40 protein-coding genes and 1 tRNA gene (1 of these 41 running past the window's edge) are annotated in these 57671 nt (G+C 40.7%); 14 read left to right on the top strand and 27 right to left on the bottom strand.

Annotated features, from left to right (window positions below; genetic code table 11):
- Positions 1-731, bottom strand: partial view of a HAMP domain-containing sensor histidine kinase gene (locus Q1W14_RS19890; RefSeq protein WP_300704421.1) — the 5' portion only. It extends 688 nt beyond the left edge of the window; 731 of the gene's 1419 nt are visible here — the first part of the coding sequence; it begins with the start codon at positions 729-731; its stop codon lies beyond the left edge, outside the window.
- Positions 732-891: 160 nt separating this feature from the next.
- On the opposite strand from Q1W14_RS19890, the gene Q1W14_RS19885 reads away from it, so the two are divergent.
- Together Q1W14_RS19885 and Q1W14_RS19880 are read left to right on the top strand one after the other, a co-directional pair.
- Positions 892-1752 carry a GLPGLI family protein gene (locus Q1W14_RS19885; protein WP_300704420.1) on the top strand — a complete coding sequence of 287 codons (861 nt, stop codon included), beginning with the start codon at positions 892-894 and terminating at the stop codon, positions 1750-1752.
- A 158-nt stretch (positions 1753-1910) separates the two neighbouring features.
- Positions 1911-4409 carry a carboxypeptidase-like regulatory domain-containing protein gene (locus Q1W14_RS19880; RefSeq protein WP_300704489.1) on the top strand — a complete coding sequence of 833 codons (2499 nt, stop codon included), beginning with the start codon at positions 1911-1913 and terminating at the stop codon, positions 4407-4409.
- A gap of 4 nt (positions 4410-4413) precedes the next feature.
- Here Q1W14_RS19880 and Q1W14_RS19875 read toward each other — a convergent pair whose 3' ends face one another.
- The 7 genes from Q1W14_RS19875 to Q1W14_RS19845 all read right to left on the bottom strand — a co-directional run bounded on the left by Q1W14_RS19875 (position 4414) and on the right by Q1W14_RS19845 (position 16097).
- Positions 4414-5085, bottom strand: a complete 672-nt coding sequence (locus Q1W14_RS19875; protein WP_300704419.1) for a phosphatase PAP2 family protein — start codon at positions 5083-5085, stop codon at positions 4414-4416.
- A gap of 3 nt (positions 5086-5088) precedes the next feature.
- Positions 5089-6984, bottom strand: coding sequence for an LTA synthase family protein (locus Q1W14_RS19870; RefSeq protein ID WP_300704418.1), 1896 nt, complete (start codon positions 6982-6984; stop codon positions 5089-5091).
- Between the two features lie 110 nt (positions 6985-7094).
- Positions 7095-7751 (bottom strand): fructose-6-phosphate aldolase, encoded by a 657-nt coding sequence (gene fsa / locus Q1W14_RS19865; RefSeq protein WP_300704417.1) that lies wholly within the window; start codon positions 7749-7751, stop codon positions 7095-7097.
- Positions 7752-7845: 94 nt separating this feature from the next.
- On the bottom strand, positions 7846-9636 hold the full coding sequence (locus Q1W14_RS19860; RefSeq protein WP_300704416.1) for a right-handed parallel beta-helix repeat-containing protein: 1791 nt from the start codon (positions 9634-9636) through the stop codon (positions 7846-7848).
- 148 nt (positions 9637-9784) lie between these two features.
- Complete coding sequence (locus tag Q1W14_RS19855; protein ID WP_300704415.1) at positions 9785-11623, bottom strand: RagB/SusD family nutrient uptake outer membrane protein; 1839 nt, start codon at positions 11621-11623, stop codon at positions 9785-9787.
- Positions 11624-11642: 19 nt separating this feature from the next.
- Positions 11643-15083 (bottom strand): TonB-dependent receptor, encoded by a 3441-nt coding sequence (locus Q1W14_RS19850; RefSeq protein WP_300704414.1) that lies wholly within the window; start codon positions 15081-15083, stop codon positions 11643-11645.
- 60 nt (positions 15084-15143) lie between these two features.
- Entirely contained in the window at positions 15144-16097 is a 954-nt protein-coding gene (locus tag Q1W14_RS19845; RefSeq protein ID WP_300704413.1) for a FecR family protein, read from the bottom strand.
- 148 nt (positions 16098-16245) lie between these two features.
- On the opposite strand from Q1W14_RS19845, the gene Q1W14_RS19840 reads away from it, so the two are divergent.
- On the top strand, positions 16246-16818 hold the full coding sequence (locus Q1W14_RS19840; RefSeq protein ID WP_300704412.1) for an RNA polymerase sigma-70 factor: 573 nt from the start codon (positions 16246-16248) through the stop codon (positions 16816-16818).
- Between the two features lie 28 nt (positions 16819-16846).
- On the opposite strand, the gene Q1W14_RS19835 is transcribed toward Q1W14_RS19840, so the two are convergent.
- Positions 16847-18304: an ATP-binding cassette domain-containing protein gene (locus tag Q1W14_RS19835; RefSeq protein WP_300704411.1), complete on the bottom strand. Its 1458-nt coding sequence runs from the start codon at positions 18302-18304 to the stop codon at positions 16847-16849.
- 108 nt (positions 18305-18412) lie between these two features.
- Here Q1W14_RS19835 and Q1W14_RS19830 point away from each other — a divergent pair, with 108 nt between their 5' ends.
- Positions 18413-18652: a hypothetical protein gene (locus tag Q1W14_RS19830; RefSeq protein ID WP_300704410.1), complete on the top strand. Its 240-nt coding sequence runs from the start codon at positions 18413-18415 to the stop codon at positions 18650-18652.
- A 115-nt stretch (positions 18653-18767) separates the two neighbouring features.
- Here the strand turns inward: Q1W14_RS19830 and pulA are convergent, their stop codons facing one another.
- The 3 genes from pulA to Q1W14_RS19815 are packed head-to-tail and all read right to left on the bottom strand — an operon-like array spanning position 18768 to position 21696.
- Entirely contained in the window at positions 18768-20765 is a 1998-nt protein-coding gene (gene pulA / locus Q1W14_RS19825) for a type I pullulanase (protein ID WP_300704409.1), read from the bottom strand.
- Between the two features lie 59 nt (positions 20766-20824).
- Entirely contained in the window at positions 20825-21394 is a 570-nt protein-coding gene (gene ruvC, locus Q1W14_RS19820) for a crossover junction endodeoxyribonuclease RuvC (protein ID WP_013548562.1), read from the bottom strand.
- A complete protein-coding gene (locus Q1W14_RS19815; protein ID WP_300704408.1) occupies positions 21391-21696 on the bottom strand; it encodes a DUF4286 family protein in 306 nt (101 codons plus the stop codon). The genes ruvC and Q1W14_RS19815 overlap by 4 nt, the downstream gene beginning before the upstream one ends.
- A gap of 103 nt (positions 21697-21799) precedes the next feature.
- On the opposite strand from Q1W14_RS19815, the gene Q1W14_RS19810 reads away from it, so the two are divergent.
- A tRNA-Ala gene (locus tag Q1W14_RS19810) sits at positions 21800-21873 on the top strand.
- Positions 21874-21944: 71 nt separating this feature from the next.
- Here the strand turns inward: Q1W14_RS19810 and Q1W14_RS19805 are convergent.
- The gene (locus Q1W14_RS19805; RefSeq protein ID WP_300704407.1) at positions 21945-22850 is read right to left on the bottom strand and encodes a hypothetical protein; all 906 of its coding nucleotides are present in this window, start codon (positions 22848-22850) and stop codon (positions 21945-21947) included.
- Between the two features lie 291 nt (positions 22851-23141).
- Between Q1W14_RS19805 and Q1W14_RS19800 the strand changes: the two genes are divergently transcribed.
- Positions 23142-23570: an HU family DNA-binding protein gene (locus Q1W14_RS19800; protein WP_300704406.1), complete on the top strand. Its 429-nt coding sequence runs from the start codon at positions 23142-23144 to the stop codon at positions 23568-23570.
- A 111-nt stretch (positions 23571-23681) separates the two neighbouring features.
- On the opposite strand, the gene Q1W14_RS19795 is transcribed toward Q1W14_RS19800, so the two are convergent.
- From Q1W14_RS19795 to Q1W14_RS19750, 10 genes are all read right to left on the bottom strand, one after another.
- Positions 23682-25019 carry a RagB/SusD family nutrient uptake outer membrane protein gene (locus Q1W14_RS19795; RefSeq protein ID WP_300704405.1) on the bottom strand — a complete coding sequence of 446 codons (1338 nt, stop codon included), beginning with the start codon at positions 25017-25019 and terminating at the stop codon, positions 23682-23684.
- 12 nt (positions 25020-25031) lie between these two features.
- The gene (locus Q1W14_RS19790; protein ID WP_300704404.1) at positions 25032-28325 is read right to left on the bottom strand and encodes a SusC/RagA family TonB-linked outer membrane protein; all 3294 of its coding nucleotides are present in this window, start codon (positions 28323-28325) and stop codon (positions 25032-25034) included.
- 45 nt (positions 28326-28370) lie between these two features.
- Positions 28371-31010 carry a zinc-dependent metalloprotease gene (locus Q1W14_RS19785; RefSeq protein WP_300704403.1) on the bottom strand — a complete coding sequence of 880 codons (2640 nt, stop codon included), beginning with the start codon at positions 31008-31010 and terminating at the stop codon, positions 28371-28373.
- Between the two features lie 177 nt (positions 31011-31187).
- On the bottom strand, positions 31188-32384 hold the full coding sequence (locus tag Q1W14_RS19780; protein ID WP_300704402.1) for an MFS transporter: 1197 nt from the start codon (positions 32382-32384) through the stop codon (positions 31188-31190).
- 175 nt (positions 32385-32559) lie between these two features.
- The gene (locus tag Q1W14_RS19775) at positions 32560-35496 is read right to left on the bottom strand and encodes a glycoside hydrolase family 2 TIM barrel-domain containing protein (RefSeq protein ID WP_300704401.1); all 2937 of its coding nucleotides are present in this window, start codon (positions 35494-35496) and stop codon (positions 32560-32562) included.
- Positions 35497-35560: 64 nt separating this feature from the next.
- On the bottom strand, positions 35561-37210 hold the full coding sequence (locus Q1W14_RS19770; protein ID WP_300704400.1) for a RagB/SusD family nutrient uptake outer membrane protein: 1650 nt from the start codon (positions 37208-37210) through the stop codon (positions 35561-35563).
- A gap of 30 nt (positions 37211-37240) precedes the next feature.
- Positions 37241-40516: a TonB-dependent receptor gene (locus Q1W14_RS19765; RefSeq protein WP_300704399.1), complete on the bottom strand. Its 3276-nt coding sequence runs from the start codon at positions 40514-40516 to the stop codon at positions 37241-37243.
- 177 nt (positions 40517-40693) lie between these two features.
- The gene (locus tag Q1W14_RS19760) at positions 40694-41665 is read right to left on the bottom strand and encodes a FecR family protein (RefSeq protein WP_300704398.1); all 972 of its coding nucleotides are present in this window, start codon (positions 41663-41665) and stop codon (positions 40694-40696) included.
- 54 nt (positions 41666-41719) lie between these two features.
- A complete protein-coding gene (locus tag Q1W14_RS19755) occupies positions 41720-42301 on the bottom strand; it encodes an RNA polymerase sigma factor (RefSeq protein WP_300704397.1) in 582 nt (193 codons plus the stop codon).
- Positions 42302-42358: 57 nt separating this feature from the next.
- Positions 42359-44029 carry a sialidase family protein gene (locus Q1W14_RS19750; RefSeq protein WP_300704396.1) on the bottom strand — a complete coding sequence of 557 codons (1671 nt, stop codon included), beginning with the start codon at positions 44027-44029 and terminating at the stop codon, positions 42359-42361.
- Between the two features lie 420 nt (positions 44030-44449).
- On the opposite strand from Q1W14_RS19750, the gene pheS reads away from it, so the two are divergent.
- From pheS to Q1W14_RS19715, 7 genes are all read left to right on the top strand, one after another.
- Positions 44450-45469, top strand: coding sequence for a phenylalanine--tRNA ligase subunit alpha (pheS, locus tag Q1W14_RS19745; protein ID WP_300704395.1), 1020 nt, complete (start codon positions 44450-44452; stop codon positions 45467-45469).
- 102 nt (positions 45470-45571) lie between these two features.
- Positions 45572-46768, top strand: a complete 1197-nt coding sequence (locus tag Q1W14_RS19740; RefSeq protein WP_300704394.1) for an MFS transporter — start codon at positions 45572-45574, stop codon at positions 46766-46768.
- The gene (gene nth, locus Q1W14_RS19735) at positions 46765-47439 is read left to right on the top strand and encodes an endonuclease III (protein WP_300704393.1); all 675 of its coding nucleotides are present in this window, start codon (positions 46765-46767) and stop codon (positions 47437-47439) included. The genes Q1W14_RS19740 and nth overlap by 4 nt, the downstream gene beginning before the upstream one ends.
- An 86-nt stretch (positions 47440-47525) precedes the next feature.
- Complete coding sequence (locus tag Q1W14_RS19730; RefSeq protein WP_300704488.1) at positions 47526-48785, top strand: phosphoglycerate kinase; 1260 nt, start codon at positions 47526-47528, stop codon at positions 48783-48785.
- 111 nt (positions 48786-48896) lie between these two features.
- Positions 48897-49919: a porin gene (locus tag Q1W14_RS19725; protein WP_300704392.1), complete on the top strand. Its 1023-nt coding sequence runs from the start codon at positions 48897-48899 to the stop codon at positions 49917-49919.
- Between the two features lie 17 nt (positions 49920-49936).
- The gene (locus Q1W14_RS19720) at positions 49937-50851 is read left to right on the top strand and encodes a glutaminase (RefSeq protein ID WP_300704391.1); all 915 of its coding nucleotides are present in this window, start codon (positions 49937-49939) and stop codon (positions 50849-50851) included.
- A gap of 66 nt (positions 50852-50917) precedes the next feature.
- Positions 50918-53113: a tetratricopeptide repeat protein gene (locus Q1W14_RS19715; RefSeq protein ID WP_300704390.1), complete on the top strand. Its 2196-nt coding sequence runs from the start codon at positions 50918-50920 to the stop codon at positions 53111-53113.
- Between the two features lie 51 nt (positions 53114-53164).
- On the opposite strand, the gene Q1W14_RS19710 is transcribed toward Q1W14_RS19715, so the two are convergent.
- From Q1W14_RS19710 to Q1W14_RS19695, 4 genes are all read right to left on the bottom strand, one after another.
- Positions 53165-54034, bottom strand: a complete 870-nt coding sequence (locus tag Q1W14_RS19710; RefSeq protein WP_300704389.1) for a hypothetical protein — start codon at positions 54032-54034, stop codon at positions 53165-53167.
- A 5-nt stretch (positions 54035-54039) separates the two neighbouring features.
- The gene (locus tag Q1W14_RS19705) at positions 54040-54621 is read right to left on the bottom strand and encodes a Maf-like protein (protein WP_300704487.1); all 582 of its coding nucleotides are present in this window, start codon (positions 54619-54621) and stop codon (positions 54040-54042) included.
- 14 nt (positions 54622-54635) lie between these two features.
- Positions 54636-55166 carry an HAD family hydrolase gene (locus Q1W14_RS19700; protein WP_300704388.1) on the bottom strand — a complete coding sequence of 177 codons (531 nt, stop codon included), beginning with the start codon at positions 55164-55166 and terminating at the stop codon, positions 54636-54638.
- A 132-nt stretch (positions 55167-55298) separates the two neighbouring features.
- A complete protein-coding gene (locus tag Q1W14_RS19695; RefSeq protein ID WP_300704387.1) occupies positions 55299-56198 on the bottom strand; it encodes an AraC family transcriptional regulator in 900 nt (299 codons plus the stop codon).
- A gap of 214 nt (positions 56199-56412) precedes the next feature.
- Between Q1W14_RS19695 and Q1W14_RS19690 the strand changes: the two genes are divergently transcribed.
- Positions 56413-57468, top strand: coding sequence for an efflux RND transporter periplasmic adaptor subunit (locus Q1W14_RS19690; RefSeq protein WP_300704386.1), 1056 nt, complete (start codon positions 56413-56415; stop codon positions 57466-57468).
- Positions 57469-57671 lie beyond the last annotated feature (203 nt).

Genomic DNA, 57671 nt, shown 5'->3' with positions numbered 1-57671 from the left:
TGCTTCAGGATGGTCTTAATCTGAATGACAAGGCAAACGGCCAACAAAAAAATCATCAGAAGACTGCCAAGAAGCTGCCATGCCATACGAAGCAACAAAGAAGAAAGGGGTGGGTGGACATCCACCTGCACAAACTGCTGCTTCACCGGATTATAATAGTAAGTGACCCGATAGTGGGGATAGAGAGAAGTTCCAACCATTTCCACCGTATCGCGACAATGCAGCAAAGTGTCGTGATGGACACCGAGGCAGGTACTGAAAGAGGCATAACCTAATGTGGACGCAAGCAATGAATCGAATCGTTGCGTGGTAAAAGGAACATCCGTCTCTAACTTATAACGATACAGAAAAAGTGGAACATACTCGCCCAAGTCTTTATGACTACCGAAGCTTATAGTATCGCAATACACATCGGAAGAGTCAGCCTTATCCCGCGTCTGATATTTGAAAAGGTAGATGAAACGATTCTTAGAGGGACTTTCCAGATTGAATTTACTGCTCAAATGCGAACTTTCCGTGACCTTCCGTTGCCGACCGAAATAACGACGAGGTTGCAAGCTACGCACAGAGTCGTTCAGTGCAGCTGCATACAGCACCTGCTGGAACACGGCGTCAGTATGCTTCTCATTATTATACCGGCACTGATTCCAAAGCCAATAACCTTGTCCTGCCACAATGAGCAGTATAGAGAAAATGGACAGCAGCCAGATGATTTTGATTCGTTGTTCCATAAGAGCCAATATTAATGTATGACAAAGGTACCTCTTTCCCTGCAATCAGCAGTACGCGCGAAGCAGATATTCTTGTCAGAGTAATATTTCAGTAATAACTTTTCTGCTCCTATAGAGCGATTCCGGCATAAATTTGCGCTATCACTAATGAGAAAAGAATATGAAAAAAGAAATCTTCCTTACCGCATTACTGGTCCTAATCGCAACCACAATGCATGCACAGTTCAAAATCAGTATGGGCAAAATTTTCCGCAAGGATACCATAGACCAAGCTGTTTTCAAAGTGCAGTACGAAGTAGACGGATGCATTGATACTTCCTCGAAAAAACGGTTCAAAGAAACGATGATGCTCGAAGTTGGGAAACACTCTTCCAAGTTCTACAGTTACACTAAATATGTAGGTGACTCCGTGTTTGCCGCTGATGTCGCCAATCATGCCTCTCAGGAAGTCATGACTGAACATATCAAGCAATACGGACAAGGCAAACTCAATGAACAAACCTATAAAAGACACCCCGCCGGCAAAGTCACCACTCTTGATGAAATAGCCGGAGATGTTAATCGCCTGCGCTGCGAAGAAGTGGAGGAACGTCCGCAATGGAAACTTTCAAATGACACACTCTCTTTCCTTTCATACATTTGCCACAAAGCGGAATGTAACTTTAAAGGTAGAAACTGGACTGCCTGGTTCACTACTGAAATTCCGTCCAGCGAAGGTCCATGGAAACTATACGGACTTCCCGGTTTGATTTTAAAAGCAGAAGATAGTGATAATGATTATGTATTTACCTGTACCGGCATAGAGCAATGCCACTCTTATCATCCTATCCTCTTCAACGGCAAGGACTATGAGCCTGTGAACCGTAAGGCATACAACAAAATCCATGAGCGTTATTATGCCGATCCATCCGGTTATATCATGAGTAGTGCCCCCAATATCAACCTCACCATTCGCGACGAACAAGGCAACAAAGTGAAAGGTTCAAGAAACCTTCCCTATAATCCGCTTGAGCGGAATTGACTACATCCATCATTCACAATATACCCCAACAAATGAAACACTTAGGCAAATCATCTGCTTCCCTACTTCCAATCATGCACAAGATGGCATTTTATGCAGCACAAGATAGAGTTATTCCTTTCCTATGTTTCTGCTGTACACTCTTCTTCTGCCAGTACATGCAAGCACAAACACTGAGCGGCACGATTAGCGATGAGGAAAGTAAAACACCTCTGGAAGGAGTCATGATCAGCGTGCTGCGCGGCAATATGATGATAGACTATGCACTGACCGATGCACAAGGGCGATATTCCTTGCCATGGAAGCATAACACTACACTGCAAATTAGTGTTTCAATGTTGGGGTATAAACACGAAATACGTAATGTTTCGATGGCAGGAGTACTGAATATATTGTTACAGTCAGAATCTATCCTGCTGAAAGAAGTGCAAATACGCCCGGGACGTATCAGTACAAGGAAAGATACCGTCAGATACAATCTTGCTGAATTTATATCATCTAAAGATGTACATATCAAAGACGTCTTAAAGAGGCTTCCGGGAGTGGATGTGGAAGAGAATGGTCAAGTAACCTACAAAGGAAAATCTATCGATCATTTCTTAGTAGAAGGTATGGACGTAACAGGAGGTCGCTACAACCAAATAAACAATAACCTTAGTGCCAAAGCTGTAAAAGCAGCGGAAATCATGGAAAATTATCAATCGGTAAAAGCATTGAAAGGTAAAATCAATTCTGATGAAGTTGCACTAAACCTACAGCTCGATCCACAAGCCCGTGACCAGTGGATAGTAAACAACACATTAGGTCTCGGCTGGAATGAAGCCATGCTGTGGGATGCTTCCGTAAATGCCCTACAACTGGGCAAGGGTAATCAAAGTATCTATAGTTACAAGACCAATAACACCGGCACTGACCTCAGTCGCGAGCAAACTGTTCTTTCGAATAACACCTCACAAGAAATACCTCTTTACGACTTCCTGACTCAGCCCGCCATCAGTGCTCCGCTCGACAAGGAGCGACTTCTCTTCAACCAAACGCATACCATAAATGCAAACCGCATGTACAAATGGAATGATGAGCAATCACTACGTCTGCAAGCCGGATATACCCATGATCGAATTAGGCAGGAACGCAGAAATACACAAATATTCTATCAACCGGATGATACTATCAGTATAAACGAGACTTATAACTACCACCTATTAAGCGATGCCGCCCATCTGGAAGCCAACTATGAAAACAACTCAAGCAAACATTATCTGGTAAACCGCTTCCTTCTGGAAGGTGAATCTAATCGGGGAGCTTCTCCGGAGTTACAGCAAACCATTCGCACTTCCCAACTGGCTGCCAAGAATTTCTTTAACTTCATTCGGAATAGAGATAACACCACCTGGGAATTTAATTCTGCCACACAATATGCATACGTACCATCTTCTCTTTCCTTGTCCAACGGCAAAAACAAGTATGAGCAACAGAATCTCTATACCGACAACAAAGGCAGATACCTGAAAAAACATAACGGCTTTACCAGACAATACACTGCCGGAATGCAAGGGGAATGGGATAAGGTATATCTCTCTGATACCTCCTCTAACAAAGAATCCTATTCCCCTTCTAATTTTTCCATTTATCTCACTCCTTACTTTGAATTGGAACGGAATAAATGGTTGGTCAGCCTTTCCACACCTGTAAAGTACAAACGTTACTTTGAGCAACAACGTTCTTTCTTGTTCTTTACCCCGAAAGTTTATCTACGATATCAGTTGGATTATCACTGGAAGTTCTCCCTCTACGGCAGACTGAACCGTTCGGCAGGGGACATCACCGATCTATGTCCATCTATTTACCGGACGGATTATCGCACCTGGAGAAATGGAAACGGGCTTTTTCCCGTCAGTACGGAGCAACTTTGTAATCTTTACGGAGAGTATAAGAATACTGTACAAGAGTTCTTCATCACAGCTACATTGGCATATCAACGCACTCATTACAATACGTTGAATGAACAAAGCATATCCGAAGATGCCCTTGTATATACCCGACGCAAGCATAGGAACTACACGAATAACTGGTCTCTGTTCAGCACTTTTTCCAAAGGATTCTTTGATTGGAACCTGAAGACTTCCCTCAACCTGCAACTCAGCCGTAGTACGGGACAGCAGTTGACGAAGATTTCGAATACAGCCTCATCCGCTACACCCAAAGAAACTTCCGGCAATAGCTTGTTACAAAACTATCGCTACGATTATCTAAAAATCGAGCCGAAACTGATATGGTCACCTACCGAAGCTTTCGAAGCGGAATATCATGCGACCATCGGTTATGGTGGCAGCAAGATAGGAAGTGACACTCACCTTACCCCATTACTGGACTTTGTACAACGACTGCATCTTACTTATAGCATCGGGCATCTTGACTTTCGTCTTTCCGGCGAATATTACCGGAATGATTTAGGCAACCAAACACACCTCAACACCATACTGGCCGATGCAGCACTTGTCTATAAGAGAAAGAAATGGAGAATTGAAGCTGAAGTGAATAACCTCTTCAATAAGAGAGAATATGCTTATACAATCTATTCAGCTACGCAAAGCTATACTTCACGATTGAATATCCGACCAAGAGAAGTACTTGCCAAGATCTCTATAAGTTATTAGCCGGCTAGAAACTTATAGCTGCATATACCAGCATCCCTATTATAGTCAACACCCCTATCAATATGGGTGCATGGATATGCTTCATCTGCTTGGTTCGCTTATATTTGCTTATCATGATAAACAGGCGATACATCAAGTAAGCGCCTATTGCACCAATAATAGTTCCTACTAACAGATCTCCCGGATAATGCACGCCCAGATATACTCGGGAATAGCAAGTTAGAAAAGCCCACGCCATCATGTAGAACGTAAGCCACTTCTGGCGGAATACAAAGAATATATAAAATGCCAAACCGAAAGTATTCGCCGCATGACAAGAAGGAAAACCATACTTTCCTCCCCTGTGGTTATTCACAATATGCACCATCTCCGAAAGGGGATTATTCAGATTGGAAGGACGCATACGCTCTACGTATGGACGTATCAAAGTAGCACATACCTGATCGGCAAAAGTAATAGTCAGAGCAACACCTATTGCACACATTAATGTTACTTTCCACGAGAAATTGCGTAACATCACGTATAGAAGGGCGGCATACATCGGGACCCATTCCCACTTCCCACTATACGCATTCATAAAGTAATCGAAAAAGGTATTATGCATCCGGTTGATGGATAGGAATATATTGGTATCCACATCAATTAACCCTTGCAGGGCATCCATAAGTAATATCATAAATTATCGTTTTGCTAAGTCATCATATAGTTTCTGCAAATATGCTTTACCCAATGGAAGGTTCTTACCTTTCGCCGTACCTTCGTCTACAGCCACAGCGTCAGCCTGGCAATTAAAAATCACTTGATTGTCCGCCGTTACCATTCCGAAAGCATCGGGTACCGTGAAGAATGCGAAGTGAGGTGAACTGGGGTTAAGCATATCTTTGCTGAATATAAATTCATTATGGGGGATTGCCAATTGCGACAATAATGTAGCCGCAATATCCTGCTGGGAACCGTAAACATCAACTTTTCTCGGATTCCGGATAGCCCCTCCTACCATCAGAAGAGGTATCTGATAACGTTCCACATCCAAATTACTAATCTGTTCGGGATATGCTCCCAAATGATCGGGAACAAAAACAATAACTGTATTCTTCCACTGTGGCAATTTACGGAACTGCTTCACAAAGTCACCCACACAACTATCTGTATAAGCAAAAGCATTCAAGCGGTTATTATCCAAACGATGATAAGGAACTTCAAACGGTTCGTGGCTACTGGACGTCTGCAATACACGGAAATGAGGCGCATTCTTTTCTTTATTCTCAATAGACTCTGTTTTCAAATCTTCCAATAGACGTTTAAAAACCAGTTCATCATGTGCTCCCCACTTGCTTAGTCGTTCTGATACGGAAAAATCCTCATCAGAAATGATATTCTCGAAGCCCGAAGAGATCAGGTAAGAACGCATATTGGTAAAGTCCGCATCACCGCCATAATAATACTTAGTGGCATAGCCCTCTTTCTTCAAACTACCCGCAATAGCCGGAATGGATTGTGTCTTACGGGGATATTTCATTATACTCGTGGTAGGCTGTGCCGGATACCCGCTCAGGATTGCTACCAAACCACGGTCTGTACGGAAACTGTTGGCATAGAAGTTTGTAAAAAGAACACCTTCCTTACTTAAACTATCCAGGTTAACGGCAATATTGGGTTCTCCGCCCAAGCTAGTCATCAGTTTGGAAGAGAAACTTTCTAAAATTACAAAAAGCACGTCAGGACGTTTGGTACAAAACAAAGTATGTAGAGAATCAGCAGATTGACGTAAAGAATCAGCCACTAAAACAGACTCTCCCGAAACAGCCGGATCAATCAAGCCTTTAAAAATCTGATCGGCTTCCGAAGCTTCCATAAAACGATATTGACTGCCAAAATCCTTTTGTTTGGATAGAGATTCCATCAAACTGAATGCCGGATTAATGGCTGCATGGTTCAACTTCTGGTTTGGACTGAAATATACTTTGCCCACATTCATAGTAGAAACTGTAAATCCTCCGCGAATCGGAATAAAGAGCAACCCCGTCAACAATAATAAGACTCCGGATACTCTTAACCTACGGTAAGGCAACTTCATCTGCAAGAGTTGTTTTTTTCTTAATAACACCGCCTTAAAGATGTTATAAAGTATTGCTGCGTATATAACCATCGCTACAATTCCTGCCAACACCATCCAAATGCTGACACTGGCAATTGCATCCTTAGGAGAAGAAAAGAAATAAAATAAAGGCGTAGCATCCAGGCGGAAACCCCAATATTCATACAATCCTAAATCAACAGTGAATATAATAGCGAGCAAAACAGAAACGAAAAGGAAGTAAATGCACCAAATGCGATGAAGGGTTTTAGAAAGCGACCATGCAGATACGATGAAAAGAAAACCGGGAATAGCTGTCAGATAACCGGCTAAAGATAAGTCTAAAGGCAATCCGTGCCAAATAACACTAAGCCAGTCCACACAAGAAACATCCGTATATTGCGACTGGTAATACAGCATAAACAACGGCTTCTGAATTACAAAAATGCAAACAAGCAAACAGTAAGTTTTGACTAACCCTATAACCCTTTCTTTCATTGGTGCCTTATCTTATATTATACAAAGCACAAAAATAGATGTTTTTATTCTAATTCTCACCAAAATAAGTCAATAAATGCAATGAAAGATAGGCTTATAGGATTTTTAGGTTATCCGTTTACACGTTTGTAGTCTTCCAGGAATCTCTGCAAACCGGCATCCGTCAACGGGTGATTAAGTAAACCTTTGATGGCTGAAAGCGGGCAGGTAGCTACATCGGCACCAACTTCTATACACTGTATAATGTGCGCTGTATTGCGTATAGACGCTGCAAGCACCTGAGTGGAGTAGCCATAATAATGGTACATTTCCACAATTTGCCCTACCAAAGCCACCCCATTTTCGCAGATGTCATCAAGTCGTCCCACAAATGGAGAAACGTAAGTAGCACCCGCCTTAGCGGCAAGCAATGCCTGACCTACGGAGAAAACTAAAGTACAATTCGTACGGATACCTTTTCCCGAAAAATATTTAATCGCTTTAATGCCGTCGGCAATACAAGGCACCTTCACTACAATATGAGGATTCAAAGCAGCCAGTTCTTCGCCTTCTTTAATCATGCCTTCATAATCCGTAGCAATGACTTCAGCACTAACATCTCCCTGCACAATGTTGCAGATTTCTACATAATGCTTACGCTGGTTTTCAACACCTTTGATACCTTCTTTCGCCATAAGCGAAGGATTGGTAGTGACACCGTCGAGTACACCCATATCGTATGCTTCCCGAATTTGATCTAAATTGGCTGTATCAATAAAAAACTTCATGGTATAAATAGTTTAAACAGTTACTGTATAAATATAACGATTTATATCTCAGAATAGTTCCCTAAAGAAATAGATATTGTAACCAACTCTACTTTTATTCTTCGAGGTTCACATTGGTAACACGCTTCAGGATAAACCGGCTCTTGTTAGAGTGGAAAGGAACAAATTCGGAATTTTTCTTTATGATGTTGCCACGGAATAGTAATCCATCTACCGACTTAGCATACACTATGGGCGAGTCGAATGTATCAAACTCATTGTTTTCGATCACAATACCTCCATCTTTACCACCATGGAAATATTTCTGCTGTCCGGCTAAATCAGGGATTTCAGGATAAATAGAAATGACTGCTTCGGTAAATTGGTAAAGGCTGGTCAACGCATTTATAAAGCGATTATTGCGGATAGTTACGTCACGGCAAGCACCTGTTTCAAACCACCCATTGCAATCGCCGCACAAAAGAATTGCCGTACCGGAGGTATGGTCGAACAGGTTATTCTCGACTACCGTTTTACGTGGAGTACTGAATAATGCTCCCCGTGCACGATTATTGCGAATTATATTGTCCGCAAACAGAACTTCGGGAGTCCATGTAAGGTTTTCAATGCCGAAACCTTCACTTTCGTTAATCGCTGCATCTAAAGGTTCTTTAAAGGTGATGCAGTATTCACGGGCACCATCAATCTGATCTTTATCATAAGGACGGATAGATGTAATATAATTAGGGTTGCTTACTAACTCCATGGTCTGCGAACGTACAAATTGTACCTCATCGTCCGGACATCCCCATTCAAAGCCCCATGCCTGGTCGTGCATATATCTTCCTACCAAAGTATGGTCATCTACACGTTTCACGACTTTCAGATAAGTACCGTGTACATTGATGGCATCATCCATCATACCTTCGTAGAGTCCGTTACAAGAAATAATCTTACCTTTACATCCGGAGAAGTGGGTGGCATCCGCCTGCGTAGTGAAATAACGGGGATCATCGTCGCCCTTCAAACATACCCCAAATTTCTCAAGAGTAATATTCTCGCTGAATTGAGCTAACAAGCCCATTCCCTCGGCATAATGTACCTTCACGTTATCGATCATTGTGTTCAAGTCATGCGAAAGGAATATACCCGGAGTGGGACGTCCCCATCCACGCATAATGAAGAACATACCGGGTTTGAGACTCTTCTCTTTCCATAATGGAACATTAATGCGACGTGGAGAAACTTCGTAAGCACCTTTCGTTTTACAACTAAGATCACCGGTATTATAGACCAAATGTCTGGTTTCGCCATCAAAGACAACTCCCCAGCTAGGGCGTACATCCCATCCTTCACCGTATGTTTCGAAAATAGAATCCTTGGTTATGCGATAATTCACCCATGGAGCAGGTTCAAAGGTTATCCCAGTCTCCGGATTGCTTTCCACTATTTTTATCTGAGCGATGTGGGGTGTAGTAAAATCGATACTAAAATTCCTCAAGCTACAATTTGTAGAATGCAACAAAGAAACCGGAAGCATACGCCCATGAAATATAAATTGTGCACCGTTACCATCTAAAGACAAGTTTTTCATTCCTTCCAACGCAATGCCTACTTTTTTAGGATTGTCCTGATCGTGGTTAGAGATGTAATACTCACGAATAGCAGCTCCTTTTTCATAGAAGTTATACTGCCCTTCGGCGAAGCGTATCACAACACTGTCCCCTTCTTTATACTCTGATTTAATCTTTTGAAGAGCTTTCTGCAATACTGGAGAAGCATTCTTTTTTGTATCTGGTTTCAGTCCGAATGAGGACATATCATATACTTTCAAATTTTGGGCATTCATAATAGCCACTGTACTCAATAACAGAATGACCAATAGCGTTTTAACGAGAAGTTTCATTTCCAATCAATGTTTTTAATTAGTATATATAAGAATCCGTGAGAAACAATGTATTTTCCTTGATAAAGATACGGGATATACCTGAATTCTCCGATATATCCCGTTACTAAAATATCAAACTATAAAGTTTTTACTCTAAGCATTCCCATTAATATCCCGGATTTTGGTCATCCTTCAACAGAGGATTCACATCCATAGCACCGGTTGGGATAGGCATCAATAAGAGACGATCACCCCAAGTTTTATCAATAACAACATACTTGTTCCACTTCTGCTCCTTCACATCAAAACCACCACAAGGTGCAGTACTCTCTCCATTCATTACTTCGCGGCAATATTCCACTCCGTAACGACGAATGTCGTCAAAACGATGCCCTTCAGCAGCAAGTTCAATGCGGCGTTCGTTACGAACAAGCTCTAATGCAGCGTCTTTACTCAGGCTGACGGGTGCATCGGGCATACCACAACGGTCACGCAAATCGTTTATTGCTTTTCTCGCTTCATCGTCCCATCCTTTATTCATGACACGGGCTTCAGCAAAAGTCAGCAATACCTCGGCATAACGGAGAAGCGGATAATCTTCTACACTAGCCCACCCTTGGTAAGCCGTCAGAGATACTAATTTACGATAGCTATAACCTGTCCAAGATTCATTACCGTCATCTCCTACCTTAAAAGGATCCCACATATAATAGAAGTCACCCGTGAAATCAGTTTCTTGCCAACCTTTCAGTGGGAACAAAATAGATGCATACAAGCGGCTGTCACGATTAAGGAATTCGTTCATATAAGGAATCGATTTCAACTCAAGTTCAGGCACTTTAGCCCTGAAGGTGCTAGGAGATATAGATGCATAAGTTGTTCTTCCATCTTTATCTTTACCGGTAGTCGTAAAATATTTCATCCACATATCTGAATACATAGCACGTCTATTCTCTTCCGTGATCTTCGGGCGAACAGTCTTACCATCAATATCCCAATAAGCGTCGATCAAATCCTGCATCGGCTCGAAAGAAGAATAACCGGAACCCATTTGGCTAGGACGAATGTAAGTGTAGCGTGTCCAGTCATTGTTATTATCATCTGCCATGTACTCACGTGTCAAGATGTACTCGGGATTGGTAGGACTGGCATTTTCTTTATGCCACAATGTTTCATAACTGAATAAACCCAGCATAAACTTTTCTTTTGTCACACCCAACGATGCTAAATGGTCGAAATCAATGTATTTATCCATCTCGGCTGCTTCCTTGGTTTGAGCTGCATTGAGTGCTGTTACGCGAAAAAGTGAATGATGCCCTTCGGAGATAACCAGATTTGCCGAAGCTTCCGCCTCTGCATAGTTGCCAAAATAAAGAGCGGCACGCGCACGCAGCGACAAGGCAGCAGCACGTGTGATTCGGCTTGCTTCATTGAATTCGCTGTCATCGTAACTGTCAGGCAGAATATCGGCAATCTGCTTGAGTTCGGTTAATATAAACTCACGTACTTTTTCTACCGGGTCACGCGGTACATTAGGTACATTGTAATCGGGCACATCGGTAAAGATATATGCTTTACCAAACTTGAGAGTCAGTTCCAGATATCTCCATGCACGGAAGAATCGGGCTTCGGCTTTCATACGTTCTTTCAGCTTCTCGTCCATGTCGCACTGGTCTACATTAAGTATAAATGTATTGGCAACGCGTATAGTACTGTAGCTGTAGTTCCAGTTATCATCACCAGCAGTTATGCCATTGGTTTGTACCAATTCATACGGACCTTCCCAAGGCTTATGGCTATGGGCATTGTCAGTACACATTTCATCCCAGATATCCATACCGGATAGCTCGGCATACAAACCATTTAAAGCAGCCCAAGCATCCTTATCAGTCTTCCAAAAAGTTTCGGTGGCAATGTCAGAAGGAGGAATAACATCCAAATCACAAGAACTCACCGACACGCACAACAGTGCCGAAAATGTAATATATTTGAATTTAAGTTTCATAACTTTTGCTTTTATAATATTAGAATGACAGATTAACTCCAAACGCTACAGACTTGGTACCAAAAGCACCAACTCCACGACCGGATGCAGCTTCCGGATCGAAGTCTTTCATAATTTTGTCTGCACGGAACGTAAGCAGGTTCTCACCGGTCAAGAAGAATTTCAGAGAAGAAAGTCCCCAGGATTTTACGATATTAGCAGGAACCATATAACCCAAACTGATAGTCTTGATACGGAAATAATCGGCATCGAACAACTCATATTCAGAGAATTTCTTATTGTACTCATCATTGGAAACACCACCGTACAAACGGGGAACCGGTGCATAACGATTAGGATTATCTTCCGTCCAGCGTTGCAAATGGAACTTTCTGGGGTTAGAATTCAGCATAAAGCCGAATACTTGTTCCGATTCAAACGCAACATCTGTACCGCCTGTACCTTGTCCAAAGACTGACAATTCAAAGTTCTTGTATTGTAGACTGATGTTTAAACCATAAGTAAAATCGGGCACATCCTTACCGATAATGGTACGGTCGTCATCGTTGATGGAGGCTTGCGAGGTATCACCAGCTTTTTTCTGTTCTTCAGTAAGGTCACTATAATACTTCGCACCTTCTCTTTGAGGAATATATTTTATGTCACCGGCTTTGGGATGACGTCCGTAAATATAGTAATGTCCGGCATCAATATCTTCCTGAGAGTATAATCCATCTGTCTTTAATCCATAATATGCGCCGATAGACTCTCCTTCTTTCAAGATATAACGTATCAGGTCACCACCACTCTGAATCATGTTGTCGGAACCTGCCAAATCTATAATCTTATTATTATTGGTAGCAATGTTTGCACTGACAGAATAAGAGAAATCACCAATCTGATTGCGATGTGTTACAGCTAACTCAAAACCTTTATTGCGCACTTTTGCCAAGTTCATAGAAGGAGTTGTCCATATACCAGTTTCTCTCGGCACATTATATCCCAAAAGGATGTCACTTGTATTCTTGATATAATAATCAGCCGTTACGCTCAATTTGTTATTGAATAGATCAACGTCAAAACCAATGTCAGTCAGAGCTACTGTTTCCCAAGATAGAGATTTATTAGGTATTTGTGCTTCGAGAATACCTTTCACTGGAACGTCACTGAAATTATAGTCGGAAGAACTGCTCAATAGCTGGAAGTAATCGTAGTAGCCCACGTTATTGATATTACCCAAAGTACCGTAAGAAGCTCTCAACTTCAAGTTTGAAATCCAGTCGACGGACTCCATGAATTCTTCTTCGCTGATGCGCCAGCCGGCAGAGAAAGAAGGAAATATGCCCCAACGGTTATCCTTGTGGAAACGTGAAGAAGCATCAGCGCGCAAGTTGGCTTCCAGCAGATAGCGATCCATGAAGGAGTAGTTGATACGTCCAAAGTAAGAGAGCATCTTGCTTTCCAAAATATGGCTGCCATCAGGGAAGTCTTTGGATAGATTATTACCTTGCTCAATATCCTGCAATCCATCACTTACAAAATCATTACGTTTTGCATACAGACGCTCGAAGTTATAATGCTCATATGAAGTACCTGCCAGCAGATTCAAGGCATGATCACCAATAGTCAAATCGTATCTTGCAGTTAAAGTAGTCATCAAATTACTGGTAGTCTGCCAGTTCATTGACATTTCATTAGGATTTGAACTTGCCGTACCGGGTATTTCCAATCCAGTGTTAAAATGTTTGATACCAGGATGATCAGCAGTATAACTTTTAGATTTATATTCATATCTCTTATAATCCAACTGCCCTGAAACCACCAGATTCTTGACTGGCTTTATGTCAAAGCCCAAATCATAAATGGTATTTTCAGTTGAGCTCTTGCCCCAGTTTGCATAGCTGAGAGCACGCAGTGGGTTACTGTTCATAAAAGTTTGCGTAGCATCTTTACCGCCGGCAATGCTACCCCACTCCCCATTAGAGTGCTGTGCTACCATGATAGAAGGAACCATAACAAAGTTACCAAACCAAGCCTGTCCATTCTTTGTATCAGATGTATTACGTATATATTTAACATCCGTTTTCAAGGTCAACCATTTGGTTATATCACTCTGTACATTCACACTAAAGTTATAGCGATCGCTACTGACACCAGGCGAAAAGTTATCATCGAACAAGTAACCTACGTTGCTAAAAAAACGAACCTTGTCACTACCGCCACTAAAAGTAAGCGAATGTTGAGTAGTAAGAATATGCTTGTCGAGTACGAGATCTGCCCAATCAGTGTTCGGATAAAGATCGGGCTTACTTCCATCTCTGAACCATCCGATTTCTTCTTCTGTATATGCTTGGGTTTTACCACCATCGGGTTTGTTGTTGTATCGGGCTTCGTTCAGCAAACTGGCATAATCCCAAGAATCAAGTACGTCGGGCAGGTAAGTAGGCATCTTCATACCTACCAGACCGCTATAAGATACATTCATCTTTTCGGCCTTACCGCCCTTCGTCTTTACCAGAACTACACCATAAGCTGCACGTGAGCCATAAATTGCGGATGAAGCTGCGTCTTTTAAGAATGAGATAGATTCGATACTGTTGGGATCAAGGTTAGAAAAAAATGTGGCGTCAGCAATAGCTCCATCAATAACAAAAAGTGGTGAAGAAGACCCAAGGTTACCACGCCCACGGAAGTTAATACTCGGTGTACTACCCGGCCGTGAAATAATGGTTACCCCTGGTACGGTTCCCTGCACTGCAGCAAGAACGTTGGACTGTACACGATCTTTGATTTCATCTGTGCTTACAGATGAAACAGAACCGGTCAAGTTAACTTTCTTCTGAGTACCATAACCCACTACAACTACTTCGGCGAGTGTCTGGTTATCTTCTACAAGTGTAATATCATAATGTGTCACACCTGCTTTTATTGTATGTGTTTGGCTTAGGTATCCAATGTAGCTAATCTCAATCTGAGATCCTACCGGTACAGTCAACGTGAATCGACCATCCATATCGGTTACTACTCCGTTACCAGTAGCACCTTTCTCTACAACAGAAGCGCCAATCAAAGATTCACCCGTTTTATCTTTCACCATACCTTTAATGGTGACATTGTTCGCTTGTTGCTTCACTGTTTTGGTTTCGGCAACTTTTGGTTCGGGATTAGAACGTAGAATAACTTCTTTGCCTTTAATCTGGTATTCCAAAACTCCTCCAAATACAGCGGCAAGTACCTCTTCGATATTGCCGGTACAATCAATGTTTCGTTGGGGAACTCTGTCCAAGTCGCTCTTTTTATAAAAGAAAGTATATCCGCTATTCTTCTGAATTAGTTGGATAGCTTCTTTAGCCGATATAGATTTACCTCTCAACGTAATATCACTCTGCGCTGTAGAGGCCAATGTCGGAGCAAAAGACAAGACAAGAAGAATAAAGACAGCTGTCAGTCGCTCCCTAACAATACTAAAACATTTTCTCATGTTTTTAATAGTTTAAATTAGACTTAATATTAATAATTCTCGGTTTATAATTTCTATAGATTATTTGTTATTCTGAGGTTTGTAGATTACTACTTCCTTTTCATTTGCGTGATATTCCAGATTCAGGTTATAACATATTTTCCGGATGACGGTCAAAGGTATATCGTCAAAATAAATACTTCCGCTAAACTGGCTGAGAGGAGAAATGCCCTTATCCAGTACGACATGTATGCCATATATATCATTAATAACTCTCAGCAATGAGTCCAATTGTAACTCATTAAATACATATCGACCGTCTTCCCACTTTAAGCAGTCTATTGTTTTCAATGTTACATTATTATTGTGATCAATGAATGCACGTTGGTTAGGCACCATCGAAACAACTTGTTTAGTGGTCTGAGCATGCAAATCAATGTGTCCGCTGAATAAAGTCACTTCACTATAATCTTCATCGCTATTCACACGAAACACGGTTCCTTTTACCTCAACAAATGCTTCATCAATATATACGCGAAACGGATTCTCCTCTTGTCGATTTACTTCAAAAATAGCATCCCCCTTCAAGTGTACATCACGTTGGTGGTCAAAGTTACGAGCATAGCATAACGTGCTTCCCGATTGAAGCCACACTTTACTACTATCCGGCAATAGTAGCGTACGACATCCATCGGCATAAACCTCATTATATTCCATTGGTTTATCACCTCCTTCATTGTTCAACAGCAAGGTACCTCCCAACATAAGCAGGATAATAACACTAGCTGCTGCCCATTTCCAGTAAAAAGTCCTCCGGGTATTAAAGTTGGAAGTTTGCTTACAACTTCTCTGAACTTTGTTCCAAATGCGCTCCTCTCTATTCTTATCTATTATAGTTCCACCCTGACGCCACTGCTTTTCCATGCAATGCTGTACTTCTTCTGCTTCAGACAGTATTCTCCTATCTTCTTCAGTAGATTCATTACGAAAGCATTTTTCTACCAGATTTATCAGTTTCTCATTTAATATTTTCATCTTTTATCTGCGCTTATACAATAAATACACGCAGATAAAAGATGTCCCCCCCTCAAACCTAATCTTTTTTTTATAATCAATAACTTTTGTGCAAAGTTGTACTTTATGGTTATTTGTCTTATTTTTGCGACCAATATAGAGAATAAATATGCTAGAAGAAGTAGCGATACATAAGTTAAAAGATGGGGATGAATCGGCTTTCGAGTATCTCTATAGAAGCTTGTGGACTAAAGTTTACGATTTTACACGTCTCTATATTACCTCAACCGCAGATGCTGAAGAAATAGTACATGAAGTATTCGTCAAGCTATGGGATGTACGTACCTTTATTGATGAGAATAAGAATTTCGAGGGTTTACTATTCATCATGACTCGTAATATTATCTTCAACAAGTTTCGCAAATCTTTCAATGAAGATTTCTACAAAATGACATTGGTAGAAGCTGTCGAAGAGTCATATAGTATTGAGGAAGAATTAGAGGCTTCGGATCTTCTTGAGTATGTCAGGTTCCTCATCACACAATTACCTCCACGCGCTCAGGAGGTATTCCGGCTTAGCCGCGAACAGCATCTTACTTATAAAGAAATAGCAGAATTGCTTTCGATATCAGAGAAAGTGGTAGAACATCATATTTCAGATACATTGAAGTTTTTGAGAAGCAGAATAGAACTCTATCTGTTCTTTACTATCGTACTGGGAATAAAACCTCCTTTAGAATAACAGAAAGAATGAGATATACCGATGCCTATTAACGATTACGTTTCAAAAACAAGCGGTCGGTAATGGTGCCTGGCAACTCGTTTTCATAATGTGTCACCATTATCATCGTTTTGTCCCGACGGCGGCAGAAGGCTTCGATTATCTTCTTCACCCGACGGCGATTGTAAGTATCAAGCCCGTGCAGGGGTTCGTCGAGAATCAACAATTCGGGGTCTTTGACAAAAGCTCGTGCCAATAATGCCAGGCGTTGTTCGCCGCTGGATAATTGCAGAAAAGGTTTATCTTTCAAGGCAGCAATACCGAAGGCATCCATCCACCACTCGCAGACAGCCATTTGCTCTTCTTTGGGACGTTTATACAACCCGATACTATCATGTAATCCTGAGGCAACGATTTCTATAGCTGGTAGGTTTTTCAAATAGGCACGGTGCATTTCGGGACTGACGTAACCGATATGCTTCTTAATCTCCCAAATACTTTCACCTGTTCCACGTTTTCTACCAAACAAACTGATATCGCAAGCATACGACTGAGGATTATCTGCACACACCAGACTGAGTAAAGTGGATTTTCCCGCACCGTTCTCTCCGCTCAATGCCCACTTTTCACCGCGCATTACTGTCCAGTCCAGTTCCTTCAAGATGGTACGGTCATCATAGCGAATGCTAACCTTATTCAACTTTACCACTTCATCCGAAGTATAGTTATTGTTATCGTATGGCAAGTCGAGGATGCGTTGCTGCAATTCGTCCATTGGGACCACTACATCTTGTGCACGGAATGCTTCGATATACGCTTCACGTTCCATCTTCCCACCCACCTTCATCTCATTGACGGGCACTACGTGAGTAATGAACGAAGGGATATCATCCAGCATGGAAAGCACTAAAACAATTTGCAATGTACCCAGGCGGGTAAGCTGTTCTAGCAGATTAAACAGGAGTTCACGGGTCGGAGCATCCAGCCCGATGAAAGGATTATCCATAATAAGAATGCGAGGAGCAGTGAGCAAAGTCTTTGTCAGCTGAAATTTACGTAGCTCGCCACTGGAAAGGAGAATGATTTTCTTGTCGAGCATCGGCTCAATACGAAAGAGTTCAAAAAGCAGTTGTTTCAGTGCATCGTCTTTCACTTCTCCCAACATCTCGCTTACCAAAGGAGCGTCCTCCTGATCGTGTGCATTCCAACGTTGCTGATAATAATAGTTGGCATCGGCAGAACCGTATGTATCACGAAAAGCGATATACTTGATATTATCGTAAACAGTTTGAGTAGTCGAAGGTGAAAAATCATAAGTCAATTCTCCTTCCTTCAGAGGATATTTACCTGTCAGCATATCCACTAACAGACTTTTACCAGCTCCATTAGGGCCTACAACGGCAATGTGTTCACCATCCAGGAAGTCGAGTGTTACATGTTGGGATAAACGAACAAGCGGGTTGCGTACTACGCCCCCCGCTATGTGAATAGTATGTTGTTGCGCCATTTCAAATCTATTTTATATAGTCGATGGTGCAAAGATAACCTAAAAATAGAGAATCATCTTTTATTTCTGAAGCAATTCTTAAAGGAATCTATTATCATAGCCCATGTTATGGGACAAAGACCAATGAAGGCTATTCCACAAATCACCACCAAAGTACCCATTACGCCGACAAACAAGAAGTTGCGCAACAAATGTAGCAAATCTGTTTGCGTAAAGAAAGCAACTATTCCTACAATGCAAAGAAAGACGGAACAAATCATCATCAGAAAAACACTGATTTGGAATATAATAAAGGTAGCCTTCAATGAAATATTTCTCAGCCTTTCTTTCCTTGATTCCACCTCATAATTTATATTCAATGGTTCGTCTGATTGGCGGAGAGACTTCTCATGACGGTGCATAAAGTCAATGTTCGCTCTCCGCATCTTGCTGCATGGATGAGTTTTCCTCCTTCCATTCTTCATCAATTATACATAATCAAAGCAGATTGAGCAGGAACCATTATTTCGCCTCCATACACCGTTCCCAAGCCCTGTTCATTGATGAAACCATCCTTGCAAACAACGGTATACTTGCCTTCGGGCACCGTCAGTTTGGCAGGTTGCTTGCGAGAGTTCAGTACTACGATGATGTCATTCCATGTATCGCCATTGGCACGATCCTTCAGTCGGTAGGCCACCACATTGCTACCCTCAACGGGCAGGAATTCGAGATGTTTACGTACTAAGTCGGCATTACCCATACGGAAAGCGGGATGATTCTTACGAAGCTGTATCAAACCTTTATAATAAGCAAAGACATCGGCATGTTCCATCTTGCCTTTCCAGTTTATGGCATTGATAGAATCGGGGCTCTCGAAGCTGTTGTGTACGCCTTTCTTATCACGCATCACTTCTTCGCCGGCATAGATAAACGGTATACCTTGTGAAGTAAAGACAGCCGTTTGTGCCAGTTTGTCCAGTTTAGACAATTCTTCGGGAGTAATGCCCGGAATACTTGATTTCAGTCTGTCTACCAAGCACATATCGTCATGGCAAGATACGTAACTGATCATCTGCGTGGGTTGTTCAGCCCATGGAGCCTTGCTATAATTTACCGAATCATTGTCAACTTGCGGATGCTTGATAGCTCCTACAATACCAAACTTGATACTTGCCTCTCCACCGGGAAGTCCTGCAAGGAAAGCACCCTGATGATTGTCATTAAACGGACCACGCAAGGCATCACGCATTTCATCGGAGAAAGCAGCGATACCCGGCATTTTATATGTATTGGCTTTCATTGCCAAAGAGTCTTGTGACATCTGCGGAGCCTGAGCTGCCCAACCTTCACCATATATAAAGATAGTAGGATCGATAGCCGTTGCAGCCTTGCGAATTTCGTTCATCGTTTCGATATCATGAATACCCATCAAGTCGAAACGGAAGCCGTCGATATGATATTCGTTAATCCAATGCTGTACGGACTCTACCATGTATTTGCGCATCATAGCACGGTTGCTGGCTGTTTCATTACCACAAGCCGAACCATCAGCATAAGTGCCATCCGGTTTCTGACGATAGAAGTAACCGGGAACGGTACGTTCGAAGTTGCTATCTGCTGTGTTGAAAGTATGATTGTACACTACATCCAATACGACACGGATACCTGCCTTATGCAAAGCCTGCACCATCTGCTTGAACTCACGGATACGAACTTCCGGTTTATAAGGATCGGTAGAGTACGAGCCATCGGGCACATTATAATTCTGCGGATCATATCCCCAGTTATATTTATTCTCATCGAGTTTCGTTTCATCCACCGAAGCGTAATCGTACGAAGGAAGAATATGAACATGAGTTACGCCCAACTCTTTCAGGTGATCGATGCCCGTAGATAAATTATCAAGGCTCACTGTACCTTGCTCGGTAAGTGCCAGGAATTTACCTTTATTCTTAATACCCGATGAGGGGTCGATAGAGAAATCACGATGATGCATCTCGTAGATGATAACATCTGCCGGAGAAGCCAATGCGGGGCGCTTGTCGTTTGCCCAACCTTCAGGATCGGTGGACTTCATATCAAGAATTGCTGCCCGCTTACCATTCACGCCTACGGCTTTGGCATTGATACCCGGAGTATCTCCCAACCATTTATCATTGATCTTCACATTGAATGTGTAGAATTTACCTTTCAAGTCTTTCTCGACTTTAGCTTTCCAGGTTCCATCTTCCGACGGCTCCATACTTACAGTTTCGTATGCATGCCCGCCGTCTCCTGCGTCGAACAACATCAAACGAACTTCATCGGCTGTAGGTGACCACAAGGAAAATTGTGTAACGGCAGGAGTATATTCCATTTCCGTCAAGCTGCCCGAACGAACGGGATAAAGTTCATACGAAGTGTATTCTTTCTTCGCAGGAGCACAACTTACGACTGTTGTCGCAGCAACTCCAATAATGGCAAGTTCATTCAATTTCATGATACTATTTTTAAGTATTAAATATAATTCAGATTTAATGTTATCATCTTCTTATCTTATCATTTCTTCACCTTATCCGGATTTTTAGCAATGAAGTCCTTCCAGCCGTGATAGCCTTTTTCTACAGCAGGGCGTCCCATTTGCAGATAATGGCAATAAGCGGCGGCAAGCCCATCGGTGGCATCCATAAAGGTCGGCATATCTTCTTTAGGAAAACGAAGCATGCGCTGTAGCATGTCGGCCACCTGTTCTTTGGACGCCTGACCATTTCCGGTAATCGCCATCTTTATTTTCAGGGGAGCATATTCGGTAATAGGAATGTCTCTGCTTAAAGCAACTGCCATAGCTACTCCTTGTGCACGCCCCAACTTCAGCATGGATTGTACATTCTTCCCGAAAAATGGGGCTTCAATAGCAAGTTCGTCCGGCAAGTAGCTTTCAATAATGCTCAACACCCGTTCGTGAATATGGCGCAACTTCAGATAATGGTTGCCAAACTTACGGAGGTCAATAATGCCCATTGCTATCATTTCAGGCTTTGTCCCCACTATGCGGAGAATTCCATAGCCCATAATGGTAGTACCGGGGTCAATGCCCAAAATGATTTTTTCCTTTACCGGATGTATCACTCTATTACCTCCATCAATGTAGGAAAGCCAATAGCTTTGTCTTTAAAAGTTTTCAGCAATTCCTCGTTCAGCTTCACTCCTTGTTCCTGATGCCAGCGATGCAGCTTAGCAGAGTCTTCTACTTCAAACTGCACGGAAAAACAGATACTACCTTCTTCAATGTGACTCAAGATACGGGCAATGCGCGGAGCAGTCAATGTTCCGTTCTTCGCTACTTCAGGAAGATAATATTCCTGCATCCACACCAAGAAGTATTTTTCCTGTCCTTCTTCTACATGATAAGTTGTATTATATATCAGCATAACGCATTTTTTCAATTTGTTTCGCAAACATAGCAATTATTTCAGAATAATGCATTATATTTGCGCCATCAAAAAATGCGGGAGTTCCGCAAACGTTAGCAACGGGGCGTTAGCTCATCTGGCTAGAGCGCGACACTGGCAGTGTCGAGGTGATCGGTTCGAGTCCGATACGCTCCACAAAAGAAAATCCTAATCAATGATTAGGATTTTTTATTTATCTATAAGAGAGAGATCCGTTGAAGGATGAATCAAGTGAAATCATTGTATATTATTTGCTCCAGCTCTGTTAAACTTGATTCTCCATACTGATCAACTCTTGTACATAAATTATCTCTTTCAACGGTTTTAAAAGCAGTGTCTCCTACTGGATATTTTCCATTTTTACCATATACCTTAAAACCGGTTGTATCATGAGTATAAATAGGCTTTCGTTCATCATATCCATTCATTATCATAGGAATGCATCTGTCCTGACATACAGCCGTACTAACCCCTAAGATATTATCACCACATTTATCCAGTAAGGTCTTTTCTACATGATCGCTGGCAGGAACATCGGCAGCTACATAATTCTTATTAAGCAAAGTATTCCACTTATTTGTAACTATAAAATTATGAATAGCTCCATAACCACCACAAACTGTAAACTTTGTACTGTTTACTCCAATTGTTTTAGGAACAAAAGAACTTTGATGTTCTTGTATTCTTTGCCTTATGCTTATTGAATCAGATAAGTACGTAAATGAATTGCTTCTAGCTGCGCTAAAATCATTTTCATTAATAATGATATGAGCGGTATCATAATCTTCCGCCACTTTATATTTTGTACGCTGAATAGTATTATTTCTAATTAATCGCATTTGCGCAAGTTGGTCATTATGATGATAAACAGCCATCCTATTATCCACAAACTTTTTCAACTGCTTATTTCCGGATTCATTATTAGCAATCGCTCTACTTAGCTGATTCCCCTGTTCCTTTCCATATTCTCGCATACCGCATACATTTAAGATATGAACAAATATAAGAAAGAGGAAAGCAAAATGCAAAAATACTTTCCGAACGACATAAAATACGGTATGAACGACGGAAATAAAGGGATGAACGGAAAAAACAGAAAGCTCTTTATCTATCTGCACAGATACTAGTCTCATTTACCAAACATTCACTTTCAGCATAAATAAGTCCTATATCTATTGGATTTCTTACTAGGACTGAGTACCTTTGAGACGTATTCTGAGAGGTCACAATATCGGGACCTTTTCCATGAAAACATCCGGGTCTTTTACCCCAAAAGACCCGGATGTTTTATATCAATAGATCCCCATCTTTTTACTCAAAAGATCCGGATGTTTTGATTACTCAGTCGTAATGTGTAATAGGCTAAGAACTGATGTGTAAGAAGCTAAGTCCCTATACCTGTTACGTTAAACAATAAGAAAGCTATGGCAATGAATTACACAGTCCGCAAAAAGGTGGACAAGAGTGGAGACAAGGAAGTGGTGCGCTACTATGCCGCATCGAAAGTAGTACAGTCCGAACCAGTGAGCAACAAAGAGATTGCCGAGAGACTGGCAGAAAGAAGCTCATTGCAGACAGGCGATGCACAATCGGTACTGGTACAATTGCCGGATATCATCGCCGATTTTCTGGCAAGCGGGCGCACTGTGAATATTAAAGGATTAGGAAACTTCTTCCCAGCCATGACCAGTGAACCGGTAGAACAGATAGAAGACTGCACGGCTGATAAAGTACGCATCACCCGCATCTGCTTCCGGGCATCGAAAGAGTTTATGGCACGCATCTTCAAGCATCTGGACTTATTCAGCATGCAGGTGCAAGATTTGAAGAAGGAGTTGAAGAAAAAGAAATGAGTGGAAGCAACGAATTGCTTCCACTCAAATAATATTGCTACCACCATACCTCTAACAACGATGAATAAAGGGTTTCATTATATTAGTGGAAGCATGGAAGTAAGATAACCATTAATTTAGTAGTCCCGGATTAGCTTCAATCGCTTCCTTAGGAATAGTTAGTGTATAGCGGGCATCGTTTTCTTCGAGTACAAAGGTTTTGCCATCCAGTACTTTCGTCAAACGAGGACGGGTTGTACGGCGAAGATCGAACCAACGGTGACCTTCGAAAGCTAGTTCACGGGCACGCTCGTTAAGGATTTCGCTGATTAATGCTTCTTTGCTCATGGCATTGACTGCGGTAACTTTCTCTGTATATGCCTCCGGTGTATAGCGTTTCTCCATCAAGTTCAGTAAGTGTGTACGAGCTTCAGGCAGAAGATCGGACTGAGCAGCAGCCTCAGCAGCATTCAGATAGAGTTCACCTGTACGGAAGGTACACAAGTAGTTGTTATTACCACCCTTTTGACTCTTACGGAAACCGTTGGCATCGGACTTGGCAAAATACTTGTCAGGACGAAGGTCGCCATCGGTGTATAGTGCCAAGAAAGAAGGAGTAGCCAATGATGCATTATTGACCGAATTACTCAAAGGCATTTCGAGTGCAGTAATGTTCTCTACCGATTGGAAGAGATTAGGCAGATTGGCAGAAGCATCGTTAAAATTCTCAAGCGTAGACTTCTTGGCAAGTGCAGCTTTGGCAGCAGTCAATGCATCCTGCCATTCACCCTTGTAAAGGGATAGACGGGATTGAAAGGCATCAACCGATGTGGTATTAAAACGATAGGAATATCCTGCCTCCCACTCGGAAGTGGTAATCAGTTTGCGTGCTTCATCAAGATCTAACTGTATGGAAGTATAAACTTCAAACACAGTGTTACGCTTCAAAAGCTTCTCTAAGTCTGTGTCTAGTTTCAAGGGGATGGACTTGGTTTCGAGTGCATCCGGTTTGGTATAAGGTTGACCGTAAAGGTTGACCAGCAAGAAGTGCATATAAGCACGCAGCAAATAAGCTTCGCCCACCAGTTGGTCAATGTCTATCTGGTTACCATCTTTTATATCTCCTTTATTATCGATGATTTGCGTGGAAATAAAAAGTACTTGGTAATACTTTTCCCACCCGAATGAGAGAGTGCTTGGATTAGCCTCCAAGTCATTCCAACATTCTATATCCTTGTAAGCGTTCTGGTCGAATTCTTCATTTCGAACTTGCATTTCATCCGAACGAAGACAGGCCATGCCCCGATCACTCATGCCGCTTGCAGTCTTATACGAGCGAGCAATCAACGCCCTGTATTCAGCCAGTGAACTAGGGATGACACTACCAGTAGGCTGAATATCGAGGTAGTTATCGCATGCTGTAAGCAGAAGCGTACAGCCTATTATCATCAAACTTAATATTCTTTTCATTGTCTCTCGTTTTTAGAAGTTCAAACTTAAACTGAATATCAAAGATTTAGGCACGGGAGCTGCATAAGGATTCCCCATTGACTCAGGATCCAAATAGTTATCGTATCCCGAACCGAATACACACAGATTACGTCCTTCAATAGATACAGTTGCCCCATTCATACCCAGACGTTTGGTGAGCACTTCAGGAATGCGATAACCTAAGCGCAAGTTTTGCAAACGCACGTAGTTGAGCTTCTTCACCCAAATGTCAAGGTCACGCCAGATGGGTTTGCTATTGTACCAATAATATTCTTCCGGATTGGCACTAGCCGACATGAATGCAGGGAATATAGCATCCTTATTACCTGGTGTCCAACGGTTCAGCACATCGTGATTGTAGTTCTTACCATAATCAGGCTGAATCAGATCGTAGGTGGGACGTGTACGTACGTGTCCGCCCATGGTGAGGGAGAAGTTAGCACTCAGTTCCCAATTCTTATAAGTAAAGGTATTGATAAAACCACCTGTATAAGGAGCATCCGTAGTACCTACATACGAGTAGAAGGTTCTCTCTTCGGCAGGTGTTACGTCGGACGATGCAATACCTATACCCCACTCGTCCACCAGGCGATAAAGTTCCTTCAGAGTCACTTTCTCACCTTTCGGATTGTAGAACATCATGTTTCCGGTTTCTTTATCTACACCAGCCGTTTTCAGTGCAAAGATTGCACCTACTGAATACCCTTCCCGACTGGGAGTATTCTGAACTTCGGGAATAGTTTCACGCAATACCTTATTACCATTATAAGCAAAGTTAAGGGTAGTATACCAAGAGAAATTCTTCGTTGTGATATTACGGGTAGTAAGAGCTATTTCCACACCTTTGTTTTCCATGCTCGCCCAGTTTACGGTCATCGAGGTAAAGCCGGACTCAAGGGGAAGCATATGAAGACCGATCAAGTCGGTACCTTTTCGATAGTAATAATCTACGCTCAGGTTGATGGCAGAGTTAAATACAGAAAAGTCAAAGCCGGTATTTACCGATTGCGTCTTTTCCCAACGCAGTTTCTGATTAGGAGCAGAGTTGATATTAATCATATCTTCGAAATATCCCGGAAGGATACTTTCTACCTTATAAGTACCCAGAAGGAAAGGAGATGTATTCTTGTCAATGTTTCCTTGCAAACCGTAAGAAGCACGGAATACCAAGTTATCTATCCACTTGGCTTGTTTCATAAACGGTTCTTCGGACAGACGCCACAACGCACTGACTGAATAAAGAGGCAGATAACGGTACTTCTTGTCTACCCCGAAGAGGTCGGAACCATCAAAACGAATACTTCCACCTATCGTATAGCGATTGAGCAACGAATAAGAAGCAGTAGAGAAGAAAGACGCATATGCATTCTCCTTATAAGTAGTAGAGTGTAAAGGCCATGTATTGGCATAGCTCTCGTTAGGGAATATAACCGGTTTAGTGGTCAGTGTCTTGCGGTCAAAGCCATATCCGGCGGAGAAAAGTGTTTCGTACCAGGTCTTGCGCAACTCGGTACCGACCATCACTTCCAGTTCATGTATGTCTTTGAAGCTGTCGCGATACTCCCCCATTGCTTTCCAAGTGATCTGCGAGTTACTGTTTTCGTATGATTTCTGCACACCACCTACAGGCAGGAAGTTCTTCTTTACGCCACCCACAGTATATTCGCTCAGCTTGTAATAGCCGCGCATGGTATAGCTATTCCAGTCGGCAATCTCCTCCTTAGAAGTCTTGTCCATCTGGTAGCCAAACTGAGAAGTCAGTTTCAATTTGTCGTTAAAGCGTAATTCGGCATCAAAAATAGATGAGAAGGAGTTTACGACGCTCTCGTTGGTAGCATTATTACGCTCCTCCATAATGTTGAAGCCAAGGTCGGTATCGGTATTATTCTGGATGTCATAATCGTAATTGTAATTACCATCCTTGTCATACAACTCAAAATAAGGATTGGCCAAACGAGAATAGTACATCGGATTGGCCATTCCATATTTATCCGTCAGATAAGAGGTGTTCTTGCGACGATTGGCAAACAAGGATACGCCGAACTTCAACATGCGGTTCACCTTATAAGATGTCTTGCCCACAAGGTTGAAACGATCCATGCCTACGCCTTCTACGTTACCGTTCTCTTTGGAGTAACCGAAAGATGTATAGTAGGTCACTTTCTCTGTACCACCCGAAAGGTTCAAGTTGTATTCCTGATTGAAAGCATCACGGAACAGCACATCACTCCAATCGGTATTAATGGTCTTCAAGCGATTAATATCAGCCTGTGTACCTGAACTCAATGCGCCCCATCCATCTTTCTGGAAGATGCCCACTTCATTGTATTTGGAAAGGATATTATATACACCACCCTTCTTATTATCTGGTGAATAGTTATTGCGAATCATATCCAACTCTAAATCTACCTTCTCACCGGAGTTCAACAAGTTCAAGCGTTTCGTGCTCAATGTAGGTGTATAGGTGAATCGGGAAGAGAAGTTGATAACAGGCTTTCCCACTTTACCTTTCTTCGTCGTAATCACAATAACACCGTTAGCGGCACGTGCACCGTAGATGGCAGTGGCTGCGGCATCTTTCAACACAGTGATATTCTCAATATCAGCAGGATTAAGACCGGCAATAGACGACTGACGAACATTCTCTATATCATTCATCTCCTCAACTTTAGGGATATCAGTTCCTTCCAAAGGAATACCGTCCAATACCCACAAAGGGTCTTGCGTACCGTTCAATGAAGCTGTACCACGAATACGTATCCTTGCAGCAGAGCCCGGTGCACCCGAAGCATTGCTGACAGAAAGACCCGCTACTTGTCCGGCCAGTGCCTGATCGATGCTTTTCACTGCACCAATTGTTTCGTCCGAGATATCCAGTTTCGATACAGCTGCCGTCAATTTACGGCGTTCCACCGTTTGATAACCGGTTACAACTACCGCATCCAACATCTGTGAAGAAATATGAAGAGTTATTTCATATTGATCTTTGCCCGGAACAAGCTTCAATTCCTGCACTTCATAGCCCACATAACTGCAAAAGAGACGGGTTACTCCCGAGGGTACTGATATAGAGAACTTACCGTCTACATCGGTGATGACACCAATCGTAGATTGAGTACTTCCTGCCTTCTTCAGATCCTCCGTCGTTATATAAACGGATGCTCCGATAAGGGGAAGGTTGTCCTCTGAAGATATTACTACGCCCTGCACTTTCCTATCTGCTGCAAAAACAGAAGATAAAGCACCCACCAGGCATAGCAAAACGATTAATAAGCGTTTTTCCATGCGTTACAATAAATAAAATTAATACTCTAATGAAAACTAAATGTGTTAAATCCCTAATGCCGTATTGATACGTAAAATCAAATCTTTATAATGATATTTTGTAGCTGTATGCGATGTTCCCAAACGACTTTGCAACAAATCTTTGATACGAAGCAATTCGCCGCGTTTCACTGAAATAGCATCTGATACACGGTTTATCTGTGAGCCATAAAAGTTAACTGAACGCGGTGCACCCATACGATCGGCACTGTACAACTTGTGGGCATGCTCATCACAGCTGCACAAAGGCGTCTGATTATCCAGCAAGAAGTGGTTATCCATCAATTTCTTGTTAATCTTCACAGCTTCGCTTTCGGCAGCGGCAGTAATTAGGGCATCCACAAAATTCTTTTGCAATGCACGTGTCATTACATCGGTTAATGCGCCCCGTTCTGTAGTAGCAAAAATGCTGCGATGCAGGCCGTCCATGAGGTCAACTACCGTAAAGGCTTTTTTTCCATTGACCGATTCATTCTCCAACATACGCATCAGGCGGGTATTGGATAACAAGTCCCAAACAATGTACGACTGTGCATTCTTCAAAACTTGCGTAGGTGCATTCTCCACTACTCCCAACGGAGTATTACGCAATAGATAAGTATACTCTCCTACTTCGGTGTCGAACAACCACTTCGGATATGTCAGCACTTCATCTAATAAGAATTTCAAGGCAGCTTGCTGCTTCTCTTTTTCGACAAAAGTGTAGGTTTTCTGTCCATCGCCTACCGTAGTATTTTCCAAATAGATACCACCTATATTAGCCAATACGTGATAGAGATAGTTGTTCCACTGATTGATTACTGCATAATACAAGCGGGAAGCCTCCTCGTAAGTCTGTCCTTTTTCTCCCGTAGTAGTCCATTGGATAATCTGTGGAATGATTCGTTTCAGATTCTCGATACCCAGTAAAGAAGACTTTACCGCATCATCGCCCAAATCCTCGTTTTGTGCACGCGGGTCTACCGCATCGCGCACATCTTGCGCTTCACTGTATTTGTACAATCGGTCGGTATGACGATCCAGAAAATCAATAAGCAAATCTTTTTCCGCTTCCGGTGTTTCTTTGCCATACCAGCGATAACCGTATTCAATGGCAAATAAGTCGTATGGACCGATATGAGGTGAAAGCACTGTCACTCCGTCACCGGGTTGGGCAATGTAGTTAAATCGAGCATAGTCCATTATGGAGGAAGAAGTACTGTTCATGTGATCCGTAAACTCTTTGGAACGCAATGAGTCGGTAGGAAAAGCCCACGATCCCATCATGTTATGACGTAGACCCAATGAATGCCCTACCTCGTGACAAGCTACAAAACGCATAGCATCTCCCATCAACTCGTCCGGTAACTTCACGCCACGAGCTTCGGGACGAACCACTCCGGTTTGTACCGTAATCCACTCCTGAAGCATACCTAATACATTGTGCCACCACATAATGTCGGCTTCCAGAATTTCACCGGAACGTGGGTCAAGAATAGAAGGGCCCATAGCATTTGCTTTGGTAGATGCAGCGTATGTCAAAACAGAATAGTTGACGTCATCCTTATCCACATTCATGCTATCCGTCAGTTCGATGGCGGTAATCGCATTCTTGAATCCGGCACGTTCAAAGGCAACCTGCCAGTCCTCGATACCTTGTTTGATATACTTTCTCCAACGATGGGGAGTAGAATTTTCTATATAGAATACAATCGGTCGGACAGGTTCTACCAACTCGCCACGAAGATAACGCTCCCGGTCTTCCGGTTTCGGTTCAAGACGCCAGCGGGTAATGAACTGCTTCTTATCCACACGTTGTTGTCCATCGGTATAGTTTAATAAGGGGTTGGTGAAATATCCTACACGTGGATTATCCAGTCGTCCCATCATAGGTTGTTCGGGCAGTAGCAGTAATGAAGAGCTGACTTCTACCGTCACATAAATACTCGTTGTACCTTCGGTCACTTTGGTAGTCAGTTCGGAAGTTGCCACAACGTTATTCTCAAAAGACTTGATAGAGAGTATGCGTGACAAGTTCTTAATGGCTGATGTACCTAAGTTGATATTTGTAAATACGTTATTGATACTCGTTTCCGTACCATCGTAAATGTCGTTCACTTTAACCAGTACCGTGGTAGAATCTTTACTGAATGCTTCTATCTTGAAACCTGCAATTAAAGGTGAGATATAATTGTCGAGTACTGATTGACGGATGGCGTCCGTATCCGGTGACAAAGGTAAAGCACGACCTTGGCGTACCATCAATTTATTAGCAGCCTTATCCAATTCAAAACGTACCATCTGATTCTCGTAGTTTGTACCACGGTTCACTCCGGCTTCATTCAATTCGGAAGGTACACGTTGCAACTTGTTCACCACCAACATATCACGTCCCAGTAATTTTACCGGAACCTCGAAATAATAATCATTCTTTTTTTGGTAAACATTGAACATGCCCTTACGGACGATAGCACCATCACCTGTCAACTTCTCATATTCATTCTTTGATTGAACAGTGTCTTTGGTTTCACTCTTCTTTTTCTTTTGGAACCATCCCGGAGCTTCGGGAGAAGCAAAATCCGATTGTTCTGCATACAACAATACAGTAGGTCCGCACATCAAAATACTTGTAGCTGCCACGACTGGCAGAAGCGTTTTTAAATTCATCAATACAAAGTCTATCTTAAGTACAAAAATAATTCGTTAAGTCTCTCTCTTCCACTTCATAGAATAAAAAAGGAAGTGCAAAGATAATGAAAGTATATTTTAAAAACTGCAAAACAAAATACATTTATGTTGTTTTTGCAAACAAAATGACTATAAAAGTGTATATATGGGTTGCATTTATCTTTTCTTTAAGTTAGGTAAGAACCATGCGACCAGTCCTAACAATGGCATAAATGCACATACATTATATACAGCTTCTATACCGTAATCATCAGCCATATTACCCAATACCGCCGAAGCTATACCCGCAATACCAAATGCAAAACCGAAGAATAGTCCTGATATAAGTCCCAACTTATCGGGTAACAACTCTTGTGCATATAACAGGATAGCAGGAAAAGCGGACGAAAGCATGAAACCGACACAGAAACTCAGTATCACTGTCCAAAAGAGTCCCACATGTGGCATCAGCATACTGAAAGGAGCTGTTCCAAGAATAGAAATCCAAATAACGAATTTACGACCGACCTTATCACCTATCGGTCCTCCCGTCAATGTACCCGCAGCGGTAGCTACCAGAAAGACAAACAGGTATATTTGCGATTGCTGAACAGTAACACCAAACTTATGTATAAGATAGAATGTATAGTAACTCGTTAAACTGGCCATATAGATGTATTTGGAGAAGATAAGTACCAGTAGCACCCCTACAGCAAATGCTGTCATCTTTGCAGAGAGCGGACGTTTAGTTTGCACTTTGGCAAGCATCGGACGTTTTTTAAGATGATTCAAATATGAACGATACCACCGGCAAATAGGCATCATCACCCAAATAGCAATCAAAGCAAGTACGGCAAACCAGGCAATATACTGTCTGCCAAATGGCGCTACCAACAATGCCACCAACAACGGGCCCAGAGAGCCACCCAAGTTTCCACCTACTTGAAAGAGTGATTGTGCCAATCCTCGTTTACCACCCGAAGCCAGGAATGTGATACGTGAAGCTTCCGGATGTAATACCGAAGAACCGATGCCCACTACAAACACCGATACCATCAACCAATACAGGTTAGTTGCAAAAGCCAGACTTACGATGCCCACCAAAGAAAAGGTCATCCCGATAGGTAGTGACCAGGCAATAGGGCGTTTATCAAAAATCAATCCCGTGATTGGCTGAAATACCGAAGCAGACATCTGATACACCAACGTAATCAAACCAATCTGTGCAAAACTCAACGACAAGTCTGTTTTCAACAAAGGATATGCAGCCGAAATAACGGACTGCAACAAATCATTCAAACAGTGGGAAACACTTAATGCAATCAAGATAGGAAAAGCTATTTTACGAACAGGTGATGTTTGAGTCTGTACCATAATCTATGTGTCGTTTTTGAAAATCGGGTGCAAAGGTATGCAAAGATCGGCAATAACAGACTGCTTTCCCATTAGTTTTCTTCTGAAAAGTCAGTAAGATACTATGTATCAAATACATTTATATTATTGACCGGCAACCTCTTCACAGAGGCTCCCGGCCTATTACAGTATGAATTCAATTAACAATATCTAAATATTTCATCAAGTATGTATCATACACTGATAAGAATGGATTTTCTGATGGTACCATATCTTTCGGCTGTTCAAATAATGTGGTAACTGCCTCCGGCCATTTTCCTTCAGACAACGGGTATAAAAAAATGCTTCCACTTATTTGCTCTACATCATCAGTATATACCGGATAAGCCGTTTCACGCAACTTTCCGCAAAGTCCGGAAACTACTGCATTAAACGATAAAACAACTCCCCTATCCGTCTGCTCAAAATTAATATTACTATGTGGAGCTATTACAAGGAAGCCATTGCCACTATCATCCGTACAAACTAAAGCATCAATACCCATCCTGTTTCCTTCGAAATATAGATTATCAACACTTACCGAATGAAGACCATATTCATTTGCAGACTGTTTTCCCGGATAAGATGCGTAAGGACCAAAGCCTAACCATTGAATATGCTTATAGTCACTATTTAGTAAGAAAGCACTTCCACTTTCTAAGAGCATTTTACCTTTTGTATGTGGAGTAAAGGAATAATTCATTCCAATAACCCCATTAGCCAATGTTTCATAAATGACTTCACCACTAGAGGATATGGATGAGTTTATATAATCTGCTTTCTGAATCCATTTTTCGCCTTCAACCTTCCGCAATATTTTAGTGGGCTCGACTAAATATTTTTCTATTGCTTTTTTCTTTGCTCGCAATTCTTCAGACATGCTGAACTTGCGCCCTACTCTCATCAAAGGATATTTTTGAAACCATTCAGCTAATTGATAAGCCAGTTTAACAGTGTCCACTCCAATGTTTTGCTCCTCTACCAAACCAAATAAATTATTAGCAAAGAGACCTTTATCTGATATGATTGGGATTGAATAACTACCAATACAATATCCTTCAACCGTACGCACATCTACTTCCATGCGATAAAATTTATCAGCTGGCTCCTCATTCAATTCCAAATCTACCGGAATGTGTGACTTTGCTTTTGCAGGACATTGAATGGTCGTCTTTGCTCCGGCTATTTTCAATTTACCGTCCAATAAGCGCCATTCAAAATAAACTTTCCCGGCAAGGTCTACAAAATCGAATCTATTAGCAACCTCTAATTCAAAATGGTTAGCGCCCTTTTTTCCTATCAGTTGTTTCGTCATAACAGGAGCTTGAGCATAGTTTTTCCGTAACTCATAGTAATTACTCAAGGGAATACGAGTTGCATAAAGCATTCCATCAGCACCTGCATTACCTTCCAAAGTAATGCAAGTCGTGTCTTTCAACCACAGTTTATTTGTCCAAGCATACTTACTGGGGAATTTAGACACTCGATCAACCATACCTTGATCTACCCACTCCCAAACACAGCCTCCAGCCAAGTTGTCATTCTGCTCAATCAATTCCCATAATTCTTTATGTTGTTCGAAAGATTGTCCTAATGAATGGCAATATTCAGTCAGGATCACTGGCCGTTTGGCAGCTTCAGCGTAATACCTTAAAGTAGCAACCGGAGGGTAATGAGGTGCAAACACATCGACAAAGTCCGGTATATTAAAATCTAAACTCAGGAAGTAGTTATGAATCATTGGATAACATATAGGACGTGTAGGATCCATTTTCTTCACGTATCTACCTGTTTCTTCAGCAATAGGCGTCAATGGGTTTTCATTACCTATACTCCAAAATAAAATTGAAGGATGATTCTTATCCCTACGAACCGTTGCATCGGCTCTTGTCAACAATATATCCTGATAAGATTTATCATATAAATGCGAATCACCATATCCAAAAGGAATTTCATTCATAACATACATACCTATTGAATCACACAATTCATAAAAGCGTGGATCACGTGGATAATGAGAACAACGGATAAAATTAATATTCGCATCTTTCATCATCTTTAAATCCTTCAAGTTCATCGCTTCACTTACTACCTTCCCATGGAAAGGATCTGTTTCATGCAAATCCACTCCACGTAGTTTCAGTTTCTCTCCATTCAACTTAATCACATTCTTCTCTACCAGCACTTCACGTACTCCGAATTTAGTTGTAAACTTCTGCATAAATTTTGGAGCATAAAGTGAATATTCCAAACTATAAAGATGAGGAGTTTCTGCATTCCATAAAAGAGGATTCTCTATCATTATATCTTCTCGTATCTGGCTTGTTCCTTTTTGAAGTAGCTGTTTAAATTCTGCCACTGTTTTGCCATTCGGATCCTTAATGCACCCCTTCACGTAGGCATTGTCCGATATACCATTAGAAAAAGATGAAATGCCAAATGTCATTTTAACTCTGGCACTAAGAGTAGAAACTTTTTCTGTATGTAATGTAAAATCATTAAGGTGAGTTTCGGGCACAGCAAATAATGAAACATTGCGATTTATACCAACTTGTCCCCAATCATCATTACCATCGAAATCAAAGCCTTTATAATGCGTATAAACTCTGACTGCCAACATATTTCCTCCAGCTTTCAAAAAATCGGTAATATCAAAATGACAAGTATTATAAGAAGATTCCCATTTTCCCACATACTCCTCATTTATCCACAATTCATATCCTCGTAGTACACCATCAAAACTCAAAAAGACATGCTTTCCCTTCCACTCTTTTGGAACAGTAAAATGCTTTCTATACAATCCGTTTATATCATCCGGATTAGCATATTTAGGTTCTACGTACCCCAATGCGTCCCAACATCCCGGTACTTTTATTTTATCCCATTTATTCGCATCATAATTTACTTGATAAAACAATTCTTGGTCTTTCCAGTCTGTTCCATTTATAAAATAAAAATCCCATTGACCATTTAAGGAACTGACAAATGAAGATTCTGTGGGTTTAACCACATCTTTTAAACTATTTAGAATCTGTGCTGTGTTGTTAGTTGGCATTAGGAACAATGACAACAACATAAATAAATATTTTTCCATATAAAAATTGTATAGGAAGAGGAATACCAATAACTTTACGAGAAATCGGCATTCCTCCAATTAATCAATAACCCAGATTATTTTCAATAATGGATTTGTTTTGGTCTAATTCATATTGGGGAATAGGAAACAAAATATGATCTGTAGGATATTTAGCTAATCCCGGTACAGTTTTAAACTTATCACTACTTGTCTCCGGCAAATAATCTGAATAGAAGTGGAGTTTTATCTGCTTCCCATTTCCAAAAATGGATTTCACTGCATCCCAACGAAGTAAATCGAATATACGTCCACCTTCCATGGCAAGTTCCACTCTTCTTTCATGTCTTACAATATCAATTAAGTTCCCATCTAAAGTTGATTTAGGAGGCATATTGACAGAAGCTCTCGAACGAACTTTATTAACCCACACTAACGCCTCTTCTTTACCCTGTTCAGCCAAAGCCTCAGCCAAGAACAGATAAAGATCTGCCATGCGCATAACGGGCCAATCTAATCCGGCATAACGTACATTGGTCAATCCGCTTAAATCTTCAGTAAGCTTCTTCACATTCAATCCGGTAGGAGACCACTTATAGTCATAGATCACTTTATCACCAGTCTTGTAAGTTATAGGAGTTGTCACCGGACTTCCTTTACTATCATAACTATGATAATCAAGATTCAGTGGAGCAGACGGAGTATATATGCCGAAAACAGATCCTTGATAGTACAAAGTATATTCCCGACGAGGATCATTCGGTTCATAAGTATCATAAAGACTACGGGTAGGCAAACAATATCCCCATCCATCACCTCCTTGAATATATTTCAATCCTGTAGGTAAATCTCTCACATTCCTTTCAACACAAAAGTTCTGCTCCCACAATCCACTATTGCGTTCGTAAGAAAAATAGAATAACAATTCCGGATTTTGTTCATTGTCAATGCTGAATATTGATTCATAATCATCAATCAAACGATATCCATCGGCTTCAGCTATCTGAATTGCTTCGCGTGCCATTTTTTCTGCATTTGTATAGTCTTTATTATACAGATAAGCTTTTGCTAAGTAAGCCGCCCCCGTAGCACGAGTAGGCATACCTTTATAACCGTTGCCATCTTTTGTCAGGTTCTCTTTGGCAAAAGAGAAATCCTCAATAATCTTTTCATAAACTGCAGCAACAGAAGTTCGCGGCTGAGAAAACTCATCAATAGACGTCAAAGAAGTCAAAATCAAAGGAATATCTCCATAGAATGTAGTTAAAAACATATAGTTATAAGCACGCATGAAACGTGCAACAGCAATATATGGATTAATTTCAGCATCCGTAAAACCTTTGTTTTTCAATTTAGGTATCTCCTGAATGGCATAGTTTGCTGCATTCACACTTTGATACGAATATTTCCACCAATCAGTTGGGTAATTCAAAACCGGTGTTATATTCCAATCCAGTACTTGAATTAAATCATTGCCATTAAGACGAAGCCCTCCATCATCCGTTAGTGCATCACATACTGTAGCAAAGCGTTTACCATACATTTGCTGTTGGGTTACCCAAGGATTAAATGAGGCTACTACAAGATCCTGTGCAGACGACAAATTATTCAGAAAATTATCTGTCCCTGGTTTATCTTTAGGTTGTATATCAAGGAAGCTATCCGAACAAGCAGACATTGTCAATAACAAACAGAATGCTGCAAGCATTTTTCTATTAAATATATTTCTTTTCATAATTAACGATACTTTGAATTATACTATTATTTAAAATGCAAATTGAAATCCGAACGTAAAAGTACATGGCATCGGAACCGTTACTGTACTGCTGATTTCAGAATACTCATTTCCAAAAGTATATAGATTCTGAGCTCCAACATAAGTACTTAAACTTTCCATACCAAACTTTTTACAGATACTTTTCGGAAAGTTATAACCAAGGTTCAAATTACGAATACTCAGATAAGAAGCATCAATCAACCAAAAATCAGAAAATTGTTGATTTTGTCCCGGATCTCCTACCGCCACACGAGGATATTTTCCGTTAGGATTCTTTATAGCATCATATCTGTCAAGAATATAATCCGCTTCCATATTCGGCTCTCCACCAAACATATCTGTAGCATAACCACCATTCAACATATTTTTCTCAATCCCCTGAACTCCCTGAAGCAAAAGTTGAAGAGTAAAGTTTTTGTAACTAACTGAACCTGCCAAACCATAATTGAAATCAGGAAATATCTTCCCAAACAATGCTCTATCAGCTGTATTCACTTTACCATCTGGTTTACCAGTCAGATTTCCGTCTTCATCATATCCATTGATATCTTTAAACCATATATCACCTATCTTTTTTCCAGCATAATGGGGATTATTATCCAGATCTTCCTGAGTGCGAATTATACCATTTGAAACATAACCATAGAAGCTTCCAATAGGATAGCCTTCTTGTATACCAGAGGTTGTCAAATCACGTCCTTCCAAATCTACAACTTCGTTATGTACACGGGAAGCATTGAAATTAACGTCAAACTTCCAATCACCAATAGTACGCCTATATCCTATTTCAAAGTCAATACCTGTATTACGTATATGTCCGGCATTGATATATGGACTGCCTGAAAGACCAACAGAAGTAGCTATAGGTTGATTGAACAATAAATTCTTCGTATCTTCTATATAAAAATCTGCTACTACATAAAGGGAGTTCCTAAACAATGAAAAGTCAAAACCTATATTTTTCTTGTCAGTACTCTCCCATTTTAAATCCGTATTGACTGCATTCGCCGAAGTATATCCGGCAACAACTTTTTCATTAAAAACCGCATTTTGCTGAGAAAGATAAACAGATGTTCCATAAGGATTGATACTTAGAACATTACCAACAGTACCCCAACTCAAACGAAGTTTCAATTCATCCAACCAATCGAATGCATCCATAAATTTCTCTTCACCTATACGCCAGGCAGCAGACACAGAAGGAAATACACCATACTTTTCTTTTGCTAACCGAGATGAACCATCCCGACGCAACGTGCCACTGAGATAATATTTATCTTTCAATGAATAGGCTAAACGTCCGAATTGAGAAAGAAAACTCCATTCACTCCATGAATTACTATTCAGTGCCGTACTCGGATCACCTGCATTCAAGAATTTAATTTCATTACTTGGAGTATTTCCACGACTTCCCATCAAATCTTCAAAAGTTTGTTTCTCTACCGAATAGCCTACCATCGCTGACAATGAATGAATCTGATTAAATGTCTTTTGATAATCCAGAATATAATCAGTAATCCAATGAAACGTCTCAGCATTGGTTTTAGTCACTTTATTGACATTGCTACCTTCCATACCATACTTCGTTTCCATAGCACCAATAAAATCATTTGAATAGCGATTCTTCCATTCACCACTTACGCGTGCAGTAAATTTCAACCCCTCTAATATATCAATAGCCAAATAGAGGTTTCCATCAATACCTTTATTACGTGTGGTTCTGTCTGAGTTGCTTAGCATCCACAATGGACTAGGAGTCTTACTTTGTAAATATGTATTAGAGATTGTGGCAAAATCGTCATCCGGACCATACATTGCATTTAAAGGAGAGTAACGAAAAGATGCCGCATACGTATCACGATAGTCAAAATCACGTTGGGATGTTTGCTCAGAGGCATACAAATTGACTGAATGACCAAATTTGATTCTAGTACCAATTTTATGATCGCTATTCAAACGTAAATTAAGACGATTATAGCTTTGATCTTTGATTATACCTTCATTATACAAATAATTCAGCGAAACAAAATAATTAGAATTCTTGCTGCCCCCGGTTATTGACAGATTATTATTAGTCAAATAACCAGTCCGTTTCATCAAATCCGGCCAACAATTATCATTACCTTTCACTTTCTCTAAATCACTATCACCCCAAGGAATATCTTTCCCACCGTTTTTATAGGCTTCGGTAGCTATTTCAAGCCATTGTACAGCATTCAGATAGTTTATTTTTAAATTTCCTTCTTGCTGGAAACTCTGTTCCGTTTTAAATGAGATAGTAGGCTTTTCATCCGATTTACCACGTCTTGTATTAATAACAACCACTCCATTTGCTGCACGTGAACCATAAATGGCCACAGCCGAAGCATCTTTCAATACAGTGAAAGTTTCAATGTCCTGAGGATTAAGGTTACTTATATTTTCAGAAATTGTTCCATCTATTACATAGATTGGAGCATTAGTTCCGTTTATGGATTGTGTTCCATGAACAAGTACATTATTATCTGCTCCCGGTTGTCCTGAACTTGGAGTAATCTGAAATCCAGCAATCCGTCCTTGTACAGATTGCAAGATATTAGTTACCGGACCTTTCTGTATCTGATCAGCATTAATTTGCGATACAGCACCTGTCAAGTCGCGTTTACGCACCGTACCGTAACCAATTACTACTAATTCTTCAAGAAGAGTAGAATTTTCCTTCAATATAATAATCAATGGAGCACCATCTTTCAGCTTTACTTCCTGCATGTCAAACCCTATATAAGAAACTTCCAATACAGAACCTAGTTGAATATCATTAAAGGAAAACTTTCCATCAATATCGGAAATAACTCCGTTAGTAGTGCCTTTTATTAAAATATTAGCTCCTATAACAGGCTCACCATATATATCTTTCACTATACCGGTTATGTTTCTCGAACTTTGTTTATTCGGTAAACCAGGATGTTTATCAGAAATAACAATAGATTTAGGTGATACAATATCGTAGTTCAAATTTCTGTCTTTCAGCACTAAATCAAGAATATATGGAACAGACACATTCACCTCTGAAATCGTAATGTTCTTTGCAGAGTCTATTATGACATCGCGATAAGAGAAACGGTAAGTAGTTTGTTTTTCAATGACACTAAATACCTCACTTAATGAAACATTTTTTACATTGATCGTTATAAGTCTTTCTTGTCCGCTGGCATTCATTGTACCAATGAAAAATAAAAACGATAACAACGTAAGTAGTCTCAGCTTTTCATGTTTGTTGATCATGGTTGTATCAAATTAAGATTAATAATAAAATGGTTTTAATAGCTATTATCGTTAGTATAGACAATGCTAATAATGGATAGTACCGAGAATTAATTATGTTCTATAACATAGAAACACATATAAAACAACCATAAAATTATAATAAAGCATGTATTCCTCCCCTTTTTAATACATACGTCAATCAGTCAATACAATTACATTTCCAGATATTTCGGCTTTAAGATGATAAGATTTTTCAATAACTTCAAGTACTTCGTTCAAATCAGTAGTAGGCAAAGTCCCAGTAAACCTATCAATCAGACAACTCTTACAGTCGGTTTTGAAAGTTATACTGTAATTCTCTTCCAAACTCTGAAGTACCTCAGACAATGGAGTATTCCGGAATATCATATCGCCTTGTCGCCAAGCAGATGATTTTTTAATATCCTTGTCTTCAATAACAGTTATATTTCCAGTTGCTTGGTCAATAATTGCTTTTTGATTATGATGAAGCACTACATTCTTACTGCTTTTAGTAGACTGTAACCATACACTTCCTTCTTCGAGTGCCAGTTCTGCTTTTTGAGAGTTTTCACGTACATAAAGGTTGAATGTCGTGCCCAGTACCTTAACCTGTAATCCTTTAGAGTTTATAATAAATGGTACATCCTTATTTTTATAAACTTGAAAATATCCCTCTCCATTGAAACTTATGTTTCTTTCTTTTCGATTATAGGTCTTTGGAAGATAACTAAGCTTTGAATTCGAATTTAAAGAAATGGTAGTGCCATCAGGCAATGACACATTAGCCCGTTCACCTTTACCTGTCGAAACAATCATATCATCCGACGTTATTTGCCTGTTTTCATTATAAAGATATGCTGAAAGGATAATAAAAACCGGAAGTAAAACAGCAGCGGCAATTTGTCCGATACGAATAAGTTGATATTTTTTTGAATACTTTTTACCGATAGCCTTATTAATATTGCCTTTCATTTTGCTTATTTTCTCTTCCTCGACGAACGTACAATCAACTTCTTCGTTTATCCATGAATGATACATTTGTTCGCCAAGTTCATTGTCGGACATAGAGTTAACTTTCCCTCTAAGTTCCTGTAACTCTGAAGGAGTTAATACATCTTTTCTATATTTGCTTTCTAAACTATCCATTCTATTTTATTATAGTGACATTCTCTACCACAAAAAAGTACCGAAATATCCTGTTTAATTAATAAATAGTAACATTATAATCCACAAAATTTTATTCAATTTTTCCTTTAAGACTTTCAGCCCAAGTGATATCTGATTCTTTACTGTTTGCTCACTAAGAGAGAGTTTTTCAGCTATTTCTTTGTTGGATAACTGATGAATGCGCGATAAACTAATAACTCTCCGTTGGGTGTCAGGAAGCGATTCTATCGCTTTTTGAAATGCTTGTTTAAATTCATTATATTCCAAACGGGAATGCGCATCTTCAATAGATAAAGTATCTTTATAATCGACAAATTCTTCATAAACCGGATGATTGATCTTAGAGCGATAAGCATTGATTAAATGATGCTTAGCCATAATAAAAAGCAATGAGCGTAAAGTTTCATTCTGTCTGATTTGAGCACGGTTCTGCCAAAGTTTCACAAAAACATCTTGTACGATTTCCTCAGATTCTTCTGGAGATTTAGTAAATTGAAGACAGTAAGCATATAAACGTTTGGAATACATCTGATATATACTATCAAAGGCTTTATCAGATCCTAGTTTCAAAGCACTAATCAATCTTTCTTCAATATTATCAATGTGTGTTTCCAAAATTAGATTGCGACTGTTTTAGATGGTTTGTGTGGCAAATATAGTTTTTTTGTATTTCTAATCATACAATTGTTTGTTAAACTTCAATATAGTGAAGTAGAACTTTTTTATTATGTCTTCCAATTTAACTACCTGAAAAGTCATTTGAGCCACACTACTCTCATAGAGTATTCCCACCGTCTCTTTATCTACCATCGATAAGCATGAATATCCCCAGCTACCTTCTTCATCAAGCAGTACCTGATGTTCAGGCAGCCAAGTTATACCATTATCTAAACTGGCTTTTATAGTGATGAATTTCCTGTCTTCTGTAGAATTCGGATTTGAGAATAACAAAAGATCCTTGCCCAAGCTATTATCAGCAGCTTTTACACAGATAAGACTTGCCATGCAAACTGGTTCCTGCAATGCACTACGCGATGATATATGCTCAGTCCAAGTACGGCCCAAATCATTTGTTGTAGCTACAGCACGACTACCTCCACGGTTATCACGCATATTCAGCATCAAGACTCCGGGTTCTACTTCCACCACCTGTGCTTCGGTAGTATTTGTACGGGCGAGATTATGTAGTTTCCATGTTTTTCCATGATCCCGGCTATACATAACCCCTGCATTCGGAATACGGGTAGAATCAATATACTGAGTAGGAAAAACTAAAGTTCCATCATGCATTGTTATACCTCGTCCGGGACCTTGCAACAGGAAATACCAAGACGGATCTTTCACTTGCTCCGTGATATTGATAGGTTTTGACCAGCTTTTACCATCATCTGTACTTTTAGTCATAACCAACTGGGCAGTATGGTTCATATCCAAGCCAGGATGAGAACTTACCCAAGCCCGTTGATTACCCATGCCATGTGTCCACGCAGCTACAACCCAAATCGTATTTGTCTTAGTATCAACTAATATAGAAGGATCTCCTACCCCATTTTGCCCGGCAGGCAATCCACCTGTTTCTCCAAAAGATAAAGGTAATCGCATTTTCTCCCATGTCTGTCCGCCATCTGTACTACGGCTAAGCCCTACATCTACATGTTCCTGCAAATCATAAGAATTATTGTAACGTACATCATAGACACCCAGCAATGTACCTTTATTCGTCGTTACCAATCCGGGAATACGGAATGCAGAAACTCCATCGTCTCCGGCATGATGCACTCCTATTCCCACACGATGTTCTATATTTTGTGGAGATACGACTTCTATAAGCGCTCGCTTTCCATCCAATGAAGCCGATACGATCTCCACTGACACCTTAGTGGTTAGTGGCACATCGCGCTTCATTTGTATACTGACCCAAAAATAATTTACCCCTGGATATAACTTCTCAACTCCTTTCAATTCAATATTCTGTTGCGGACAATCTATCTGAGATTTCAAAATGGAATAAGACGGATTGGCTTTTAGAGTTTTACCCGGAGTAAATGCAGATAAATAAGATGTAGGAGCAAAGCGTTTTTTTCCATAATTTTGCAATGCTTCCGTACCGCCATAATATAGTTTCACTGATTGTATAGTATTCATATCAGTATCTTCACCGAAACGCAATACTAGATTATCCAACGACTGAGTTTCTTTGGCTGTCAACTGCAAATAAAACAGAATATTATCCTGCCGTTCAACAAGAATAGGTATTTGAGCCTCTTTCACAAAAAGAGTATCAGAAGCTTGAATGGAGAATATAACGAAACTCACAACAATAAAAGTAAATAATGATTTCATAGTGCAATTAGATTTGATTATTATCAGCAAAACTACATAAAAAAATGACTTATAAGCACTACATCATACTTTTTCACTTGCCTAAGAAAACAGTTCATTGATACCAAGGAAAGTTTTCTTAATCGCAAAAGAAACTACATATCAACACTTGAAATCTATATTTCAAGCCGTGAAATATAAAAATCAAAGGCTGAAATTTATATTTCAACTCGTGAAATATAGATTCGCTAGTAAATAATGAATCTTTTGAAGGCATCGAAAAAAAGTTTCATTAGCAAACTGAACTACTTAAACTCGCATACAATGAATAAATTCAGCATTTCCTCGAATATTATTCTGTGATTAGCGGCAAAACAATGATAAAATTGTATCTTTGCACCGCTTTTATGCATGAATGGGAAATAAACAAAATTACAAGATATGATAGCTAAAATCGAACAACTTCTTGCTGAAGTTGAAGCACTGAAAGCTGCCAATGCAGAAGAGTTGGAAGCTCTTCGCATCAAATTCCTTAGTAAAAAAGGAGCCATCAACGACTTGATGGCGGACTTCCGTAATGTTGCAGCCGATCAAAAGAAAGAAGTCGGCATGAGACTGAATGAACTGAAAACCAAAGCACAAGACAAAATCAATGCTTTGAAAGAACAGTTCGAAAGCCAGGACAACGGTTGTGATGATCTTGATCTAACCCGTTCCGCTTATCCAATGGAACTAGGCACACGTCACCCCCTGACTATCGTAAAGAACGAAATTATCGATATATTTGCCCGTCTCGGTTTCAGTATTGCCGAAGGTCCGGAAATTGAGGACGACTGGCATGTGTTCTCTGCACTGAACTTTGCAGAAGACCATCCTGCCCGTGACATGCAAGATACTTTCTTTATTGAAGCACATCCTGATGTTGTACTGCGTACTCACACCTCATCCGTACAGACTCGTGCTATGGAAACTTCAGAGCCTCCTATCCGCATTATCTGTCCGGGACGCGTATACCGTAATGAAGCCATCAGTTACCGCGCGCACTGTTTCTTCCATCAGGTAGAAGCCTTGTACATTGACAAAGATGTATCTTTTACTGACCTGAAGCAAGCGTTACTGCTCTTCGCTAAAGAAATGTTCGGCAACGATACTAAGATTCGTCTGCGTCCGTCATACTTCCCCTTCACAGAGCCAAGTGCTGAAATGGATATCAGCTGTAACATTTGTGGTGGAAAAGGTTGTCCTTTCTGCAAACATACCGGATGGGTTGAAATCTTAGGTTGTGGTATGGTCGATCCGAATGTATTGGAAAGTAACGGTATAGACAGCAAAGTCTATAGTGGTTATGCACTCGGTATGGGTATAGAGCGTATTACCAACTTAAAATACCAAGTTAAAGACCTTCGTATGTTCTCTGAAAATGATACACGCTTCTTGAAAGAATTCGAGAGCGCGTACTAAATAGTAATTAGTGATAAACGATTAGTGATTAGTAGGCTGCACATTCCCAGTATACTATTAATCACTAATCGTTTATCGTTAATCATTAATCACTATAATGTTATGGCAAAAGACAAACTTGTAACTCCCGGTTATTGCCTGATTCTGGCTGCCAACTTCCTTTTGTACTTTGCCTTTTATCTGATACTACCTATTCTGCCATTCTACTTAACGGAGGTATTCAATACCGGAAATGCAGCAGTAGGTGTTATCTTGTCATGCTACACTGTTGCCTCTCTTTGTATCCGTCCTTTTTCCGGTTATCTGCTTGATACTTTATCACGCAAACCACTATACCTGGTGGCATATTTTATATTCATTACTATTTTTGCCGGATATATGCTGGCAGGTATTTTGTCTATCTTCATTATGTTGAGGGTAGTTCACGGACTTGCCTTCGGAATGGTAACAGTAGCCGGAAATACGATAGTAATCGATATCACCCCTTCCTCTCGACGCGGTGAAGCTGTAGGCTACTATGGCTTGATGAACAATACCGCCATGAGCTTCGGTCCGATGATCGGACTTTTTATGCACGATGCTTATTCTTTTGAAACGATCTTTGCTTGCTCACTTATATCAGGAACTATCGGATTTGTTGCCGCATGTTTGGTTAAGACACCTCCAAAGCAACCCGTCAAACGTGAACCTATATCATTGGACCGCTTTGTATTATTGAAAGGAATTCCTGCCGGAATTGCCCTACTCCTACTCTCTATACCATACGGTATGACGAGCACCTATATAGCCATGTATGCTAAAGAAATCGGAATTTCTCTGAACTCCGGGCTTTTCTTTACTTTTATGGCTGTCGGCATGGCTGTTTCACGCATATTCTCTGGTAAACAAGTAGATAAGGGACGTATTACCCAAGTTATTACTTTAGGGCTATATCTTGTTTGTTCCTGCTTCTTTATTCTGTCTGCTTGCGGCATTTTGATGAAAATAACTCCGGAACTGACAAATATATTATTCTTTATGGTAGCCCTCCTGTTGGGAGTAGGCTTCGGAACAATGTTCCCGGCATTCAATACGCTATTTGTCAATCTGGCTCCCAATAGCCAACGCGGTACAGCTACTTCCACCTATCTTACTTCATGGGATGTAGGCATTGGTATCGGACTGACTGCCGGTGGATATATCGCTCAAATCACCTCATTTGATATGGCCTACTTTTTTGGTGCATGCCTTACAGTAATTTCTGTTTTTTATTTCAATTTGAAAGTTTCACCGCATTATCATAAAAACAAATTAAGATGAGAAAGAAAGAACGTTATGAGAAAATAATTGCCTGGTTCAGGAAAAACCGTCCGATAGCCGAGACCGAGTTACATTATAATGATCCGTTCGAGCTACTGATAGCAGTTATTCTCTCTGCACAATGTACAGACAAACGGGTAAACATGATTACCCCCGGACTCTATCAAGCCTTCCCTACCCCGGAAGCACTTGCTGCTACCACTCCCGAAGTAGTATACGAATACATCCGTAGCGTCTCTTATCCTAACAACAAAGCCAAGCACTTGGTCGGTATGGCAAAAATGCTGGTGAAAGACTTTAACAGCAAAGTACCCGGCACTCTGGAAGAACTCATCAAACTCCCCGGTGTAGGACGCAAAACAGCTAATGTTATTCAGTCTGTTGTTTTTAATAAAGCTGCAATGGCTGTAGATACACATGTATTCCGTGTAAGCCACCGTTTAGGCTTAGTGTCCGACAAATGTACCACGCCGTTCAGTGTAGAAAAAGAACTGGTAAAACACATACCCGAAGCCGACATTCCTATTGCCCATCATTGGCTTATTCTACATGGCCGTTATGTGTGCCAGGCACGTACACCACAATGTGACAACTGCGGTTTACAATTGCTGTGCAAATATTACTGCCAGAAATATAAAGTAACCCAAGAGAGCAGTAAAGACGAAGAATAAATTACGAATTCATAGCGAAAAAGAGAAATAAATAGTAACTTTGCGCTCACAAAAAAGAATTAGTAACACTTTTAAATAAATAGAGTATTATGACAATTGATCAATTTAACTTTGCCGGAAAAAAGGCATTCGTTCGTGTGGACTTCAATGTACCCTTGGACGAAAACTTCAACATTACAGATGATACCCGCATGCGTGCTGCTCTTCCTACTTTGAAGAAGATTTTGGCTGACGGCGGTAGTATAATTATCGGTTCTCACCTCGGTCGTCCGAAAGGTCCGGCTGATAAGTTTTCTTTGAAGCACATCCTGAAACATTTATCTGACCTGCTGGGCGTTGAAGTACAGTTTGCTAACGACTGTATGGGCGAAGAAGCTGCAGTGAAAGCTGCTGCTCTGCAACCAGGTGAAGTATTGTTGCTCGAAAACCTTCGTTTCTATGCAGAAGAAGAAGGCAAGCCTCGTGGCTTAGCTGAAGATGCTACAGACGAAGAAAAAGCTGCCGCTAAGAAAGCCGTTAAAGAAAGCCAGAAAGAATTCACCAAGAAATTGGCTTCTTATGCTGACTGCTATGTAAACGACGCATTCGGTACAGCTCACCGTGCACACGCTTCTACAGCTTTGATCGCTAAATATTTCGACAAAGACAGCAAAATGTTCGGTTACCTGATGGAAAAAGAAGTGAAGGCTGTTGATAAAGTATTGAATGACATCAAACGTCCGTTCACTGCTATCATGGGTGGTTCTAAGGTTTCTTCTAAAATTGAAATCATCGAAAACTTGCTTGACAAGGTTGATAACCTGATCATCGCCGGTGGTATGACTTATACTTTCACTAAGGCTATGGGTGGCAAGATCGGTATCTCTATCTGTGAAGATGACAAACTGGATCTGGCTCTTGACTTGATTAAAAAAGCAAAAGAAAAAGGTGTAAACCTTGTATTAGCTGTTGATGCTAAAATCGCTGACGCTTTCTCTAACGATGCTAACACTAAGTTCTGTGCAGTAGACGAAATTCCTGATGGTTGGGAAGGTCTGGATATCGGTCCTAAGACTGAAGAAATCTTCGCTGACGTTATCAAGAACTCAAAGACTATTCTTTGGAACGGTCCTACAGGTGTATTCGAATTCGAAAACTTCACTCACGGCTCACGTGCTGTAGGCGAAGCTATCGTTGAAGCTACTAAGAACGGTGCTTTCTCACTCGTAGGTGGTGGTGACTCTGTTGCTTGTGTTAACAAGTTCGGTTTGGCAGACGGCGTATCATACGTGTCAACCGGTGGTGGTGCATTGCTCGAAGCAATTGAAGGAAAAGTTCTTCCGGGTATTGCTGCAATCAACGAATAAGTAACAGGCTTTATGCCTATTTCATAAGGCGCGGATTACGCGGACTTCACGGATGGAATACCGTGTAGCCCGTGCAATCCGCGCCTATTTTAATAATCTATATCTATTCTTATGAGACGAATTCTTTTATTCATCGCTCTACTATTTACAACTCATTATCTCACAGCGCAAGAAGGAACTTCACTGAACAAAGTAGTAAATACCCTGAAAGACCGTATCAGCCTTGCCGGTTATGCGCAGACTGGTTATACATACGACGACCTCAACGGAGGCAGTAATACATTCGATATCAAACGCATCATCTTCATGGCCGAAGGTAAAATTACCGATAAATGGTCATGTTACTTCATGTATAACTTTGCAGGTGGTGGCGATCTGCTGGAAGTTTATACGGAATATAAATTTCTTCCCCAACTCACTGCCCGTGTAGGACAATTCAAAACAATGTTCAGTATCGAGAACCCGATGTCCCCTACTACAGTGGAACTGATTAACTGCTACTCTCAAGCAGTAAGTTATCTTGCAGGATTCAACAATCCGCTTTACGAATCATGTGGCGGTCGTGATATGGGTTTATTGATCTATGGTGATCTTTTCAAGAAACTGGTACGCTACAATTTTGCCGTCATGAACGGACAAGGCATCAATGTAAAAGATAGAAACAATCAGAAAGACATTGTAGGTAGTGTAATGGTAAATCCGTTGAACTGGCTCTCTGTAGGAGGATCGTTCATTAAAGGTAAAGGAAATGCCGTGAAAATTTCAGATGTAAACCCGGATATCAAAATAGGCGAAAACTATACCCGTAACCGTTGGGCACTGGGCGCTGTCGTTACTACCAAACCGATAGAATTGCGTACAGAATACCTTGCCGGAAAAGATGGAACAATCAAGAGCGATGGTTATTACTTGACCGCTTGCGCTCATGTGTTGCCAAAGTTTGATGTAATCGCTTCATACGACTATCTGAACAAAGACAAGCGTACATCCGAATTCAAGCAAACCAATTACGTTGCCGGTGTGCAATACTGGTTCTATCCCAAATGTCGCGTGCAGGCTCAATACACATACTGCAATCGCCACAAAGGAGAAAATTCGAACTTACTGCAAGCGCAATTGCAAGTAAGATTCTAACCTAAATCTATCATACCATGAACTACACCAATATCTTACAAGAAATCTATCAGGAGATACAGCCATACGCAACGATGGGTGCTCCGGCATCTTATATCCCCGAATTGCAAAGAGTCACCCCCGACCGTTACGGCATTTGCCTGTACACTATTGACCGAAAGGAATATGCAATGGGAGATTGTGACGAGCGTTTCTCCATACAGAGTATCTCTAAAGTACTCTCGCTTGCCATGGGCTTCAGCCGCATGGGCGACCGGCTTTGGAAACGTATTGGTGTTGAACCTTCCGGCAATGCTTTTAATTCCATCATTCAATTGGAAATGGAAAAGGGGATTCCACGCAATCCCCTGATAAATGCCGGAGCTTTGGTCATGACAGATATTTTATTATCTATCCTCTCCGATCCCGAGGAGGAATATCTTGCTTTTGTACGCCAACTTTGCGGTTGCAAAGAGATAGAATACAATGACAGCATGGCTACTTCCGAGCGTGAAACAGGTTTTCTGAATGCAGCCATTGTCAATATGTTAAAGTATTATGGGAATATTGAAAATGATGTGGAACGTGTGCTCAGCTTCTATTTCCGACAATGCTCGGTAGAGATGAACTGCCGGGAACTCTCCCGCACCTTTCTACCTTTTGCCGATCATACACATCCATTCAGTTTCGGAGATACTTCACTCACAACTTCACAGGTCAAGCGTATCAACGCTATCATGCAGACTTGCGGGTTTTATGATGAAGCGGGAGAATTTTCCTATCTGGTTGGATTACCCGGTAAGAGTGGTGTCGGAGGAGGTATAGCCGCTATCTGCCCACGCAAATATTCAGTAGCCGTATGGAGCCCGCGACTTAACGCCAAGGGAAACTCTGTGATGGGAATGAAAGCATTGGAGTTACTGACTACTAAAACTGCCATCAGTATTTTCTAGAGTAGCCGAACTTTTTGGCATCCTTTTTGTACTTTTATAAAGTATGTCCCTTAAAGATACAATTTTATGAATGAGCAAACTATACAAGAACAATATCAGCATATCATCACCCTGCTGCAACAAAAACGGTTAAAAGAAGCACAATCTCAACTAGATGCCTTTTTGTGGAATAGTGGCAACTGGAATCTTCGTAACCGTTTGGAACAAGTGCAAACTTCCTATCAGTATATGTTGCAGTATATGAGGCAAGGTACCAAAGATCCCGGACAGCAGAAGCTTTACCGCCAACTGTTTGCAGATACTTGGGAGATTGCGGATCAAACACGTCTCAGTTTGCTGGACGGAACCTCATTACACTATTACCATTCCTTACGTAATAATCGGGAACGCCTCCCAAAGGAATATGATATTGCTACTTTACAAAAAGTATTAGAATCTTTTCCGGATGATATGGCAGTTTGCCAATTGATGCCTAATAATCAAGGATTGGATGCCGTACTGAAACGACATGAAGAAACTGCTCAGGTTCTGTTTCTTTCTACTTGGAGTGATAGTAACTGGTCGGTAGAGAACGAACAACAAGCCAAAGGATTATTAGAATCGGAATTGCTGCCCGTCAATGACTTATGTCTATTTACCAGTGCTGTCATGTTAAGCCTGATGGAATGTTTTGACGCTCGTAAATTCTCATGGCTACTCGATGCAGTGACACATGCTGATATCCGTGTAAACCAACGGGCTTTGGTAGGAATAGCTATAGTACTACATGTTCATCCTACTCGTTTATCACTTTATCCGGAATTGATGGCGCGCTTTTCATTATTTAATGAAGATATCAGTTTTGGCAAGAAACTGAACCGGATTTATATCCAGTTGCTCCGCAGTCAGGAAACAGAGAAGATAGACAAAAAGATGCGCGAAGAAATCATCCCCGAAATGATGAAGAACGTGAATATCATGCGCAATATGAAATTCGGTTTTGAAGATAACGCAGCGGATGAGAACGATCGTAACCCCGATTGGGAACAAGCTTTCGAGCAATCGGGCATAGGCGACAAATTACGTGAGATGAACGAATTGCAATTAGAAGGCGCCGATGTATATATGAGTACATTTGCACAACTCAAAAGTTATCCGTTCTTCAAAGAACCTCATAACTGGTTCTATCCTTTTGATATGCAGCACTCCAGTGTCATTAAAGAATTTGGATTCATACCATCGGGAGATAATGCCATACTTTCTTTAATATTGGAATCAGGATTCTTTTGCAACAGCGATAAGTACTCCCTTTGCTTCACCATGGCACACATTCCACAGGCTCAACGCAACATGATGCTTAATCAAATGACCTCGCAAGATTTAAATGAATTGATGAATGAAAATAAATCTTCCAGTTTGAAACAGTATGCCGAGCGCCCGGAAGTTATCAGCAACCAATATTTGCATGATCTATACCGTTTCTTTAAACTGAGCCAGCGCAGACATGAGTTCCGCGATATCTTCAAGGAAAATTTTGTCTTGCATCGCATCCCGGCATTGAAAGACATCCTGTGCAAACCAGATTTACTGGCTACTGTTGCCGACTTCCATTTCCGTAAGGAACACCCGGCAGAAGCACTGGAAATCTATCAAGAACTGATAGCCTTGAATCATGCTGATGCGGATATCTTTCAAAAAGCAGGATATTGCCTGCAAAAGGAAAAGCGCTATCAAGAAGCTATTGATGCTTACCTAAAAGCTGATGTATTGAAACCCGACCATGTATGGACGATTCGTCATCTTGCTACTTGCTATCGGCAAATCAGAAATTTTACTTCAGCATTGGAGTATTATAAAAAGGCAGAAATCATTCAACCTGAAAGTCACAATATTATTTTCTATATCGGAAGTTGTCTTGCCGAACAAGAAAAATACGAAGAAGCCTTGCAATATTTCTTCAAACTGGATTTCATTGAAAATAATAGTATAAAAGCATGGCGTGCCATAGGCTGGTGTTCTTTTGTCAGTGCCAAATACGAGCAAGCCATGAAGTATTATGAAAAGATACTCGACTTTAAACCTATTGCTAGTGATTATCTGAATGCAGGTCATGTGGCTTGGAGATTGGGCAATATTGAAAATGCTATAGGGTTTTATGGAAAAGCTGCTTTAGAAAGCAATAGTCGGGAAGCGTTTTGGGAGATGTTCAATAAAGACAAAGATACCCTTGTTAAACTTGGTATTGACGAGAAAAATATTCCTTTGATGATAGATTTGATATAAAATAAAAACGAGCCTTAATACATGACTATTGAGGCTCGCTTTTTTATTCTTTCATTCAGTATAATTGCTGATATAGTCTAGTCCTTTTGCATATCCATGCTTATAGACCTCTTCCAATCCATAACCAGAAATAGTGTAAAAATCAACTCCTATCTCCTTCAGTTCACAATCCGGCTTTATAAACTCGATTGTTGAGTCATTAATTTTATTAGGGATCGTTTCCTCTGAAAACAAATCAAATGTAACGTTCTCTTTTTCGGTACTGATACAAATAATCTTTTTATAACCCAGTTCCAAAAGAGGACGAACCGGACATAAAGAAGTATAACTACCATCTACATAAGCCTTATTATTAATATATGCAGGAATATTCCAAGCATGAAGCATACGTGTAGTTGCATAAGCTACATCTTTAAAATTCTCTTTAGTTAGCAATTTCTTTTTATCTTCGGAATGAGTATCAAAAACTTCCGATTCCAAATTCTGATCTTTCCACTCTGATCTATGCCTTAAAGCATTTATGAGTAGCATTTGTCCCAATCTCTTAGCACCGGCGGATTGGGTGATCAGAGCTGCCTCTTCTGTTTTTACATAACTTGTTGCAACCAAAAATCGAGCAGCATTCACCTCCCATAAGTTGTCCACTATATCCTGAGACAATTTTTGTATAGACTCTAGCATTGCCTCACTCTGATTACCTTCTTTTTGACTAATCTCATATCCGTCGCTCCAAAGTGTAAGATCTAACGCAGAGATTTTATTGAATGCAGCAAATGCCGCAATAAGCACTGAAGATGAACAAGCTGCGTATGCTTTTGCCCTTATACCACTATCTTCAAATGCTTTTAAGACACCATGAGTAAAGACGTTTTTATATCCGCCGGACATACAGCATATTGCATTATCATTCATACTTACCATAGTTTCTATACTTTTAGAAGTTCTCTGTAAAGCCGTTGCACCGGAAGTCCCATAATGTTATAATAACTTCCGGATATATTCTCTACGCCGATAAAGCCAATCCATTCCTGTACGCCGTATGCACCGGCTTTATCCATCGGCTGATATTTATCCACATAATAAATAATTTCTTCTTCACTCAATTTGGAAAAGCGTACCTCCGTTTGAGTTGTAAAACTACGTTGCCATTCTGTCGTAGTGATACAAACTCCGGTAAAGACTTCATGTGTACGACCTGACATATCACGTAACATTTGCAAAGCATCTTCCCTATCTTTTGGCTTACCAAGTACCTTCCCATCCAACCAAACAATTGTATCGGCAGTAATCATCAACTCATCCGATTGAATCATTGCTTGGTAGGCATCCGCTTTCTCTTTAGCTATAAAAAGTGGAATATCCGCTCCCTGCAATGTTTCAGGATAAGATTCATCAACATCAGGCAAAGTCCTGACCTCATATTCCACTCCCAAGCCAGCCAATAATTCTTTTCTACGTGGTGAATTAGAAGCAAGTATTACTTTATATTTTTTCAGATTATCTAATATCATACATTTTCCTCCTACCATCCAAAGGCTTTCTCATCGGACATCCAAAGTCCTTTTACCTTCAGCACCTGTTCTACAATATCGCGACCACAGCCATAACCACCTTCGGCATAAGAAATATAACGGGAAATTTCTTTCACTTCGGAAGCGGCATCTTTCGGACAACATGGCAGTCCGCAAATACGCATCACTTCCAAATCAGGAATATCATCACCTACATACAATATTTCCTCATCCTTCAATCCATGACGGTCGCAAAAATCCCGGTAATCATGTATCTTCACAGAGGAGCCCAGATAAATATCTTCGGCAGGAATTCCAAGAGAAACAAAACGTTTACGAACGGCTTCGGTCTTCCCACCTGTAATGATCCCAAGTAAAAGACCTTGTTTAGCAGCTAAATGAATGGAATACCCATCCTTTATATTAACTGTACGCAGAGGTTCACCTTCTGTACTCATAGGAATAACATTTGCACTCAGCACTCCATCCACATCAAAGAGAAGGGCTTTTATCTTCTTCAAGTCGTAATTGATTGTACTCACAACGGTTCTTTTTTATTTATCTATAAGTTCTATACAAGCGGCATAAGGATACCGCCCTTATTTCAAAGCTTGAAACTTAGTGTTTGCTTTAAAGTGTGTAAAAGTAACGAAAAGCAATTAGAAAAAGAATAGTTATGAAATACTTTTTCTAACTTCCCGTGGTGACATGCCAAAATGAATCTTCACATATTTTCCAAAAAATGAAATATTCGGGAAGTTCAATTCGTTTGAAATCTCTTTGATAGATTTATCAGAATGCTTGAAGAGATATCTGATTCTCTCTGTTGTATAATCGTGTATCCACTTGAGCGCAGTCTTTTTGCTGGATATCTTGCAAGCATACGATAAATATTTAGGAGTAACACAAAGCTTTTCCGCATAGAAAGTAACAGATCGCTCTTTCGCACCATATTCATCCAACAGTTTTATAAACTTTCTAAGTAAAAGTTCCCCTTGCTTGGACTGGTCTACTTCGTTAGCAGAAACGAAATTGTCCAAGTCTACACATATTTCAAGCATAGCAGCCTGTAAGAGTGAATATATAACTTCGCTATGATACAATCTGGGAGGCTGGTTGATTTTCAACTTTATCAATTCATAATAGTGATTGAATATAATTTGATCCTCCTCATCAATATGAATGATGGGATTCTTGCTGATATAGAATGCCTTATCCCAGATATCAATTCCATTATGAAGAAAACGTTGCACAACCCTTTCGGATAAACCTATCATTTTTCCTTCGAAATCGGGACTAATCATATAATTATTGAGCAAAATATGTGGATGGCAGAATAGCATATCACTCTCATGAATAACATAAGTATTACTGTTAACATCCAGTTGTAATTTTCCTTTCATACACATAATAATGATCGTCATCTTTAGCTTGATAGTATCATTGTTATAACAAGGTAGTTCTCTTATATCATCAGCTATGGCAATATCTCCATCCACATAATCTACCATTTCTTCATCCTTTATATTATCCATAGATATTTCCCGGATAGGATGTCTTTCTGCTGTTTCCATTATTCCATTTCGATTTTGAATGATGCAAAGATGATCATTTATTCAGTAAACGAAGTACTCTATATTGCACAAATAGTGTTCCATTCATCTCATTTGAGCACATACCGAGAAAAATAGAACACTTATAACATTTTTAGGAACACCATTACTGTTCAAAAAAGCCACAACTTCGCAATCAAAAAAGAAAATTAATAATTTATTTTTGAGATCTAAAATGAAACAGAAAAACTATTTTGGAGTATTATTACTGGGTATTTTGCTGATAGGATGCAAACAAACTAAAGAGAAAACAAGTGTAGCGCCTGTAAAAGTTGAAACGCTCACCATAAAGGAAACTGTCCTAAATGGCATACAAGGATTTTCGGGAACTGTAGAAGAAACTACGGGAACCACTTTAAGCTTTCCCATAGGAGGAACAGTCGGAAGCATTCAAGTAACTGTCGGCCAGCAGATAAGTAAAGGAGCATTGATTGCAACAGTAGAAGAAACGACTCTTCTGAATACTCATAATGCCACCGCTGCCATGTTGATGCAAGCAGAAGATGCCTGCAAAAGGCTGAAACAGTTGTATGACAATAGTAGTTTACCCGAAATACAATGGGTCGAAGCACAGAGTAAACTAAAACAAGCCGCAGCCGCCGAACAAATAGCCCGAAAAAGTCTGGATGATTGTAGGATGTATGCCCCTTTTAGCGGAGTTATATCAGAAAAAAATGTAGAGACAGGACAAAATATACTGCCGGGAATGCCCATAGTCCGACTAGTTACCATCAACCAGGTAAAAATAAAGGTGGCAGTTCCTGAAAACGAAATTGCCAAAATAGCCATCGGTCAAGTCGTACAGATAAAAGTTCCGGCATTGGGCAACAAAATATTCGAGGGACGTATGGTCGAAAAAGGGATAGCTGCCAACCCATTATCCAGATCGTATGAGGTAAAAGCATTGATAAATAATCCGGAACAGGAATTAATGCCGGGAATGATTTGCCATGTGCATATTGAAAAGCCGGAAGGAGAAAGAACAGCTATTGTTTTACCGGTCCAGGTAGTGCAGTTGGATGAGAACAACCACTCCTTTGTATGGGTAAATGCTGACGGAAAAGCAGAAAAAAGAACAATCGAAACTGGAATACTGATTCATGGAGGCGTACCTGCCCGATCACCTCATCCAGCGTCCGCGGCCGCATCCGCACGGCGAGCGGCGCGGCCTTGGCCGCGGCCTGCTCCCCCGCGTCATCGAACAAACTGTCCACGCCCGCGAGCCTACTAGCGCCCGGGACCCTGACTGGACGGGCGTTTTGCGGGCTGCTGCGGGGTGGCCGGGTAACAGCCCGGTCCGACATTCCGGGTGGCCTATTCACAGGGCGGTGTCGCGGGCCATCTTTGTCCACAGGTGCCCGATCCGGCTTTGTCCGGCCAACTGTCGGGACGGACGCTGAAGGCATGTCTGCTGAACTGCCGCCTGCGTTCCTG

Source organism: Bacteroides sp., assembly GCF_030151085.1.
Classification (GTDB): domain Bacteria; phylum Bacteroidota; class Bacteroidia; order Bacteroidales; family Bacteroidaceae; genus Bacteroides.
Note: the sequence above shows the minus strand (reverse complement) of the source record. Positions and strands in the feature narration are given on the sequence as shown.

What these genes read in the sequence shown, in the direction of transcription:
- Q1W14_RS19885 (WP_300704420.1), top strand. Translation starts at nt 892, where the DNA reads ATGAAAAAAGAAATCTTCCTTACCGCATTACTGGTCCTAATCGCAACC.
- Q1W14_RS19880 (WP_300704489.1), top strand. Translation starts at nt 1,911, where the DNA reads ATGCAAGCACAAACACTGAGCGGCACGATTAGCGATGAGGAAAGTAAA.
- Q1W14_RS19875 (WP_300704419.1), bottom strand. Translation starts at nt 5,085, where the DNA reads ATGATATTACTTATGGATGCCCTGCAAGGGTTAATTGATGTGGATACC.
- Q1W14_RS19870 (WP_300704418.1), bottom strand. Translation starts at nt 6,984, where the DNA reads ATGAAAGAAAGGGTTATAGGGTTAGTCAAAACTTACTGTTTGCTTGTT.
- fsa (WP_300704417.1), bottom strand. Translation starts at nt 7,751, where the DNA reads ATGAAGTTTTTTATTGATACAGCCAATTTAGATCAAATTCGGGAAGCA.
- Q1W14_RS19860 (WP_300704416.1), bottom strand. Translation starts at nt 9,636, where the DNA reads ATGAAACTTCTCGTTAAAACGCTATTGGTCATTCTGTTATTGAGTACA.
- Q1W14_RS19855 (WP_300704415.1), bottom strand. Translation starts at nt 11,623, where the DNA reads ATGAAACTTAAATTCAAATATATTACATTTTCGGCACTGTTGTGCGTG.
- Q1W14_RS19850 (WP_300704414.1), bottom strand. Translation starts at nt 15,083, where the DNA reads ATGAGAAAATGTTTTAGTATTGTTAGGGAGCGACTGACAGCTGTCTTT.
- Q1W14_RS19845 (WP_300704413.1), bottom strand. Translation starts at nt 16,097, where the DNA reads ATGAAAATATTAAATGAGAAACTGATAAATCTGGTAGAAAAATGCTTT.
- Q1W14_RS19840 (WP_300704412.1), top strand. Translation starts at nt 16,246, where the DNA reads ATGCTAGAAGAAGTAGCGATACATAAGTTAAAAGATGGGGATGAATCG.
- Q1W14_RS19835 (WP_300704411.1), bottom strand. Translation starts at nt 18,304, where the DNA reads ATGGCGCAACAACATACTATTCACATAGCGGGGGGCGTAGTACGCAAC.
- Q1W14_RS19830 (WP_300704410.1), top strand. Translation starts at nt 18,413, where the DNA reads ATGGGACAAAGACCAATGAAGGCTATTCCACAAATCACCACCAAAGTA.
- pulA (WP_300704409.1), bottom strand. Translation starts at nt 20,765, where the DNA reads ATGAAATTGAATGAACTTGCCATTATTGGAGTTGCTGCGACAACAGTC.
- Q1W14_RS19815 (WP_300704408.1), bottom strand. Translation starts at nt 21,696, where the DNA reads ATGCTGATATATAATACAACTTATCATGTAGAAGAAGGACAGGAAAAA.
- Q1W14_RS19805 (WP_300704407.1), bottom strand. Translation starts at nt 22,850, where the DNA reads ATGAGACTAGTATCTGTGCAGATAGATAAAGAGCTTTCTGTTTTTTCC.
- Q1W14_RS19800 (WP_300704406.1), top strand. Translation starts at nt 23,142, where the DNA reads ATGGCAATGAATTACACAGTCCGCAAAAAGGTGGACAAGAGTGGAGAC.
- Q1W14_RS19795 (WP_300704405.1), bottom strand. Translation starts at nt 25,019, where the DNA reads ATGAAAAGAATATTAAGTTTGATGATAATAGGCTGTACGCTTCTGCTT.
- Q1W14_RS19790 (WP_300704404.1), bottom strand. Translation starts at nt 28,325, where the DNA reads ATGGAAAAACGCTTATTAATCGTTTTGCTATGCCTGGTGGGTGCTTTA.
- Q1W14_RS19785 (WP_300704403.1), bottom strand. Translation starts at nt 31,010, where the DNA reads ATGAATTTAAAAACGCTTCTGCCAGTCGTGGCAGCTACAAGTATTTTG.
- Q1W14_RS19780 (WP_300704402.1), bottom strand. Translation starts at nt 32,384, where the DNA reads ATGGTACAGACTCAAACATCACCTGTTCGTAAAATAGCTTTTCCTATC.
- Q1W14_RS19775 (WP_300704401.1), bottom strand. Translation starts at nt 35,496, where the DNA reads ATGGAAAAATATTTATTTATGTTGTTGTCATTGTTCCTAATGCCAACT.
- Q1W14_RS19770 (WP_300704400.1), bottom strand. Translation starts at nt 37,210, where the DNA reads ATGAAAAGAAATATATTTAATAGAAAAATGCTTGCAGCATTCTGTTTG.
- Q1W14_RS19765 (WP_300704399.1), bottom strand. Translation starts at nt 40,516, where the DNA reads ATGATCAACAAACATGAAAAGCTGAGACTACTTACGTTGTTATCGTTT.
- Q1W14_RS19760 (WP_300704398.1), bottom strand. Translation starts at nt 41,665, where the DNA reads ATGGATAGTTTAGAAAGCAAATATAGAAAAGATGTATTAACTCCTTCA.
- Q1W14_RS19750 (WP_300704396.1), bottom strand. Translation starts at nt 44,029, where the DNA reads ATGAAATCATTATTTACTTTTATTGTTGTGAGTTTCGTTATATTCTCC.
- pheS (WP_300704395.1), top strand. Translation starts at nt 44,450, where the DNA reads ATGATAGCTAAAATCGAACAACTTCTTGCTGAAGTTGAAGCACTGAAA.
- Q1W14_RS19740 (WP_300704394.1), top strand. Translation starts at nt 45,572, where the DNA reads ATGGCAAAAGACAAACTTGTAACTCCCGGTTATTGCCTGATTCTGGCT.
- nth (WP_300704393.1), top strand. Translation starts at nt 46,765, where the DNA reads ATGAGAAAGAAAGAACGTTATGAGAAAATAATTGCCTGGTTCAGGAAA.
- Q1W14_RS19725 (WP_300704392.1), top strand. Translation starts at nt 48,897, where the DNA reads ATGAGACGAATTCTTTTATTCATCGCTCTACTATTTACAACTCATTAT.
- Q1W14_RS19720 (WP_300704391.1), top strand. Translation starts at nt 49,937, where the DNA reads ATGAACTACACCAATATCTTACAAGAAATCTATCAGGAGATACAGCCA.
- Q1W14_RS19715 (WP_300704390.1), top strand. Translation starts at nt 50,918, where the DNA reads ATGAATGAGCAAACTATACAAGAACAATATCAGCATATCATCACCCTG.
- Q1W14_RS19710 (WP_300704389.1), bottom strand. Translation starts at nt 54,034, where the DNA reads ATGGTAAGTATGAATGATAATGCAATATGCTGTATGTCCGGCGGATAT.
- Q1W14_RS19695 (WP_300704387.1), bottom strand. Translation starts at nt 56,198, where the DNA reads ATGGAAACAGCAGAAAGACATCCTATCCGGGAAATATCTATGGATAAT.
- Q1W14_RS19690 (WP_300704386.1), top strand. Translation starts at nt 56,413, where the DNA reads ATGAAACAGAAAAACTATTTTGGAGTATTATTACTGGGTATTTTGCTG.